Annotated in this window: 54 protein-coding genes and 2 tRNA genes (2 of these 56 only partly in view); 8 read left to right on the forward strand and 48 right to left on the reverse strand. The window is 51.6% G+C overall.

What is annotated here, in order from left to right; all coding sequences use genetic code 11:
* Window positions 1-619, reverse strand: partial view of an MBL fold metallo-hydrolase gene (locus EVJ22_RS01535; RefSeq protein WP_131442954.1) — the 5' portion only. Its footprint begins 2 nt before the window's first position; the window shows 619 of its 621 coding nt (coding positions 1-619); the start codon lies at window positions 617-619; its stop codon straddles the left edge of the window (only 1 of its three bases is visible, at window position 1).
* Between the two features lie 157 nt (window positions 620-776).
* Between EVJ22_RS01535 and EVJ22_RS01540 the strand changes: the two genes are divergently transcribed.
* Entirely contained in the window at window positions 777-956 is a 180-nt protein-coding gene (locus tag EVJ22_RS01540; RefSeq protein ID WP_016510376.1) for a DUF2759 domain-containing protein, read from the forward strand.
* A gap of 91 nt (window positions 957-1,047) precedes the next feature.
* Here the strand turns inward: EVJ22_RS01540 and EVJ22_RS01545 are convergent, their stop codons facing one another.
* From EVJ22_RS01545 to EVJ22_RS01650, 22 genes are all read right to left on the reverse strand, one after another.
* Entirely contained in the window at window positions 1,048-2,961 is a 1,914-nt protein-coding gene (locus EVJ22_RS01545) for an LTA synthase family protein (protein WP_131442956.1), read from the reverse strand.
* 223 nt (window positions 2,962-3,184) lie between these two features.
* The gene (locus EVJ22_RS01550; RefSeq protein WP_286203270.1) at window positions 3,185-4,147 is read right to left on the reverse strand and encodes an ROK family glucokinase; all 963 of its coding nucleotides are present in this window, start codon (window positions 4,145-4,147) and stop codon (window positions 3,185-3,187) included.
* A gap of 93 nt (window positions 4,148-4,240) precedes the next feature.
* Window positions 4,241-4,435, reverse strand: a complete 195-nt coding sequence (locus EVJ22_RS01555) for a YqgQ family protein (protein WP_070327032.1) — start codon at window positions 4,433-4,435, stop codon at window positions 4,241-4,243.
* A 2-nt stretch (window positions 4,436-4,437) separates the two neighbouring features.
* Entirely contained in the window at window positions 4,438-5,454 is a 1,017-nt protein-coding gene (locus EVJ22_RS01560) for a M42 family metallopeptidase (protein WP_131442958.1), read from the reverse strand.
* A gap of 15 nt (window positions 5,455-5,469) precedes the next feature.
* A complete protein-coding gene (locus EVJ22_RS01565; protein ID WP_071397738.1) occupies window positions 5,470-6,528 on the reverse strand; it encodes a rhomboid family intramembrane serine protease in 1,059 nt (352 codons plus the stop codon).
* A gap of 149 nt (window positions 6,529-6,677) precedes the next feature.
* Entirely contained in the window at window positions 6,678-7,634 is a 957-nt protein-coding gene (locus tag EVJ22_RS01570) for an L-lactate dehydrogenase (protein ID WP_071397739.1), read from the reverse strand.
* 169 nt (window positions 7,635-7,803) lie between these two features.
* Window positions 7,804-8,574, reverse strand: coding sequence for a DUF92 domain-containing protein (locus EVJ22_RS01575; RefSeq protein ID WP_071397740.1), 771 nt, complete (start codon window positions 8,572-8,574; stop codon window positions 7,804-7,806).
* On the reverse strand, window positions 8,553-9,107 hold the full coding sequence (locus EVJ22_RS01580; protein WP_131442960.1) for a 5-formyltetrahydrofolate cyclo-ligase: 555 nt from the start codon (window positions 9,105-9,107) through the stop codon (window positions 8,553-8,555). Before EVJ22_RS01580 ends, EVJ22_RS01575 begins: the two co-directional genes overlap by 22 nt.
* A gap of 56 nt (window positions 9,108-9,163) precedes the next feature.
* Window positions 9,164-9,328 carry a 50S ribosomal protein L33 gene (rpmG, locus tag EVJ22_RS01585; RefSeq protein ID WP_016510885.1) on the reverse strand — a complete coding sequence of 55 codons (165 nt, stop codon included), beginning with the start codon at window positions 9,326-9,328 and terminating at the stop codon, window positions 9,164-9,166.
* Between the two features lie 84 nt (window positions 9,329-9,412).
* Entirely contained in the window at window positions 9,413-11,614 is a 2,202-nt protein-coding gene (locus EVJ22_RS01590; protein ID WP_131442962.1) for a 1,4-alpha-glucan branching protein domain-containing protein, read from the reverse strand.
* A gap of 12 nt (window positions 11,615-11,626) precedes the next feature.
* Window positions 11,627-12,391, reverse strand: a complete 765-nt coding sequence (locus EVJ22_RS01595) for a DUF4912 domain-containing protein (protein WP_131442964.1) — start codon at window positions 12,389-12,391, stop codon at window positions 11,627-11,629.
* A gap of 119 nt (window positions 12,392-12,510) precedes the next feature.
* Window positions 12,511-13,173 carry a phosphate signaling complex protein PhoU gene (gene phoU, locus EVJ22_RS01600; RefSeq protein WP_071397746.1) on the reverse strand — a complete coding sequence of 221 codons (663 nt, stop codon included), beginning with the start codon at window positions 13,171-13,173 and terminating at the stop codon, window positions 12,511-12,513.
* 15 nt (window positions 13,174-13,188) lie between these two features.
* Entirely contained in the window at window positions 13,189-13,950 is a 762-nt protein-coding gene (pstB, locus tag EVJ22_RS01605; RefSeq protein ID WP_233589588.1) for a phosphate ABC transporter ATP-binding protein PstB, read from the reverse strand.
* Window positions 13,951-14,053: 103 nt separating this feature from the next.
* Window positions 14,054-14,965: a phosphate ABC transporter permease PstA gene (gene pstA / locus EVJ22_RS01610; protein WP_071397747.1), complete on the reverse strand. Its 912-nt coding sequence runs from the start codon at window positions 14,963-14,965 to the stop codon at window positions 14,054-14,056.
* Between the two features lies 1 nt (window position 14,966).
* Complete coding sequence (pstC, locus tag EVJ22_RS01615; RefSeq protein WP_071397748.1) at window positions 14,967-15,911, reverse strand: phosphate ABC transporter permease subunit PstC; 945 nt, start codon at window positions 15,909-15,911, stop codon at window positions 14,967-14,969.
* A gap of 84 nt (window positions 15,912-15,995) precedes the next feature.
* Complete coding sequence (locus EVJ22_RS01620) at window positions 15,996-16,934, reverse strand: PstS family phosphate ABC transporter substrate-binding protein (RefSeq protein WP_131442966.1); 939 nt, start codon at window positions 16,932-16,934, stop codon at window positions 15,996-15,998.
* Between the two features lie 152 nt (window positions 16,935-17,086).
* Window positions 17,087-19,144, reverse strand: a complete 2,058-nt coding sequence (locus tag EVJ22_RS01625) for a peptidoglycan D,D-transpeptidase FtsI family protein (protein WP_199749299.1) — start codon at window positions 19,142-19,144, stop codon at window positions 17,087-17,089.
* Between the two features lie 153 nt (window positions 19,145-19,297).
* The gene (locus EVJ22_RS01630) at window positions 19,298-19,906 is read right to left on the reverse strand and encodes a superoxide dismutase (protein ID WP_071397750.1); all 609 of its coding nucleotides are present in this window, start codon (window positions 19,904-19,906) and stop codon (window positions 19,298-19,300) included.
* 84 nt (window positions 19,907-19,990) lie between these two features.
* Window positions 19,991-21,460 carry an alpha-amylase gene (locus EVJ22_RS01635; protein WP_071397751.1) on the reverse strand — a complete coding sequence of 490 codons (1,470 nt, stop codon included), beginning with the start codon at window positions 21,458-21,460 and terminating at the stop codon, window positions 19,991-19,993.
* A gap of 122 nt (window positions 21,461-21,582) precedes the next feature.
* Window positions 21,583-21,656, reverse strand: a tRNA-Ile gene (locus tag EVJ22_RS01640).
* A gap of 4 nt (window positions 21,657-21,660) precedes the next feature.
* A tRNA-Met gene (locus EVJ22_RS01645) sits at window positions 21,661-21,737 on the reverse strand.
* Window positions 21,738-21,852: 115 nt separating this feature from the next.
* Entirely contained in the window at window positions 21,853-23,499 is a 1,647-nt protein-coding gene (locus EVJ22_RS01650; RefSeq protein WP_071397752.1) for a Na/Pi cotransporter family protein, read from the reverse strand.
* Between the two features lie 182 nt (window positions 23,500-23,681).
* Between EVJ22_RS01650 and EVJ22_RS01655 the strand changes: the two genes are divergently transcribed.
* Complete coding sequence (locus EVJ22_RS01655; RefSeq protein ID WP_233589559.1) at window positions 23,682-24,140, forward strand: hypothetical protein; 459 nt, start codon at window positions 23,682-23,684, stop codon at window positions 24,138-24,140.
* A 21-nt stretch (window positions 24,141-24,161) separates the two neighbouring features.
* Here the strand turns inward: EVJ22_RS01655 and EVJ22_RS01660 are convergent, their stop codons facing one another.
* The gene (locus tag EVJ22_RS01660) at window positions 24,162-25,847 is read right to left on the reverse strand and encodes a methyl-accepting chemotaxis protein (protein ID WP_071397753.1); all 1,686 of its coding nucleotides are present in this window, start codon (window positions 25,845-25,847) and stop codon (window positions 24,162-24,164) included.
* 218 nt (window positions 25,848-26,065) lie between these two features.
* Between EVJ22_RS01660 and ispG the strand changes: the two genes are divergently transcribed.
* Complete coding sequence (ispG, locus tag EVJ22_RS01665) at window positions 26,066-27,187, forward strand: flavodoxin-dependent (E)-4-hydroxy-3-methylbut-2-enyl-diphosphate synthase (RefSeq protein WP_016508052.1); 1,122 nt, start codon at window positions 26,066-26,068, stop codon at window positions 27,185-27,187.
* A 70-nt stretch (window positions 27,188-27,257) separates the two neighbouring features.
* Window positions 27,258-27,842: a hypothetical protein gene (locus tag EVJ22_RS01670; RefSeq protein ID WP_233589560.1), complete on the forward strand. Its 585-nt coding sequence runs from the start codon at window positions 27,258-27,260 to the stop codon at window positions 27,840-27,842.
* 34 nt (window positions 27,843-27,876) lie between these two features.
* On the opposite strand, the gene EVJ22_RS01675 is transcribed toward EVJ22_RS01670, so the two are convergent.
* The 4 genes from EVJ22_RS01675 to EVJ22_RS01690 are packed head-to-tail and all read right to left on the reverse strand — an operon-like array spanning window position 27,877 to window position 31,346.
* Window positions 27,877-29,274 carry an NAD(P)H-hydrate dehydratase gene (locus EVJ22_RS01675; RefSeq protein WP_131442968.1) on the reverse strand — a complete coding sequence of 466 codons (1,398 nt, stop codon included), beginning with the start codon at window positions 29,272-29,274 and terminating at the stop codon, window positions 27,877-27,879.
* 56 nt (window positions 29,275-29,330) lie between these two features.
* Window positions 29,331-29,741, reverse strand: a complete 411-nt coding sequence (locus tag EVJ22_RS01680; RefSeq protein ID WP_071397757.1) for a Fur family transcriptional regulator — start codon at window positions 29,739-29,741, stop codon at window positions 29,331-29,333.
* A complete protein-coding gene (locus tag EVJ22_RS01685; RefSeq protein ID WP_131442970.1) occupies window positions 29,728-30,591 on the reverse strand; it encodes a metal ABC transporter permease in 864 nt (287 codons plus the stop codon). The genes EVJ22_RS01680 and EVJ22_RS01685 overlap by 14 nt, the downstream gene beginning before the upstream one ends.
* Window positions 30,588-31,346: a metal ABC transporter ATP-binding protein gene (locus EVJ22_RS01690; protein WP_071397759.1), complete on the reverse strand. Its 759-nt coding sequence runs from the start codon at window positions 31,344-31,346 to the stop codon at window positions 30,588-30,590. Before EVJ22_RS01690 ends, EVJ22_RS01685 begins: the two co-directional genes overlap by 4 nt.
* Window positions 31,347-31,536: 190 nt before the next feature.
* Here EVJ22_RS01690 and EVJ22_RS01695 point away from each other — a divergent pair, with 190 nt between their 5' ends.
* The 3 genes from EVJ22_RS01695 (at window position 31,537) to EVJ22_RS01705 (ending at window position 35,496) form a co-directional block, all read left to right on the forward strand.
* Entirely contained in the window at window positions 31,537-33,072 is a 1,536-nt protein-coding gene (locus EVJ22_RS01695) for a Ppx/GppA family phosphatase (RefSeq protein WP_131442972.1), read from the forward strand.
* Entirely contained in the window at window positions 33,069-35,234 is a 2,166-nt protein-coding gene (locus EVJ22_RS01700; RefSeq protein WP_131442973.1) for an RNA degradosome polyphosphate kinase, read from the forward strand. The genes EVJ22_RS01695 and EVJ22_RS01700 overlap by 4 nt, the downstream gene beginning before the upstream one ends.
* 91 nt (window positions 35,235-35,325) lie before the next feature.
* On the forward strand, window positions 35,326-35,496 hold the full coding sequence (locus tag EVJ22_RS01705) for a DUF1427 family protein (protein WP_021065708.1): 171 nt from the start codon (window positions 35,326-35,328) through the stop codon (window positions 35,494-35,496).
* 37 nt (window positions 35,497-35,533) lie between these two features.
* Here EVJ22_RS01705 and EVJ22_RS01710 read toward each other — a convergent pair whose 3' ends face one another.
* The 5 genes from EVJ22_RS01710 to EVJ22_RS01730 form a co-directional block, all read right to left on the reverse strand.
* Window positions 35,534-36,103 carry a hypothetical protein gene (locus EVJ22_RS01710; RefSeq protein WP_131442974.1) on the reverse strand — a complete coding sequence of 190 codons (570 nt, stop codon included), beginning with the start codon at window positions 36,101-36,103 and terminating at the stop codon, window positions 35,534-35,536.
* A 3-nt stretch (window positions 36,104-36,106) separates the two neighbouring features.
* Window positions 36,107-37,009, reverse strand: coding sequence for a deoxyribonuclease IV (locus EVJ22_RS01715; protein WP_131442975.1), 903 nt, complete (start codon window positions 37,007-37,009; stop codon window positions 36,107-36,109).
* An 85-nt stretch (window positions 37,010-37,094) separates the two neighbouring features.
* Window positions 37,095-38,438, reverse strand: coding sequence for a DEAD/DEAH box helicase (locus EVJ22_RS01720; RefSeq protein ID WP_071397764.1), 1,344 nt, complete (start codon window positions 38,436-38,438; stop codon window positions 37,095-37,097).
* Between the two features lie 61 nt (window positions 38,439-38,499).
* Complete coding sequence (locus EVJ22_RS01725; RefSeq protein WP_131442977.1) at window positions 38,500-39,435, reverse strand: sugar ABC transporter substrate-binding protein; 936 nt, start codon at window positions 39,433-39,435, stop codon at window positions 38,500-38,502.
* The gene (locus EVJ22_RS01730) at window positions 39,432-41,195 is read right to left on the reverse strand and encodes a sensor histidine kinase (RefSeq protein ID WP_131442979.1); all 1,764 of its coding nucleotides are present in this window, start codon (window positions 41,193-41,195) and stop codon (window positions 39,432-39,434) included. Before EVJ22_RS01730 ends, EVJ22_RS01725 begins: the two co-directional genes overlap by 4 nt.
* 120 nt (window positions 41,196-41,315) lie before the next feature.
* Between EVJ22_RS01730 and EVJ22_RS01735 the strand changes: the two genes are divergently transcribed.
* Window positions 41,316-42,269 (forward strand): 4-hydroxy-3-methylbut-2-enyl diphosphate reductase, encoded by a 954-nt coding sequence (locus tag EVJ22_RS01735; RefSeq protein WP_131442981.1) that lies wholly within the window; start codon window positions 41,316-41,318, stop codon window positions 42,267-42,269.
* A gap of 43 nt (window positions 42,270-42,312) precedes the next feature.
* Here the strand turns inward: EVJ22_RS01735 and EVJ22_RS01740 are convergent, their stop codons facing one another.
* From EVJ22_RS01740 to EVJ22_RS01810, 15 genes are all read right to left on the reverse strand, one after another.
* Window positions 42,313-43,425 carry a Nif3-like dinuclear metal center hexameric protein gene (locus tag EVJ22_RS01740; RefSeq protein WP_131442983.1) on the reverse strand — a complete coding sequence of 371 codons (1,113 nt, stop codon included), beginning with the start codon at window positions 43,423-43,425 and terminating at the stop codon, window positions 42,313-42,315.
* The gene (locus EVJ22_RS01745) at window positions 43,425-44,141 is read right to left on the reverse strand and encodes a tRNA (adenine(22)-N(1))-methyltransferase (RefSeq protein WP_071397769.1); all 717 of its coding nucleotides are present in this window, start codon (window positions 44,139-44,141) and stop codon (window positions 43,425-43,427) included. Before EVJ22_RS01745 ends, EVJ22_RS01740 begins: the two co-directional genes overlap by 1 nt.
* 98 nt (window positions 44,142-44,239) lie before the next feature.
* Entirely contained in the window at window positions 44,240-44,578 is a 339-nt protein-coding gene (cccA, locus tag EVJ22_RS01750; protein WP_071397770.1) for a cytochrome c550, read from the reverse strand.
* 132 nt (window positions 44,579-44,710) lie between these two features.
* The gene (rpoD, locus tag EVJ22_RS01755; RefSeq protein WP_016508087.1) at window positions 44,711-45,805 is read right to left on the reverse strand and encodes an RNA polymerase sigma factor RpoD; all 1,095 of its coding nucleotides are present in this window, start codon (window positions 45,803-45,805) and stop codon (window positions 44,711-44,713) included.
* Between the two features lie 35 nt (window positions 45,806-45,840).
* Entirely contained in the window at window positions 45,841-47,658 is a 1,818-nt protein-coding gene (dnaG, locus tag EVJ22_RS01760; RefSeq protein WP_233589561.1) for a DNA primase, read from the reverse strand.
* 110 nt (window positions 47,659-47,768) lie between these two features.
* Window positions 47,769-48,611 (reverse strand): pyruvate, water dikinase regulatory protein, encoded by an 843-nt coding sequence (locus tag EVJ22_RS01765; RefSeq protein WP_071397783.1) that lies wholly within the window; start codon window positions 48,609-48,611, stop codon window positions 47,769-47,771.
* The gene (ccpN, locus tag EVJ22_RS01770; protein WP_070327000.1) at window positions 48,598-49,227 is read right to left on the reverse strand and encodes a transcriptional regulator CcpN; all 630 of its coding nucleotides are present in this window, start codon (window positions 49,225-49,227) and stop codon (window positions 48,598-48,600) included. The genes EVJ22_RS01765 and ccpN overlap by 14 nt, the downstream gene beginning before the upstream one ends.
* 21 nt (window positions 49,228-49,248) lie before the next feature.
* Complete coding sequence (glyS, locus tag EVJ22_RS01775; protein WP_131442985.1) at window positions 49,249-51,303, reverse strand: glycine--tRNA ligase subunit beta; 2,055 nt, start codon at window positions 51,301-51,303, stop codon at window positions 49,249-49,251.
* Window positions 51,296-52,198, reverse strand: coding sequence for a glycine--tRNA ligase subunit alpha (gene glyQ, locus EVJ22_RS01780; protein ID WP_131442987.1), 903 nt, complete (start codon window positions 52,196-52,198; stop codon window positions 51,296-51,298). Before glyQ ends, glyS begins: the two co-directional genes overlap by 8 nt.
* 280 nt (window positions 52,199-52,478) lie before the next feature.
* Entirely contained in the window at window positions 52,479-53,228 is a 750-nt protein-coding gene (gene recO, locus EVJ22_RS01785) for a DNA repair protein RecO (RefSeq protein WP_131442989.1), read from the reverse strand.
* Window positions 53,229-53,231: 3 nt separating this feature from the next.
* Entirely contained in the window at window positions 53,232-54,140 is a 909-nt protein-coding gene (era, locus tag EVJ22_RS01790; RefSeq protein WP_070326997.1) for a GTPase Era, read from the reverse strand.
* 34 nt (window positions 54,141-54,174) lie between these two features.
* The gene (locus EVJ22_RS01795) at window positions 54,175-54,516 is read right to left on the reverse strand and encodes a diacylglycerol kinase family protein (protein WP_131442991.1); all 342 of its coding nucleotides are present in this window, start codon (window positions 54,514-54,516) and stop codon (window positions 54,175-54,177) included.
* Window positions 54,513-54,989, reverse strand: a complete 477-nt coding sequence (ybeY, locus tag EVJ22_RS01800) for an rRNA maturation RNase YbeY (RefSeq protein WP_131442993.1) — start codon at window positions 54,987-54,989, stop codon at window positions 54,513-54,515. The genes EVJ22_RS01795 and ybeY overlap by 4 nt, the downstream gene beginning before the upstream one ends.
* Complete coding sequence (locus tag EVJ22_RS01805) at window positions 54,967-57,048, reverse strand: HD family phosphohydrolase (protein ID WP_233589563.1); 2,082 nt, start codon at window positions 57,046-57,048, stop codon at window positions 54,967-54,969. The genes ybeY and EVJ22_RS01805 overlap by 23 nt, the downstream gene beginning before the upstream one ends.
* 17 nt (window positions 57,049-57,065) lie before the next feature.
* A protein-coding gene (locus tag EVJ22_RS01810; RefSeq protein WP_370246302.1) for a PhoH family protein crosses the window boundary here: on the reverse strand, window positions 57,066-57,671 show its 3' portion. It continues 357 nt past the right edge of the window; the window shows 606 of its 963 coding nt (coding positions 358-963); its start codon lies beyond the right edge, outside the window; the stop codon is at window positions 57,066-57,068.

Genomic DNA, 57,671 nt, shown 5'->3' on the forward strand with positions numbered 1-57,671 from the left:
ACCGCTCAAAAAATGGATTTGAACGAATTTCAGCTTCGAGTGTCGTCTTCGGTCCGTGACCTGAATAGAGCACCGTCTCGGCCGGCAATAATTGACGCATCCGATCGATCGATCCGAGGAGCGCCGACTGGTCGCCACCGAATAGATCGGTCCGGCCGACCGATTGTTTGAAGATCAAGTCCCCGCAAAAGGCAACACGTTCGCTCGGGATGTGCAATGTGACACTCCCCGGAGAATGGCCCGGCGTGTGATGCAACTCGATTGTAAACGCACCAATCTCTAGCTTCTTACCTTGATAAGTTCGTTCGGCCGGTCGCATCGATGAGTGCGGCAGATGGAACTTTGCCGCCCCGTTCTTTTCGCCGTCGGCGAGCCATGACCGCTCGGCTTCATGAACATAGACCGGCACCGGATAGCGATCGCGCAGTGCATCGATGCCGCCGATATGGTCAAAGTGGGCATGCGTCAATAAAATGGCGTTCAATCCGCCGAAACGTTCCACCGCCTCAAAGAATTTCGGGTCGTCCGTGCCCGGGTCGACGATAACGACCGTTCCATCTTGTTCGAGCACGTATCCGTTCTCTTGGGCAAGGCCCGATGTGATTTTTACAATATTCATCCAGAACACCTCCACAACCATTCTAAACGATATTGTGGCAAAATTGTAGCGGTGGCAACCTTTGCTCGACAGCGTGTGTTATTTCGGATAAAATAATAGTGATATTTCAGTGAAATTTTTATGAATTTCATGACGTATAATAAAGGGGGAACTCGTCATGCATTTGTATGAGCCATTTGGATGGATTTCACTCATCGTAGCACTCGTTGCACTTTGGGGGATGGCCCGTTCATTCAAAAAACGCCAATTCTTTCCACTTGCGTTTGCCGGAATCACCGTGCTCGTCTTTGGATTCTTTGGCGTCGCAACATTGATTTTCGGTGGAATCCCAGGTTAATGTTGACTTACCATGAAGACGACTGCGGTCGTCTTTTTTTATTTCACAAAAAAAGCGCTGACGTTTAACGGTCAGCGCTAGCTCTTGATTATTAGTCGGTTTGTTCTTTAAAGCGAAGCAAATCCGAATAGATCAAGTCATCGTTCATTTGCAGGATTTTTTCGGCTTCTTCCGTGACCGGTCCGCAAAGTGTCGTATCTTCAACCGCTTCTCCAGTCGTCGCATCGTAACACATCGATTGCGTCCACACGTAATCTTCCGTGACGACCGTGCCGTCTCGGAAGATGGCGCGACTATTGCGGTTTTCCGCGAACAAGTCATTCCCGAACCCGACCAAGTCCGACGTATCGATGCCGAGCAAGTGCAGGAGCGTCGGCTTCATGTCGATATGACTTCCGATCGTCTCATGGACTTCACCTGCTTTTTGGCCCGGCAAATGGATGGCGAACGGCACTTGTTGAAGTTTCGCCACATCGTACGGCGTCAGTTCTTCTTTGCCGAGTAGTTCAGCTAACGCGTTGTTATGGTTTGTCGAAATGCCGTAATGATCACCGTACACGACGAAAATCGTATCTTCCCACATCCCGTTCTGTTTCAGTTGGTCGATGAATAGGCCAAGCGCATAGTCTTGGTAAGCGAGCGCTTGCGGGAAGTTGTTAAGCGTCGTCGAGCTCGTCTCGAATTTCGGTACGAGCTCGTAATCCTCGCTCGGCATCGTATACGGGAAATGGTTCGTGAGCGTGATGAACTTCGCATAAAACGGCTGCGGAAGTTCCTCGAGCATCGGGATCGATTGTTCAAAGAAGCTATCGTCCAACAAGCCCCACTCTGTCATATCCTCAGGATTCCCAAGGTCGTAGCTCTTCTCATCAAAGAACATGTCGACACCGGTATTCTTATACATCAAGTCACGGTTCCAAAACGATTTGTTGTTCGCGTGGAACACGGCCGAATAATAGTTGTCTTCTTTGATCAGTTCAGGAAGAGCTTGGTACTCATTATCGGCGTTCGTAAAGTAAACGGCACCACGCGGCAAGCCATACAGTGAATTATCGAGGGCGAATTCGGCGTCTGACGTTTTCCCTTGCCCGACCGTATGGTAATAGTTTGGCCAGTAATGGGACTCTTCAATCAACTTGTTCAAGTTCGGCGTGATATATTCGCCGTTCGCGGCTTTCATATTGTGTGTGAAGTTTTGTGTCGACTCGAGCGAGATGACGATCACATTTTTGCCTTTATATTTTCCGAACAAGTCCGGATTCGGCGCCGCATAGTTTTGGCGCGTATACTTTTCAATCTTGGCTAGCTCCGACCCATCGGCCATTGCTTTCTGCGCGGACGTCTTCGTTTGAAGCATCGCGTCATAGACGTGGAAGTTGAACGTCCCGATGTTTTTGACGAGCAGCTCACGGTCGAACGAACGCGTCAATAGTTCAGGACGTTCCGTCTCAGCAAGCGACAAGTTGAACAAGAACACGGCGACAGCTGCCACGAACGTGATGAGCGCCCGTCGGTGAGACGCGGCGGTTTGCAACATATTGATCTTCCATAGTACGAACGGCAAGACGATCACGTCCCCAAGAATGATCAAGTCTTTCCATTCAAGCAGTGACGTGAAAGAAGTAGACAACGTCTCCATGTTCGACGGTTGCAAAATGACAGGCATCGTCAAGTAGTCCGTAAACTCGCGGTAATAGACAGCGTCCGCGAACAATAGGAACGAGGCGACCGCATAAAGGGTGTACAGCACCCACTTTTGCTTATTTCCTTTAAAGAAGAAACTAAAAGCAAACAAGAACAAAGTTGAGCTGATCGGACTGATCAACAAGATGAACGCTTGAGCTGTGTTTTCAATCGGGATGTTAAAGAAAAATTGGTAAACTACGTACGTCTTCGTCCAAAGTAATAAACTAAATATCCAAAATAACCGATACTCTTGAAACGAAGCGCGGACCGTTTCATTCAGTCGCATAGTCAGCTTCGATAAGCTTTGAGATGACTTCATCTGACGGCCTCCTCCTCTTTTCAGTTTTAAGACGTCCTCAAGCAGGATGCGCCATGAATAAGTTCAATTACATATAGCTGGCTTGTTATCTATTTCACTAACGGTAACAGTCCAGTATCAAGTCCAAATCTTACCCCTTTTTTAACAAAAAATCAACTATACCTTTACAATTCCCTTTGTACGTCAAAAGCACACATGCGAGATCGCATGTGTGCTTTATAGGTTAGACTCTAGTCGGCAAAAAATGTTTTCGTGCCAGCCAAGCGCAGCCGATGACCCCGGCGTCATTCTCAAGTTCGGCAATTTTGAACGTCGTCGACGTATATACCCGTTCAAGGGCAAACCGCTTAAATTGTTCATCGAGCGGCTCGAGCAAAGCTTGTCTCGCTTTTGAGACGCCGCCGCCGATCACGATCATTTTAGGGTTCAACGTGTTGGCGATGTTTGAAATCGTCAACCCGAGATATTCCGTCATCTCTTCGACGACTTCTGTCGCGACCTCATCTTTCGCTTTATAGGCCTCAAACACATCGCGAGCCGTCACTTCACCTAACTCGTTCAATGACGTCGTTCTCCCTTTACGCTTTTGTAAGGCGAGACGGGCGATACCGGTTGCTGAGGCGATCGTCTCGATGCAGCCGGTGCGCCCACATCCACACATGACCGCTTTCGCCTCGTCGCGCTCGACCGTGATATGCCCGATCTCACCAGCCATGCCGGACGCCCCATGGACGATGTTACCGTTTGTGATGACACCGCCGCCGACACCCGTACCGAGTGTGATCGCGAGTAGTTCAGACGCACCTTCACCGGCGCCTTTCCACATCTCACCGAGCGCGGCCGCGTTTGCGTCATTCTCGAGCACGGCCGGCAATCCGACTGCTTTCTCGAATTCGCCGACGAGCTCAAAGTTCTTCCACCCGATGTTCGGCGAGTATTCGACGACACCTTCTGAGAAGTTGATGAAGCCTGGAGCTCCGATTCCCGCACCCGCAAAATCTTGCTTCGCTTTTCCAGATTGCTGAAGGTACGCTTCAAACGAGGCGGCGATATCAGTCGGGATATGTACCCCATTATCACGGATGTCCGTCTTGATCTCCCACTTGTCTGAAATGATCCCGTTCATGTCCAGGACGGCCATTTTCACCGTCGTCCCACCGATGTCGATTCCTAATAACCACTTCATGCATTCCACTCCTCGTCTCAAATAAATCGCTTTCATCCAATAGTCTACACTATAAAACCTCTTGTGCAAACATTTGCACAAGAGGTTTTTCTGTCAATCTATTGAATTTTTTAGTTCATGCGTCAAAATAATTTTCGCCGTGTCATACTCGCGCTGTTCGATCATCCCACCAGCGTTCAATTCGTCTAACTCCATCATCATGAGACCGATCTCGGCGTCACGCTCTCCGATGTAAATAATCGTGCCAAACGATTTTAAAAACTGTTGCACGTCATAAAAGTTTCTCATTATTATTCCCCCATCGCGGTCAATACGTAGCGATACAGCAACGCTCGTGTCGCCTCGAGCGATGTTCGGTGCGTCCGCTCATAGCTGTGGCTCGACTCGATCCCAGGACCAATGAGCGCATGTCGTACGTCGTAACCAGCCGAGATTGCAGCCGATGCGTCCGAACCGTAGAACGGATAAATATCGACTTTGAACGGAATGTCGTGGTCGCGGCAAAGCTTCGTGAACTGACGACGCAACTCGAGATCGTACGGCCCTGAAGAATCTTTGGCACAGATCGATACCGTGTACTCGTCCGAGTGTTGCCCGTCCCCGAGCGCGCCCATATCGACTGCGATGTACTCGTCGACTTCGTCCGGGATCCCGGCGTTCCCGCCAAAGCCGACCTCTTCATAGTTGGAAATCAAATAGTAGACCGTATGCGGCAAGTCCGCTTTGACCAAGTCACGCGCCAAATCGAGCAGGATGGCGACCGACGCCTTGTCGTCAAGATGACGCGATTTAATATAACCCGTCTCCGTCTGTTTGAAACGGGGATCGAACGAGACGAAGTCCCCGACTTCGATTCCTAACGCTCGGACGTCGTCCGCCGTATGAACGTCGGCATCGAGACGTACTTCAATGTTCGCCGCCGTCCGCTCGGCACTGTTCGTGTCTTTATAGACGTGCACACTCGATTGATGGACGAGGATCGTCCCGTCCACCGCCTCGCCCGTTTCGCGATGGACGAGACAGTTCTCACCTTCAATCGCGGTCCAAGCGTAACCGCCGACTTGTGTCAGCCGCAAGCGTCCGCTCGGCAACACTTCCTTCACCATCGCACCGAGCGTATCGACGTGGGCGGTCAAAAGACGGGCCGGCCCGCTTTGTCCAGGAAACTTGGCCAGCAATGCACCTTTTCTCAACCGGCTCGTCTCAACCCCGAGGTCCGTGAGCTCACGTTCGACGTAACTGACTGCTTCGTGCGTCATTCCAGAAGGACTCGGGATCTCCACTAATCGTTTTAACGTATCAATCATGTTGTTACTCCTTTGTCATCGATGATATCCGAGCCAGTATAGTGTCCCGGTCAATAAAACTGCCAGCGCCGTGAACAACAGGCGCCATTTTTTTGTCGTCTCGTCAGGTAATCCGACCACGCCCGCCATCAAAAATCCACCGATGAGGCCCCCGGCATGGGCCGAGTGGTCCAAGCTGGCACCGAGGACGAAGGCGAGCCCTACGTTTAATCCTAACATAATAAACAGCGGTGGGCCGAGCGTCTTCATGAACAGCGAGCGGTCACGCAGTCCGAAATAGAGCAGTGCGCCGACGAGACCGAACAATGCGCCGGACGCCCCGGCCGAGATCGCCTCACTGAACGCGTAGGAAGCGGTCGACGCGATGACGCCCGCCAACAGATAGATCGTCAAGAATCTCGGTGACCCATACATGCGTTCGACGAGCGGGCCGAGCGACCAGAGCGCGAACATGTTGATCGCAAAATGAAACCAGCCGATATGAAGGAACATCGGTGTGACGAGGCGCCACCATTCGCCTTCGTCGATGAGCGGATTGACTTTGGCGCCGAATCGGATGAGCGTGTTCGGATCGAGCGTCGAGCCGAGTGATTCGGCGAGCCACATGACGACAAACGTCAACATCATGAGCGCATAGACGAATTTAGGTTCACCGAATGAAAATCGCTTCTTCAGCTCGGCTTTCCGCTGTTTATCGAGTGCGAGCGCGAGCGGCCGAAACCGGGCCTCATCTTGGTCATCGCCACACGCATGCCTATCGAGTCTCACCTTGGCCGCGATTTGAAACGACAACGTCTCAAGTCGCTCCTCATCGACGAGCGCGTCGCCATATATATGGACATGAAGCTTCGCACGCCCGAGTCGTGCGAGTCGGAACGAGCTCATGACCGCCTCGATCTCGATCGCGACATGGTTCGCCCACGCCTTATCTGTCTTTATGTACAGGTGATAGAGGTCTCCAGCTTTCGTGTCGAACAATAGCAGCGCGCGTGAAGGCTCGAGTATCCCTTCGACCCGACCGCCTGCCTCGACCGCATGGTAAATGTCTTCCCAAAAACATCCCGGTTGCGTCAACTGAATCCCCTCCTTTCCTTCTGTCTTAATTGTAATCCAATTCGATCGTGACGACAAAAGTTGGCGCTTTCTGAATCTGTCCGGTGCCCGTGGCAACGCATCAAAAAACGTAGCCGGCATACACCGACTACGTCTATATCGCGAATATATTATAAGACAGGTTGCATCGTTTTCAACAACACGTCTGCCGAATGGAGCATCTTCTGTTTCTCTTCGTCTGACAACTCGATTTCGACGACTTGACGCACGCCTTGGCGGTTGATGATTGCCGGCACACCGATATGAATATCGTTCAAGCCGTACTCTCCATCCAAGTAGGCACCGACCGTGAGCAATGTGTTCTCGTTACGTAGCACTGCTTTGACGAGACGAAGCAAGCCGAGACCGATCGCATAGTACGTCGCGCCTTTACGTTCGATGATGTGATACGCAGCGTCACGAACGTTGACGTAGATGTCTTCAAGGTCTTCCCATGTATACTCGTCGTTCTCTTCGAGTAGCTGTTCGACCGATTTGCCGTAAATCCGGGCGTTACTCCATGCCGCGAACTCGGTGTCGCCATGCTCACCCATGATGTAAGCGTGGCAGTTGCGCGGATCGACGTTGAAGTAATCACCTAGCATGTAGCGGAGGCGTGACGTATCGAGTACAGTCCCTGATCCGAAGACGCGATGTTTCGGAAGACCCGAGTATTTCCAAGCCAAGTGTGTCATGATATCGACCGGGTTTGACGCGACGATGATAATACCGTCGAAGCCAGAGGCCATGATGTCAGTGATCATCGCTTTCATGATTTTCGCGTTTTTCTCAACGAGGTCGAGACGTGTCTCACCTGGTTTTTGAGGAGCGCCGGCCGTGATGACGACGATATCTGCAGCACCGCAGTCCGTGTAATCTCCAGCCCAGACGCGCATCGGTGACGAGGCGAACGAGACGCCGTGGTTCAAGTCCATCGCTTCGCCTTCTGCTTTCGCCTTGTTGATGTCGATGATGACGAGTTCTTCACATAGGCTCGCTGTCGTCAATTGATACGCGAAGCTTGCACCGACCGCTCCGGCCCCGACGAGAGCGACTCGTGTTACTTTTGCATGATTTAATGTTTCCATGTTGTTTTTCCACCCTTCAAACAATCTGTTTCATGTTTTTGTTTTGTCTGTTACACCTAGATTGTAACATCATTCACAAACAGTCAATACAAGAGAAACCGTTTTCAGTTTGGCAATATTGTGACAAAATTCACAATCGTTTGAAACATCCTCATTTTCTGTACTACCCTTATGCGAATGCAAGAAAACCAATAGCTGCCGCGGAGGCGATCGCCAAGAAATTGACGGCGTCGTTGCCGAGAAAGCGCCATCCAGATACATAGTCGGTCGCTTCGCCGTGATGCAGCTTTTTCTCCGTCAGTTTTTGGCACGTCCGACAGCGATACTTCCGTTGTACGGTCGCACCGAGCAACGTATCGACGACGCTGCCGCTCAGACCGAGCGCAATCAATAGAAATAGCGTGCCCATCGTTATATTTAAGAACGGGAGCGATGCCAAGACGATGGTCGTCGCACCGGCGACAGACATGAGCGTACCGAACGGTGACACCCCACCGCTCGTCCCCGGTTCAACTTCACGCAATGTCAAAATAGAGCGCGGTCGGCGCGATGCGAGAACGCCGAACTCGGACCCCCACGTGTCACTCGTCGCCGCCGCGATTGAAACGACGTAAGCGAATAGCCACGCCTCGTTCGAAGTCATCGCCATTCCGACGGCGGTGAGCATGGCGATCCCTCCGTTCGCAAGCACTTGCACGAAGTCACGCGGTCCGGATTTTTCGACGATGTCATCGACTGACGTTTTGTCGCGGGCGCGATATTTTGAAGCGAGCGAGGACGTCGAAAAGAACACACCGAGCAAGTACAGCCCGAACCAGCCAAAACCAAACCCGATGACCGTCCCTGTCACGATCGTCAAGATCGCCCCAGAGAACGTCAACGACCGGAGACGATATCCGGCCAGTGCAACTAGACAAGTTACGAGGACGATTGAGAGCATCGAATCATTTCCCTTTCTGTCACGATCAGTTCGACAGGTATGTCGTGTGGTTCGATCGGTATTTCGTCGAGCACTTGTACGTCGTAGGCGAGCGCGATCGTCGCACCGCGATATGTCGCTAAGAAACGGTCGTAATAACCCCCGCCCCAACCGATCCGATATCCAGAACGGTCAAAGACACGGCCCGGGACGATGCAGGTATCGATATCGAGGTCGGTTTCCGCAGTCGTCGGCTCGAGAATACCCATTACTCCCGGCTCGAGGTCGCTGAACGTCCTGATTTCGTGGAACGTGAGCCCCTGTTTCGTTACTTTCGGCACCAACACCGATTTTCCTGCTTTTAAAGCTGTATCGATGAGCGGACGCGTATTCACTTCAAGGTCGAGTGACAGTGTGAGTGCGACCGTATGCGCTTGTTGCCACTCAGGGAGCGACGCCACGGTATGTAGGATCATTTCATCACGCCCGTCACGTTCTGTGAGCACGCGAATATTCGCATGAACCGCTTTTCGAAGTTCTTGTTTAGCTGTCATTTGTTATTCCTCCTATCGAAAAAAAAGGCCGCCACATGAGTGACGGCCGGTCTCAATTATTTCACTTCGCGGTAAAGCGTGTGACGACGGAGACGTGGGTTGTATTTGCGCAATTCGAGGCGCTCTGGGTTGTTACGTTTGTTTTTCTTCGTGATGTACGTGCGATCGCCTGTTTCTGTGCAAGCTAGTGTGATTTTAACGCGCATATCTTTCACTCCCATCTTACTAATGTTGTATCAAGTGCTTTTGCTTTACAGTCTAAGCATACTCAATTATCCTACCAAGTTTTTTTTGAAAAAGCAAGGTTATTTCACGTTCTTTTTCAAACGTTTCTGCCCGTACGGTGACGCGTCGAGCGGTAGGCACGTTTTTACGTTATCGCCGATCCCATACCGCGTCGCGAGCTCCTCGATCGAGAGCTGTTCACCGACATAAACCGTATCAGCTTCCGAGAGGACGCCGTTCTCAATACGATGGATCGCATCGAACAGGCCACCGTGCCCGTGCGGGTTGCGGGTCGTTTCAAATGACAACATAGTTGAGTATAACGGAACATATAGTGACTTCGCAAGTGAACGTGCCGCTGGAATCGTCATCCAATCAAAATGATGGACCGCTTTGAAGTTGACCATCGTCTGTAACTGTTGGACGAGTTTCACGTAGGCGACGTTCTGAGCAGCGATTTGGTTCATGACATGCTCTAGAAACGGACTCGTGAGTGGGACCCGGTACACGTGCACGCGATTGTGACGCTCGTATTCAGGCAATCCTTCACTGTGCGGTGTGAGGACGTAAACGGTCTCCCCGTCAGCTGCCCGTGCCTCGACTTCAGCGACGACGCGGTGACCGAGGTCACCCACGATATTGCCTGTATATTCTGGCGTGAGGACGAGAATGACCTCACCTTCTTCGCCACGCTCCTGCGTCACATAATAGTCGTGTGGAGATAGGAACGTATCGATATCAATGTCCACGTCGTCTAAGAACGGATAGACCGTGTAGTGCTCGTCTAGCAAGCGATCCGATAGCTTTCCTTCGTAGAGCGCCGTCTCGAGTTCAGCAAACAGACGGGTATGTTCCCGGAAACGTTCGGCGGCGTATTGCGCCGTCGTCTGGCCGTCCAAGATAAACGCCCAATCGCTCGAGACTGAGAGCACATAATGACGAATGAGCTGTCTCAAAGCCCGGTCGGCGAGTAGCGAGGTGTTCCGATAGTCAGCCACGTCTTTGACGAGTTGCGTCTCCATCGTGTGCAAATGTCTGAGCATCCATTCGTTGCGCTCGTTGATCCACACATCGCCGTAACCTTTCCGGCCCCACGTGTTCATCGAAACTTGTACTGTTTGCAGGTCTTGGAAATGACGCTCGAGGAAGAGTGCCGGCGTGATCGTCTCAATCCCGAATGCCTCTAGTCGCTCTGCGACTTGCCCTAAAAATTCAGGGCCCTCAAACCACCAATGGCCGAACAGTTCGGCGTCAAACGGTGCCGTGACGAGGAAAGGCGGGAACGTTTGTCCACCGTGCGCTTCTAAATGCGCCGCGAGCGTCTCGGCGAAATCGGTCGCGTGATTATCGATTTGATGTTCGGCCCATCCGCGGACGTAAAAGTCTTTTTCGTCGCTGTCGCCCGTGATGCGATGCATCTTCAGACCTGTGTCGAAGCGGATGCCCTCTGGATGCATGAACGCTTGAATGTATTCCCAGTCCCGGTCGTAGGCGAGATCGCGATAAAACTCGCGATAGTCCGGATGCCCCGGATAACCGATCATCGAACTCCAAATCTTCCCGGAGATGATTTGATCACGTGGGAACAAAGCGACTCCGTGCGGCGAATAGACAGGCGCACCGATGCCTTTGTCCGGCGTCGGATCGGCTTCGAGCAACGCGTGCTCATCGACGAACGTGTAGCGAATCCCTTCCTCATAGAGGATGCGGTCGACTCCTGGCGTATACGCACATTCCGGTAACCAAATGCCGGTCGGACGGAAGCCGTAATGCCGCTCGAAGCAGTTCAACCCGGTCCGAATCTCGGCCCGTGCCGCCTGATCGGTGAACAGATGCGGGTTGAAACCGTGTGTCGCCGTACATGTGACCATATCGATGAAGCCTTGCTCACGATATGTACGGAACGCATGGTTCAAATTTTTCTCCCAATGGAGGAACGTATTCTTCAAGTCTTGATAACGGCGTTCGTAAAAATGAAGCGTCTCGACTTCTTGTTCGCTCCGACCCTCAGCCAGTTCGATTGAGATCAGTTCAAGCATCTCATCTAAATGCCCAAGATAGCGATCTTGGACGAGTGGGTCGGCGAGCATTTCGACGACGGGCGGAGAGATACTGACCGTCCAATGCAGGGGCCGTTGAAGTCGATCGACTTGCCACAGAATCGGGATGTATGTCTCGGAGATGGCTTCATATACCCAGCGCTCTTCTAGCCGGTGTTTCTCTTCATGCCTCACGTACGGAAGATGGGCATGTAGGACGAGTGAAAAATAACCTGGTTTCATAGTGTGTCCTCCTCAGCGTACGCAGCGGTATGCAGAATATTTTGGTAACGTATCGAGTAGTTCTGGTGACTCGACTTCACCGAATTGCCAACGTCTGACCGGCTCGGCAAAACGTCCGACTCCTGCCGGTTCGTTCCGCGGCGTATCAATCGGCATCGAGGCGACGAGCGGAAGAAATTCGCCTTCCATCGTCCGAATCCCGAATTCGAAGACATACGTCGTGTTCGGGTCGAGCGGACGGACGAACCAGCTGTTCGTCATTTCCGGCAACTCGAACGTATAAGACCGGTTCGCATGACCAGATGTGTAATCGAGCAGGGTGATGTCTAAGATGCGGAACGCCTTCGGCAAATCTTCCCACGGCCGCATGAACTGCATCGTCAGCGTCTCTTTCACAGCGTCTGACACTTCCCAAAAAACATAGACCGCGTTCGGGGATTGGACGACCGCGTGCATGAGATCGGCATCGTAGCGGTCTGGAAGTTTCCAAAAACCGTCTGGACCTATTTCAAGGAGCGGTGACTGCTTCGGCTCTTCGTGATGGAGTGTCGAGGCGACCTGCCCCACTGTTGGAGCTTCTTTCTCGTTTCGTTTCATTCTATCCTTCCCTTCATTAGAAGATTTTTCAGGAGTGGTTGTCGTCTTGGTGACCTCACCGTTCTGGGAACGCCATTTACGCCATGCGTACTGGACTTTTCCGATTGGCATGTCTAATTGTTCTGCAATCTGTTTTAACGTAAGCCCTTGTTGTTTCAAGGATACGATTTTTTCTTCCATTTGTGTCTGGCTCCCTTCCAAAAAAAAAATCCATATGCTCTACGTATTCGTTCTTTTTCCGTGAATTCCTGCACAAAAAAAGTAAAGAACAACAGACCTGTTGTTCTTTACCACTTTTATCACTGATTTAAATCATAATGCTTCCCTTTTTCGAGAAAAATCAAATGTTCCCCGAAATTGGTCACATGGTCGCCCATCCGCTCGAGATAGCGGGCGATGTTTGCAAACTCATAAACATCGTTCGTTCCGACCGTCATCGTCGGTAGACTTCCGATATATTGCTTGATCACCTGTAAGTTGAGATCATCGATGACTTTGTCCATCTCATTCAACTCACGGACCCGGCTGGCTTCACCTTTACGATAGGCACGGGTGGCGAGTTCAAGCATATCGATCAACTGTTCGGCCATCTGCTTAAGCGGCTTAATGTCAAGCAAGTACGGGACGTGCTCGATTCGCGTCACGGCTTTGGCGATGTTCGTCGCGTAATCCGCGATCCTTTCAAGATCGGTCGCGGACTTCATCGTCACGATCAAGCGACGAAGATCGGTCGCGACCGGTTGTTGTTTGGCAATCAAGAGGATCGCCTGGTCGTTGATTTCAAGTTCGAGGTCGTCTAGTTCATTATCGTTGTCGATGACCGTCTGGGCGAGCGTGAGGTCTCGTTTCTCAAGTACCTCGATTGCCGTCGCCGTCTGGCGCATCGTCAAGTTCGCCAAGCGAACGACTTTCTCTTCTAGTTCGTGTAATTTAACATCAAAAAATGCGCGATTTTGTGCCATAGTAATCTCCCCCTCTTAACCGAACCGGCCAGAAATGTAATCTTCAGTCCGCTTGTCCGTTGGATTCGAGAAGATTTTATCGGTTGCGTCGAACTCGACGACTTCCCCGTTCAAGAAGAACGCCGTCTTGTCAGACACACGTGCTGCCTGTTGCATGTTGTGCGTGACGATGATGATCGAATATTGTTCTTTCAACTCTTGAACGAGCTCTTCGACTTTAAGTGTCGAGATCGGGTCAAGCGCTGACGTCGGCTCGTCCATAAGAATGACGTCTGGTTCAATCGCAAGTGTCCGGGCGATGCAAAGGCGCTGTTGCTGACCACCTGAGAGACCGTAGGCGTTCTCGTTCAAGCGATCTTTCACTTCCTCCCAGATCGCGGCGCCGCGCAGTGAGCGTTCGACAATCTCGTCGAGCACTTTTTTGTTTTTGATCCCGTGCGTACGCGGTCCGTACGCGACGTTGTCGTACACGGATTTCGGGAACGGGTTTGGCTGCTGGAACACCATCCCGACCGACGTGCGGAGGTCTTCGACTCTATAGTCACGATCAAAGATGTTACGGCCGTGGTAAAGAATCTCCCCGTTCGTGCGCACCGTCGGGACGAGTTCGACCATCCGGTTCAACGTCTTGATGAACGTCGACTTCCCACAACCAGACGGACCGATGATGGCCGTCACTTCGTTTTTCTTAATGTCGAGATTGACGTCGATCAACGCTTGATCGTCGCCGTACCACAAGTTCAAGTTGTTCACGACATAGGCGCTGTCTTTTTGCATCACGGTCTCGTTCGGTTGGGTCGTCGTTGTATTCACGTTGTGATCTCCTTTAAGCTCTGTTTGTTTCATCATCTCGAGAGTCCTCCTCGTTTACTGCTGCGACTTAATGTCGATTTGTATATTTGTTGCGGATATAGATTGCGGCCGAGTTCATCGTGATGAGCAGTGTCATCAAGACGATGATGCCGGCAGCGGCAATGTTTTGGAATTCAGCTTGTGGACGGCTCGTCCAGCTGTAAATTTGAATCGGGAGTGCTGTGAAGTCTGAAAACACATTGCTCGGTGTCGTCGAGATGAACGTCGCCGCCCCGATCATGATGAGCGGTGCCGTCTCGCCGATGGCCCGGGATACAGCCAAGATGATCCCGGTGATGATCCCTGGAATGGCTGACGGTAACACGACGTTGAACGTCGTCTGCCATTTCGAGGCACCCATTGCGAGCGACGCGTGACGCAACTCCATCTTAACGGACCGTAACGCTTCTTGTGACGCGACGATGACGATCGGCAAACTCATCAGACCGAGCGTCAGCGCACCCGTCATGACCGAGCTGCCAAATCCGGCCGTCCGGACGAAGAACGTCAATCCGAGCAAACCGAACACGATCGACGGGACACCCGCCAAGTTCGAGATGTTCACTTCGATAAACGACGTGAGCCGGTTTTTCGGTGCGTACTCTTCCAAATAAATCGCGGCACCGACACCGATGATAAACACCATCGGCACGATTAGCATCATGAGCCAAAGCGTCCCGATCAAAGCCGGATAAAGACCGGCCTGTTCGGCGCGGCGTGACGGGAAGTTGCGGAGGAAGTCGAGATTGACCCATCCGCCACCTTTTGAGATCACGTCATAAATAAGTGTCGATAAGACGAGCAAGGCGAAAACGAGCCCCGCTAAAAAGATGTATTTAAATACTTCGTTCAATCGTAGACGACTTTTAATCCGTCGCGATACGGTCTCATGGTCAATATAGTTCTTCGTATTCTTGAACTCACTGTTCGGCAAAGCCATATTAGTACTCCTCTCTGAAGCGGCGCGTCACCCAGTTCGCGAACAAGTTCATCACGAGCGTAAAGATGAATAGAAGCGCACCGACCGCATAGATACTATAGTATTCGATTGTCCCGTAACCGGCGTCACCTTTGGCGATTTGGACGATATACGCCGTCATCGTTTGGATCGCGTTGAGCGGGTTGAACTCGAAGTTCGGTTGCGACCCACCCGCGATCGTGACGATCATCGTCTCACCGATCGCTCGACTCATCCCGAGGACGATCGAAGCGATGATCCCTGAGAGCGCGGCCGGCATGACGACTTTGAGGGCGACCTCTAGACGTGTCGCTCCAAGGCCGAGTGCCCCGTCCCGAATCTTTTTCGGAACGGCACTCATCGCGTCTTCCGAAATCGACGCGATCATCGGGATGATCATGATGCCGACGACAATCCCCGGACTGAGGGCGTTATAGATCTTCAACCCTGGAATGAGCGACTGCAAGATCGGTGTGACGAATGACAAGGCGAAGAACCCGAAGACGATCGTCGGAACACCGGCGAGGACTTCAAGGATCGGCTTGAGAATCGTCCGGGCCCGTTCAGACGCGTACTCGCTCAAATAAATGGCCGACGCGAGTCCGAGCGGCACCGCCACGATCATCGCGATGAGCGTGATTTGGAGTGTGCCCATGACGAGCGCCCAAACACCGAAACTCGGGTCCGCACTGAGCGGGTACCATTCGGTCGAGCCGAGGAAGTCGCGTACCGGGACTTTTTCAAAGAACTTGAACAGTTCGAAGCCGAGCGTCAAAGCAATCCCGATCGTCGTGACGACCGAGACAAATGCGCTCAAGAATAATAAGAACGGCATGATTTTGTCAAACACGTTCGTCGTACTATATTTTTTTTGCTTATTCGCGTTAATCATCTCTCGAATCGAGAACTCATTTTTTGATTCGTTCATCTCGTTTATCGCTCCCTACCTCTTCATACTAGAAAGCATGGCGAGAAGGCGAGAGAATCTCTCACCTTCTGCCATTTGCTCTATTTATTCACCAGCGAGTTCATCAATCAGTTTAGCGTTCTCATCGTAACTTGCCTGCTCCATCGCGACATAGCCGACTTCTTCAGCAAGTGCTCCGGCATTTTCGTTCATAAAGCGTGCGAAGTTTACAACTTGTGGCTTTTCTTGCATCGATGCGTTGTTCACGTACGTGTAGATTGGACGTGAGAGTGGGTATTCGAACGACGTCACGTTCTCAGCTGTCGGCTCGATGCCGTCTACTTTCAACGATTTCAACGTGCCTTCGTTTTCAATGTAGTACGCGTATCCGAAGAAACCGATCGCATTTTTTGTTCCGGCAACTCCTGTTACGAGGACGTTGTCGTCTTCTGACAACTGTGCATCTTGGCGAACGTCTGTATCATCTAGAACTGCTTCGTTGAAGTAATCGAACGTACCTGAGTCTTTACCAGGTGAGAAGAATGAGATCTCTTCATCTGGCCAGTCCGAGCGGACGTCTTTCCATGTCTTCACGTTTGTGTCTGTCCACATCTTGTTAAGCTCATCCATTGTGATATCATCGGCCCAATCGTTCTCAGGGTTGACGACAATTGCCAATCCGTCAAGCGCGACCGCGATTTCTGTGTACTCGACACCGTTCGCTTCAGCTTCAGCCGCTTCTTCTTCTTTGATTTCACGTGATGCGTTCGAGAAGTCTGTCTCACCGGTCACGAAACGTTTGAAGCCGCCGCCCGTTCCAGATACACCGACCGTTACTTCAACGTCTGGCTGTTCAGCTGAATACTCTTCAGCGACCGCTTCCATGATCGGGAATACGGTAGACGAACCGTCCATGACGACTTTACCTGAAAGTGCGTCCCCTTCGGCTCCGCCGTTTCCTTCTTCATTGTTTCCACACGCGGCACCGACGATGGCCACCGAAGTGATTGAAGCGAGTAAAGCTGATTTTTTCATCCAAGACATTTCTGACGTCCTCCTTGAGTTTGCTTTGATTTGTGTTGCGGGTCTGTTGTTTCGTCCTACAATTAACATCCTAATAAACTACTATTAACGATAAATAAACGGAACGTAAAAGAATTGTAAAGATAAAAAAAGAAGCCACCGAAGTGACTTCTTTACTGGAGCTGTGCTTGGACGTCTTCTAAATCAAAATATACTTTCATGATGTCATGGGCGACGCGCGTGTTGACGCCTTCCGCCTCAAGACCTGGCATGATGATCGCCCACGCGATCTCTGGGTCGTCGTATGGAGCCCAGCCGACGTGGTTCGAGTTGAGCGTCTTGATCGGCTCACCGTTCGCGTTTCGTTTCGCTTGGCCGTCCGGCCCTTCCGCGATCGCTTGCGCGGTCCCGGTCTTACCGGCCGCCGTCATCCCCGTCTGTTGGAGAATCCGTGACGTCCCGGTCTCGACCCCTTGACGGAAGCCTTGACGCGAACGCTGGATGAACTCGTCGCGGATGTCGACTTTGTTCAGCGCTTTCGGCTGGAACGTGCTGACGACTTGTTTGTTCATCTCATCGAGCGAGCCCGGTTCAATGATCTCTTTTAACAGATGCGGCTGCACGCGATATCCGCCGTTGGCAAGCGTCGACGTATATTGCGCGAGTTGGATCGGCGTATACGAGATGAACTGACCGATCGACATATCCATCAACAGTGTGACGCGGTCGGGCACGCTCCGGAAACCGATCGACTCGTAAGGAAGATCGATGCCCGTCTCGATCCCGAGTCCGAACTGTTTATAGTAGTGCTCCATCGTATTGAACGCCTCGGTGACGTTGTCACCGACGATTTGGCCGGTCGAGTAATAATCGGCGAGCCTGAGCGCGATCTGGAACATGTAGATGTTCGACGACATGGCAAGCGCATCGAGGTCGTTGATGTTCCCCATGTTCCGGTAAGACGATTTGAGCGAAGACCCGATGCGGATCGGCGCGTCGTAAATGTATTCGCCCGGCTTGATGACTTCTTCTTCAAGTCCGAACGCGACGGTCGCCCCTTTGATCGTCGAGCCGATTTGGCTCGCCCGGAGAACGGTTCCTGTCGAGACGTCTTTAAACTCGTTCGTCTCAAGATCTAACTCTTGCCCAGACAAAGCGAGCAGCTCGCCCGTCTTCGGATTCATGACGACGACGAAAGCCCGGTCGAAGTGCGGACTCCCCGAACGCCCGGCACGGATCGCCTTCTTCAAGATCTCATCGACTTCTTTTTGGAATTCGATGTCCGTCGACAAGATGATATCTTTTCCGGGATTACCGCTCACGCGCGTAGGCTCACCGACCGGTTGGCCTTTATACGTCGTGAACACGTCATAAGCCGGGGTCCCGCGTAAAATATCTTCATATTGCTGCTCGAGATAAGACGTCCCGACCCGATCGTTCAACCCGTAGCCTTTCGCCTGATACGAGGCCCGTTGCTCGGCCGGGATTTGACGATAGCTTCCGAGGAAGCTTTGGAACGTTTCACCGAACGGATAGGCCCGCTGGTAATACGGTTCGACGCTGACGCCTGGCAACAGCTCCAAGTTTTCTTCGATCAAAGCCATCTCTTTCGGCGACGCGCCGATCTTGATGACTTGCGGGTCTAACGCGTACCCGCTCTCCATATTATGTTTGATAGCGATGATCTCTTCGGTCGCATCATCGAACGTGATCTCTGCTTGCGTGATTGAATCAAGCAGCAACTGATCGACTGCTTGGTTCGACAAGGCGGCCCGCTCTTCTTCCGGCAGCTCGGCGAGAAGCGATTGGACTCGTTCTTGCGAGCGCTCAGGATCGATGGCGATCCAATAGTCCTTGCGGTCCCGTTCGGTCACTTTGCGATCTTTCTCCGGAATGTCGACGATCTTAGCAAGTTTGACCGCAACATCGAGACGCTCCTCCGTTTTCGTCACTTGGGAGCGACGGTACATGACCGAATAGTTCGAGATCGTGTCGGCCAACACTTGACCGTTCCGATCGTAGATTTTGCCGCGAGGCACCTCGTACTTGATCTTGCTCGACTCGGTCTTTTGAACCTCTCGGGCGATCAACTCTCCGTTGACGATTTGGACGACGCCTAACCGAAAGATCAACGTCGCAAACAAAATGAAGACGATAAAAAACAATAAATTTAATCGTAACGGAAGGTGGTTACGCCGTTTTTTCGGCACTTTCACACGGTGTCTAGCCAATTCAGTTATCTCCTTCCACTTTCAGTTGCTTCTATATTACACTTTTCTGTATTTCTATTTTCAGACCCGATTTTTACTATATCATAATTTGTTTACAAATTAATGAAATGTAGAAAAAATCCCGAGATTCAACCGAATCTCGGGATCGTGTCATTATTTGGCGTCAGCGTAAAGCTTCGCGACGTAATCCCAGTCGATGACGTGGAAGAACGCTTGGATGTAGTCCGGGCGACGGTTTTGATAGTTCAAGTAGTACGCATGCTCCCAAACATCGAGTCCAAGGATCGGCGTGATGCCTTCCATGATCGGTGAATCTTGGTTCGGTGTCGACGTGACTTCGAGCTTGCCGCCTTTGACGACGAGCCAAGCCCAACCTGAACCGAAACGAGTTGTAGCGGCTTTCGTGAACTCATCTTTGAACGCGTCGAAGCTGCCGAACGCTTCATCGATCGCCGTTGCGAGTTCGCCCGTTGGCGTCCCGTTCTCGTTTTTCTTCAACAACTTCCAGAAGAACGAGTGGTTCCAATGCCCGCCGCCGTTGTTACGAACAGCTGTCTGAATGTCAGCAGGAAGCGAATCGAGTTTTTGGAGCAAGTCTTCAAGTGAAGAGTACTCTACGTCTTTTCCTTCGAGTGCATTGTTCACGTTCGTGACGTAAGCGTTGTGGTGTTTCGAATGGTGGATTTCCATCGTGCGAGCGTCAATGTGTGGTTCGAGTGCATCGTATGCGTAATCAAGTTGTGGTAATTCAAATTTAGCCATAACTAAAATCCCCCTTTAAATTGGTTTGAACAACGTTCGTTTTAAATGTAACAGATTTGTGACGGCTTACTCAATTGTAAAGGCTTATTCTACATCTTCGTCCGGCAACGCCCAGACCGAGATTGATCCTGCCGCTACTTTAAATACCCCTTTTCCATCTTCGTCAATCTCGATGATTTCATCGATCGTCTGCGTCAAGTCGACCCATTTCTCACCGGCACGATGCTCCCCGACGTACATCTGTTTCTCCGCCTCTTCGTTATTCGAGATGATGACGGCACAACCTGAACGCTCGATGTCCTCACTGCCGTGTCGGACCCAACCGATCACGTGCTCGTTATCGAAGTAGTCGTCTTGTTGCCCATACGCTTTTTCACGACGGGCGTACAGAAGCGGATCGATGGCCAGCTTCTTCCCTTCGACCGGGTGGGGCCCGTTAATGCCGTAGTAATCCCCGTAGAAAACACACGGATAACCGTCTTGGCGGAGTAAAATCAAACCGTAAGCACTCTGTTTGAACCAATCTTCGACCCATGACTCGAGCGCCTCGGCCGGCTGTGAGTCATGGTTGTCGACGAACGTGACCGAGTGAAGCGGATGGGACTGGACGAGTGTGTCGTCAAAGATGGTCCGCAAATCAAATGATGCGCCTTCGATCGAGGCACGCTGCAAATTGTAATGGAGCGGCACGTCGAACAGATCGACGTGGTAGTCGATGTTGTCTAAAAAGGCGCGGCAATCTTCGAGCTCCGACTTCCAAAACTCACCGACCAAGTAAAAGTTCTCGCCTTTTTCATCTTTCATCGCTTGGCTGAACTCTTTGACGAAATCATAGTTGATATGTTTGATCGCATCGAGACGGAAGCCATCACATTTCGTCTCTTCGATGAACCACTTGCCCCAACTTAACACTTCTTCCCGGACTTCCGGATGATGATAGTCGATGTTCGCGAACATCAAATAATCGTATACGCCGAACTCACTATCGACGTTGTCATTCCATTTTTTGTTATCGCCTAAAATGAAGAAGATACCGCTATGCTCGCTCGCCGCGTCATAGTCCGTGCCGTTGAAATGATGGAAGTTCCATTTGAACGACGAGTACTTACCGTTTCGTTCTTTATAATCAAACTTCGTCCAACCTTCGATCTCAAACGGTTCTTCCGACAATACTTTCGTCCGGTCTTCCGGGTCGACTTCTAACACGTCGAACTTCTCGGTCGCGTCGGCTCCGGCTTTATGGTTCAACACGACGTCCATATATACTTGCATCCCGAGCTCTTGGGCGTGTTTCGTCGCCTCAAGCAACTCTTGCTTCGTCCCGTATTTTGTGGCGATTGTTCCTTTTTGATCAAACTCGCCTAAATCATACAAGTCATAGACACCATATCCCGTATCCTCATCACTTTGACCTTTTGTGACCGGTGGCAACCAAAGTGCGGTGATTCCTGCTTTTTTTAATTTAGAAGCCCGTTCTTTCAATCGCTTCCAATGCTTTTGGTCAGCCGGGACGTGCCATTCAAAAAATTGCATCATCGTATGATTTCGTTCCATCTCGCTTCGCCTCGTTTCATATTTTTCAAAAACAAAATGCTAACGGATATTTACCCGCGTCTTCACTTTTAGAAACAAAAATGTAAACAAAAAAGCAGCTTTCATTAGAAAGCTGCCCTCGATGGACCCTGTAGGACTTGAACCTACGACCGGACGGTTATGAGCCGTCTGCTCTAACCAGCTGAGCTAAGGGTCCTTATTGGTAGCGGCGGAGGGAGTCGAACCCACGACCTCACGGGTATGAACCGTACGCTCTAGCCAGCTGAGCTACACCGCCACGTTGTTATACAGTAATAATATACTGAAGGAAGCCTCTACTGTCAATGAAAAGTCACACGTACGCAAAAAAGTCTTTCTACCTATAACTTAAGTAGAAAGACTTTTTTGAAACGTTAGACCGATATTTCGTTCGTTGCATCTTCAAGTGTGATTTCTGTGATGTTCATCGCATGGTCACCGATCCGCTCAAGGTTCGAGAGCATATCGACGAAGAACATACCAGCTTGGCCGTTACATTCACCTGTGTTCAAACGAACGACATGATTTTTGCGGAACTGGCGCTCGAGCATGTCGAGTTTCGCTTCCATTTCGATAACTTGACGTGCTTCGACCATATCACCGCTCGCGAGTGTTTGAAGTGACTTCTCGAGTGTGGACCGTGTCAAATCATACATTTCCGTCAACTCTTTTTGAGCATCCGGCGAGAGCGTGATGCGCGTCGCCGTCTTATAGTCGATCAACTCGATGATGTTCTCGACGTGGTCACCGATTCGCTCGATGTCGTTGATCGCATGCATGAGCGTCTTATGCTGTTGAGATTCGTGCTCTGTCAAATCAACAGCCGCCAATTTGACGAGATAATCCGTGATTTTAGAGTTCAATGAGTTAAGAGCTTCTTCGATATGTGCCGACTTCTCAGCGTGTTTCTTGTCTCCTGACGCCAAATAGCTGCGTGCTTCGTCAAGACCGAGCTTCGCGAAATCACCCATGCGGATGACTTCATATTTGGCCTGCTCGACCGCGATTGAAGGCGACTGTTGAATGAAGATCGGGTCCAAGTGTTGCGCTTTCGTATCAACGATTGAATCTTCGCCTGGTACGAGCTTCGTCACGACCCAAGCAATCGTCCCGATGAACCAGAACTGGACGAACGTATTGACGACGTTGAACGTTCCATGGGCGAAAGCGATTTGCATTTTGTCCTCAATCGCCAATACATTTGTGATCCATAAAATATATTGTGTGAACGGCAATAATAAAATCATAAAGATTGCTGTCCCAATTAAGTTAAAGATGACGTGGGCTGCCGCCGCACGACGGGCCGCGACCGAGGCACCGATCGAAGCGAGAATCGCCGTGATCGTCGTCCCGATGTTATCCCCGAACAAGACAGGCAGTGCCGCATCGAGTTGGATCGAGCCCCCAGCGTATAGTTCTTGCAAGATCCCGATCGTCGCAGAAGACGATTGCACGATGACCGTGAACACCGTACCGACGATGACGCCGAGGAACGGGTTGTCACTCATCGATTGCGTCAAATCAATGAAATATTCACTCGAACGAAGCGGGCGCATCCCGTCTCCCATGAGTTCAAGACCGTAGAACAGCATCCCGAATCCGAAGAAGATTTGTCCGAGGTGTTGGAATTTCTCTCGTTTAAAGAAGAACAACAGAATCGCACCGACTGCGATAATCGGAAGTGCATAAGCACCAATGTCAATCCCGATGATGAACGCCGTTACCGTCGTCCCGATGTTCGCACCCATGATGACCCCGATCGCTTGACGGAGCGTCATGAAACCGGCGCTAACAAGGCCGACCGTAATGACGGTTGTTCCACTTGATGTTTGAAGTAAGACCGTGACAATGATCCCGGCTAGTACTCCGAGGAACGGATTCGATGTATACTTATCAAGGATGTCGCGGAGTCGATCTCCTGCAGACTTTTGAAGGCCGTCTCCCATCGATTTGATACCGAACAGGAAGATTCCTAATCCTCCAAAAAACATGAATAACATTTCTTGCAAATTGTATTCCACGATTTTTGTACCCCTTTTGATTGTGAATTGGTTGTGTTTAATTGGTTCTTATTGCCTTACTCATTATGCCTTCTTCCCTGAGTCGATGTAAATACGTTTAATGTTAAGGTTTTATTAACTGACTGTCTTATCTTTGTGTGATTTTAGTTTTTTGTACTATAACAGAATGGGGTTTTGTATGTATGCTTAAAACGACATCAATGTTTATCCGCCATAGCCTGCTACCTACGAAGCAAACGCTACGGCTCCGTCTGGCTCCGCTGCACGCTTATATGTTGGCGAGCCTCGTCTTTACAATCGTCGCGACTGTCTTAGATTACCTCGTCTTGCGACCCGATTTTTTCGCACCGATGTGGTTGTTTTTACACGGGTTCGCCATCTTCTTCTTCTATATGATGTGGGTCGCCGTCGCCGCCTTGTTCGTCCAACTCGTGACGAGACTTCGAATGAAGAAACCGTGGCCGTATCGGCAAGCTTGGCCTTACGCGGTCGCGATGACACTCGTCCCGACGCTCGTGCTCGTCGCCTTGTATCACGCCGTGCCCGCACTTCTATGGCTCGGCTTTGTCATCACGATCGTCTTCTTGACCGTCCCGCTACTCCAAATTCCGCTTAAACAAAAAAACTCGGGACGGCGCTAACACGCGCTGTCCCGAGTTTTATCACGTCTTCGGTGCAAGTTCAGTAAGTACTTCCTGCAGGCGTCGACTTTGATGACCGAGGTCTGTCCCGGCTGCTTGTAACGTTGCTTGAACGTCCGTCCATACTTCGACCCCTTCGTACAATTCGTTCAACTTCCGCTCGAGCGCCAAGCCGATTTCTTTCAGTTGTTCGTTCGCTTCCGCCATGTGGAGCAACTGGCTTCCCGTTGCGGCCGTCTGATCCGTGATCGATTGGAACTCAAGCATCTGGTCGCGCACTTCGTGATTGATTTTCGCAATCCCTGCTTCAACTCGGTCCAACGTCTCACCTAGATGAAGGATATCGTCGCCGAAGCGAATCATATCGCTAAAAATTTCTTCCCGCTCGGATTTGATTTGTCCGATCGCCGCAACGGCAAGTATCGAAGATTCATTCGTCACTTTCGCTAGTTGACCGACTTCATGAGCGACGACAGCAAACCCTTTTCCGTGTTCCCCGGCACGAGCCGCTTCGATCGAGGCGTTCAGTGCCAACATCTTCGTGGCTGCCGCGACCGACAAAATCGTCTGTAGCGCTTCGTCGGCTCGTTCTGACGTTTCCGCGCTGTCGCGTAAACGTTCTTGAATACCGCCCGCCTTCTCTTTGAACTGCTCGCTCACGCCTCTGACCGAAGCAAACGAGGCAATTTCGCTCGAAATCGTTTGTTGCAGCGCTACCGCTCTCAAGTCGACAGCCGAAATATCTTGTTTGAGTGCCGTGACATGGGCCGCAATGTCCGTAAAGCGATGCGTCGATTCGCTCGTGAACGCCTGATACGATCGACTCGTCTGTTCGACCGTACTTGCGACTTCTTTAAAGGCGACAACTTGTTGTTCATTTGATGCAAGTTGCCGCATGAACGTCGGCAAGCTCGTCTCGAACGCCAAAGACGTCTCGTCCATCGTCAGCAACGATTTTTTCCACAGCCCGATGAACGTATTGTATTCACGCTCTAAACTACGAATCTCGAACGACTTGGCTCCTAAGTCTACTTCTTTGAAAGCACGTGTCTCTACCGCCTCACGCAGTCGCGTCGCAAACTGCGATAACGGTCTGACTTCGCGACGGATCATCCGAGAAAATAAATAAATAATAATTCCCATCGCTATGACAATCACAGCGAAAAGCGCCTGTCGAAGTTCCCACATCGACCCAAGTACCGATTGTCTCGTGACAGCCAATACGTAATGAGCTTGTAGTTCTGGGATTGGAACCGTTGCTAAGAAGAAGTCGCCTCGTTCGATGACTGCGAGTTCGTTCACTGTCACTTCATTAAATTTGTCTTCAAGCTGCTTGCTCGCTTTTTTTCCTGTCAATTGCTCGACTTGCTCGTCTCGTATCAAATACTGACCGGCCTCGAGTCCGTCCGCTGATAAAATTGACGCCTGTTGCATATACGTCGACTTCAACGAGCGTACCAACCCTTTTTCATTTGATAGGTATGCCCCATACGTCGTTTTGACCGTCTCGCGCATGACTGTCGCTTCTCGGAGTAAGCGCTTCTCGACTTCAGCTGTCAACAGGTGTTCCGCTTTCAGCGCGAACCAACCGAACGTCGTCAAAAACAGGATGACGACAAGCGGCATCAGCGTCCATTGGAGACGCCGTTCAATTTTGACTCCTTCGGGACGCCGCTGCTTCCACAGCTGTTGCAATCGCTTTAACACATCTAATCCTCACCTTTCCCAAGTTACTATTCGTCTGATATATCGGTCTTGAGACGGTGGAAAATTATGAAGGCTCTGTTAAGATAACGTTAGACTTTGTAAAGAGCACATCTCAGGAGCGCTTGCCGGGTGCTTTTTCACAAGCATTTCGTTATGATAAGAAAGAAACCAACCATCTAAATCGATTGGAACCTTTCCAAAAGAAGGAGATTACGTATATGTCAGAAATTTTACACCGTTCATTAACTCGTCCGATTCGTGTCGGCAACGTCATCATCGGAGGATCTGATGAAGTCGTCATTCAGTCGATGACGACGACGAAAACGCACGACGTCGAAGCAACTGTCGCCGAAATTTTACGTCTGGAAGAAGCAGGTTGCCAAATCGTCCGCGTCGCTTGTCCTGATGAGCGAGCGGCCGACGCGCTCGCTGAAATCAAGAGCCGCATCAACATCCCGCTCGTCGTCGATATTCATTTCGACTACAAATTGGCGTTGAAAGCTATCGAAAGCGGTGTCGACAAGATCCGGATCAACCCTGGTAACATCGGCCGCCGTGAGAAAGTCGAAGCGGTCGTTAACGCTGCTAAAGCGAAAGGGATTCCGATCCGCATCGGTGTCAACGCCGGATCGCTCGAGAAGCAGTTCCTCGAAAAATACGGATATCCGACAGCCCAAGGCATGGTCGAAAGTGCAATGCATCACGTTAAGATTTTAGAGGACCTCGGTTTTTACAACACGATCATCTCGCTCAAAGCGTCTGACGTGAACCTTGCCCTCGAGGCGTACACGCTCGCCGCGAAGACGTTTGACTACCCGCTCCACGTCGGGATCACTGAATCAGGACCGCTGTTCTCAGGATCGCTCAAATCAGCGGCCGGACTCGGCGCAATCCTCTCTCTCGGGATCGGCTCGACGGTTCGTGTGTCGCTGTCTGACGATCCTGTCGAAGAGATCAAAGTCGCCAAAGAAGTACTCAAGTCGTTCGGCCTAGCCGCTAACGCCGCGACGCTCATCTCTTGCCCGACATGCGGCCGTATCGAAATCGATTTGATCTCGATTGCGAAAGAAGTTGAAGAGTACATCCAAAACATTAACGTCAACATCAAAGTCGCCGTCCTCGGCTGCGCGGTCAACGGACCGGGTGAAGCACGTGAGGCGGACATCGGCATCGCCGGGGCCCGTAACGAAGGCCTGCTCTTCCGTCACGGGAAAATCATCCGTAAAGTACCGGAAGCAACGATGGTCGAAGAGTTGAAGAAAGAAATCGACGCCATCGTCGCCGAGAAACTTGCCGCGCGTGAGCTTGAAGAACAACAACTTGCCAACCAATCTAACTAATCTCTCGCCCGCTCGGTTGCAACCGAGCGGGCTTTTGATACAATGAGTGTTATGGCAAGGAGGAATCAAGATGCACATTGGGATAGATTTAGATGGAACCGTCACGGATCCGCAAAGTTGCTTTCACTATATGAACGACATGCTCGGCTACGCCATCGATTATCATCAGGCGACCGAATACGAGCTCCATACGTACACGAATATGACACAACATGATTTTTGGACGTTCATGATCGAGCAAGGTCATGAAGAAGCCATCTATCGGCGTTCACTCCCTCACTCTGAAGTGAATGAAGTGCTCTGGCACATTCGGAAAACGCACCAACTTCACTACGTGACGGCTCGCAGCGAGGCCGTCCGCTCCGTCACAGAGCATTGGATCAAACAGCATGAACTCCCGCTCGACTCATTGATTATGACAGGCAGTCACGACAAAGTCGGCGTCGTCAAAGATCTCGCGCTCGACTTGTTCATGGAGGATCGCTATGAGAATGCCATCTCGATCCATGAACAGACATTGATTCCGGTGCTCTTGTTCGACGCCCCATATAATCGTCGACCGTTACCGGACGGGGTGAAACGCATCACGTCTTGGAACGAGGCACTCCATCTCGTCGACCGCTTCGCCACTACAAAATCCATCATCACCCTATAAAAAAGAGGAATCCGCCGCTGGATTCCTCTTTTTTTCATACCCGTCCGATCGCCTCGATGACATCGCTCGCGAGAACGCTTGCCGGATGGATCCGTTCACTCGCCGACCTAGCGGCTAACGCATGCCATAGGACGGCTTGTTCGTTCGGGGGCTGCTTCGGCTCAATCCGCGCACTCCGGGCCCAAAGCGCGAGCAATATGCCGGTCAACACGTCACCGCTCCCGCCTTTTGAGAGGGCCGGGGCTGCGACCGTATTGACGGCACCAGTCCCATCTGGGGAAACGATCAACGTATACGTCCCTTTTAAAATGAGATGAACACCGTGTTTCCTCGCAAAGTTTGATGCGACCGTGAAGCGGTCTGCCTCGATCGCTTCGACCGTCTGTCCGGTCAAACGCGCAAGTTCACCTGGATGAGGGGTCAGCGTCAATTGGCCCGACGCCTGTAAGTGTTCCTGTGTCAGCGCACCGGCATCGACGATGATCGGCGTCGTCCGTTTCTTGATCGTTTGCCAAGCGTTCGTCAACCGTTCATCCTCGACCATGCCGGGACCGATTGCCGTCGCCGCGTACCGTGCATCCGGTATGGAATCGATCTCGTAATACATCGCCTCCGGTAACGTCGCAACCAGTGCCATCGCTTCGGCCGGCACCGCCACATCGAGTAGTCCGAGTCCGCTCCGAAGGGCGGCCTGCGCTGCTAGAAACGGTGCCCCGATCAAGTGGCGGCTCCCGCCGACGAGCTGACCGTGACCGTAAGTCGATTTATGGCCATATCGATCACGGGATAGCAGACCGCGGTCAAAATCAGTCTCCGTCAACACGCGCCAGTTCGACGTCTCAGGCAATCCGATGTCGATTCGTTCGACTTTCCCGTAAAACGGTGCGGTTTGATTCAAGAACGCACTTCGCTTGTAACCATGTAACGTCAACGTCTGATCGGCTTTGATCGCGTGATCGTCGAACCGGCTCGTCTCGTCGCTCGGCACACCGGACGGAACATCGACCGCGATCACCGTCGCCGCTTGGTCGCGTATCCATGTGATGACGTCTCTCGCCTTGCCTGTGACCGGTCCGTCAAGGCCGACTCCGAACAAGGCGTCGATGATATAGTCCGCCCGTCTCGGATCATCTACAACCGTGACCCTTTGCTTCGCGGACACGGCGTGCGTCAAGGCTTCTGGCGATTTCGGCTCGCCGAGTGGTGCCCAGACGCTGACGTCATACCCACGACGGTGCAGTTCACGGGCGATGACCCAACCGTCGCCCCCGTTATTCCCTCGTCCACAGACGACGAGGACGGACGCCTCTGCTCGAATCACCAAACGATTCGTCAAGGCCAGCGCCGCCCGCTCCATCAAGGCTTCGGGCGTCGTCCCGTGCGCAAAAGCCCGTTCATCCGCTCGCTTGATGTCGCTTGCCGTATAAATCATCGACTCACTCCCTCCCCATATGTACACAAAAAAAGAAGTTGAAGTAATCAACTTCTTTACTTACATTGTTTACAATACCCATAAATCTCAAATTTATGATCGATGACCTCAAAATCGGGGTCAAGCGTCTCTACGTAACGCATCGGGCAAAGTTCGAGCAGTTTCGTCTTGCCGCACCCGCGGCAGATCAAATGATGGTGGTGGTGCGATGAGCCACACGTGACCCGGAACGCTTTCTCACCGTTCAACTCGGTCGCTTCGAGCAACCCTTCCTCCGCAAACGACTTCAAGTTCCGGTAGACCGTATCAAAGCTCATCGTCGGATGTTTCGAACACATATAATCCAGGACATCTTTCGCACTGACGTAGCGTTCTTCGGCCGCCAAATAAGCGTACATCTCAATCCGTTTCGGCGTCACTTTCAACGATGACGATTGCAACCGTTCGATTTGTTCAGTCTGTTTCATGGAGTACCTCCTTCTTCCGTAACGAGCCGATCTTCTCAAACAACATGACGGCAGCCAAAATCAAGACGGCGAGCAAGACGATGACACCGCCCGGGGCGACGTCTAGTTCGTAGGCGAGGACAAGTCCCCCAATCGTCGCAAGCTCACCGAACACGATTGCCCAAACAATCGTCTGTTTGAAACTGTTCGTGAACCGGAGCGCGGCCGCGACCGGTAACGTGATCAAACTTGAGACGAGCAACGTGCCGACGATCCGCATACTGACGGCGATGACGAGCGCGACGACGAACATGAACAACATGTGTAACAACGTGCTCGGCAACCCGGACACTTTCGCTTGTTCTTCATCGAACGACAAGAACAAAAGCTGTTTATAAAACACGACGATGACGATGACCGTGATGAGCGCGACAGCAAGGATCAAACCGATATCAGACGGACTGACCGCTGAAATCGAACCGAACAACAGCGTCGACAAATCGACCGAGAAGCCTCGCGACAACGAAATGAAGATCGCGCTCAGCCCCATACCCGCCGACATCATGATCGGGATCGACAGCTCTTGGAAATGGACGTACTTATTGCGGAGCCAATCGAGACCGAGCGCCGCGAGCACCGAGACGAGCGTCCCGAGATAGAGCGGATTCAAGTCAGAGAAGAACAAGACATACTGTCCGAGAAACAAACTGAAGGAGATGCCGGCGAGCGTCACGTGTGACAAAGCGTCAGCAATCAGACTCATCCGTCTGACGACGACGAAAGAACCGATCAACGGGGCCGTAAACCCGATGACGACGGCCGCTATGAACGCATAACGCAAAAAACTATAGGTTAACAAGTCGGCAATCATGACATACCTTCATGAACGAGGACCTTGACGGGATACGGCTTGATGGCGGCAAGTTCTCCTAGTTTGCTATACTCTTTCAACCCACAGTTACAGGCCATACGCCCCCGGTCCAGATGGACGACTTTCGTGACGAGGTCGGTGACGACGTTTAAATCGTGCGTGACGAGGATGAACGTGCACGACGTCTGCTCGCGCAACAAGTGGAGCACTTCATAAAAGTCCCGCAGATGCTTTTGGTCGACCCCGACCGTCGGCTCATCCAAGATGAGCAAATCGGGTTGGTTGACGATGGCCCGGGCGATGAACACACGCTGCTGTTGCCCACCGGACAGGCTTCCGATTTTGCGATTCCGAAACTGCCACATGTTGACCGTCTCGAGCGCATTTTGAATGGCGGCCTTGTCTTCCATGTTCAATCTCTTGAACAGGCCTAACCGTCCGTACCGGCCCATGGCGACGACTTCTTCGACCGTCACCGGAAATCCAGAGTTAAATGACGCCGCTTTTTGGGAAACGTAACTGATACGTGACTTGTCCTTGAATTGGCCTTGCGGGCGACCGAACAGTTCGACCGTTCCCGTCTGCGGGCTCAATAACCCAAGGATCGTCCGAATCAACGTCGACTTGCCTGACCCGTTCTCACCGACGATGGCGACGAAATCACCTTGTTTGATGTCGATGGACACGTCCCGAAGTGCGGCCGTGCCATCGTAATAATACGAAACATGATCTAATTTTACGACAGATGTCGTCATGAGCTACCCTTCTCTCGTTTGATAAACCGTAATCATTTCTACTTGCTTGGCGTCTGTATTATACAGAATATTATTAAATGCTTCAAGTTTGAGAAGGTCGAGGCGCTCATCGTCACGTCTTCACACAAAATCAAGATGAGTTTGTCTAGTGTTCGTTGTACACTAGAGGTATCGCAGAGGGGGATTTACCGTGGAAAAAAAATTAGCAGTCATTGATATCGGGTCAAACTCGATTCGCAACGTCATTTTTGAAGTGAATCGACACGGCCAATATTTCGAACGGTTGAACGTGAAAGAAGTCGCTCGGCTCTCGAGTCACATCACCGATGCGAACGAACTGTCCGAAATGGGCATCCAATCGTTAATCGAGACACTCGACCATTTCATCAGTCTGAACAAGCATCATGGCGTCAAAGAGATGTTGCCGGTCGCGACCGCAGCCATCCGCAACGCCAGCAATTCTGAAGCGATTTTAAACGAGGTCCTTGACGCGACAGGGATGGAGATCCGCTTGTTGAGTGACTATGAAGAGGCGTATTACGGATACTCGGCCATCGTCAACTCGACTTATATCGAAGACGGCTATTCGGTCGACATCGGCGGCGGCTCAATGGAGGTGACTTACTTTAAAGACCGCGAGCTCGTCTTTTATCATAGTTTCCCGTTCGGTGCCGTCACGTTGACGAACGATTTTATGTCAGGCGACACGCTCTCGAAAGATGAGCGGAAACAACTGACCGCGTTCTTGAAGAAAGCGTTCAAAGACATCGATTGGCTCGTCCCTCACGGTGTTCCGCTTGTCGGCGTCGGCGGGACCGCCCGAAACCTCGTCCGCGTCGAACAGTCGTTGTCCCACTTCCCGCTTGAAGGCATCCATCAATATACGCTCGGTGCCGACCGGCTTCACGAAGTCGTCGATGAACTGATCGACATGTCGACGAAACAACTCGGACGACTCGATGGCCTGTCAAAAGATCGGATGGACATCATCGCTCCGGCCGTGACCGCAATCGATGAACTGGCCCGCCATTTAAAAGTTCCTGAGTTTACGATGAGCAATAACGGTCTGCGGGAAGGACTATTTTATGAATACTATTTAAAAGAGAACAACGAGATCCGTTTCGCTGATGTCAAAGAAGAAAGTTTCCGCCACTTCGAGAAACAATACGACGTCGATCCGGTCCGGCATCGTCATCTCGTCCATCTGGCCCGTCAAATTTATATGGGCTTGATCGAGGCGAAGACGATCAAACCAAAACCGTTCGAACCGGGACTGTTAGAAGCGGCTTGCCGTCTCGCTTACGTCGGTGAATACATCGACCATAACAACAAGAGCGACCACACGTTCCATTTGATCACGACCAATGACTTTAAAGGCATGAACAACGAAGACCGGCTCGCCCTGGCGCTCGTCACGTCTTACAAGTCCCGGCGCCTGCTCGAACAGCATATCGAGGGCTTCCCTGAATGGTTCGACTTGAAAATGTTGAAGAGTCTAGAGCTGATCGGGTCAATCGTCAAACTTGTCGACGCGCTCGATTTGACCGAGCGTCAAGTCGTCGAGAACATTGACGTCGAAACCACAGACGACGGGCTTGCCTTCACCCTTCAAACAACGACGTCCCCGCGCTTTGAACTGCAGCGCGGCATCCGTCACAAAAAGCATTTAGAACGCGCGATCGAAACGACGATCGAGCTACGCGTAGAGGAGAGGATCACTTTATGACGACTTACTTACCAGAACATTTTAACAACCGCGAATTGAGCTGGCTCAGCTTTAACGAGCGCGTGCTCCAAGAAGCGATCGATGACCGCAATCCGCTCATGGAACGCCTCAAATTCCTCGGCATCTTCAGTGCAAACCTCGATGAGTTCTACATGGTCCGTTTCGGAGGACTAAAAGACGAGGTGCTCGCCGGATTCAACCAACCCGAGGACAAGGCAGGGCTGACACCGAAACAACAAATTAAAGCGATCTCGATCAAGGCTCAAGAACTCGTCGAAGTCCAATATGCGACGTATAAAAAAATCGTCAAACAGCTCGGAAACGAAAATGTCCGCTTTTTACGTCCAAAGAACTTGAACAAAGAGCAACTTGATTTCGTCAAACTATATTTCCGGACCCACGTCTTCCCGGTCTTGACACCGATCGCGGTCGATGCATATCGTCCGTTCCCGATGCTGTTGTCAAAATCGCTCAATATCGCCGTCGAAATCTCGTCGACCTCAGAAGGCAAAAAGCGACTCGCCCTCGTTCAAGTACCGGCCGTCCTACCACGCTTTCTCGAACTGCCGACAGAAGACGAAGAACATGCCGACTTGATGTTGCTCGAAGACGTCATCATCCAATTCATCGATTCGCTCTTCAAAGGCTTTGAAGTCGAGTCGACGATGCCGTTCCGGATCACCCGCAACGCTGACATGCCGTTCCATGAAGAAGGCAGCCACGATGTGTTGAAACAGATCGAGAAAGAATTGAAGAAACGCCGTTACGGCGTCGGTATCCGCCTCGAGGTCCAACAACGTTCACTCAGTAAAGAACTGTTGTTCATGCTGCAAGACGTCCTCGATCTGCACGACCGCGACATTTTCGTCGTCGACGGACCGATCGATTTGACGTTCTTGTTTGGCATCTATAATAAGATCGGGATCGAGTATGATGAGATGATCAACGAGACGCTCATCCCGTTCGTCCCGGAAGGACTCGAGCCCGGCAAGGACTTGTTCAAGGCCGTCTTGAAAAAGGATTACTTGCTCCATCACCCATACCATTCGTTCGACCCGGTCGTCCGCTTCATCGCCCAAGCCGCGAAAGACCCGAACGTCTTGGCCATCAAGCAGACGCTTTACCGTGTGTCTGGCGATTCACCGATCATTAAAGCGCTCACCGACGCTGCCGAGAGCGGCAAACAAGTCACCGTCCTCGTCGAACTAAAGGCCCGGTTCGATGAAGAGAAGAACATTCAATGGGCGAAACAGCTCGAGAAAGCCGGGGCCCACGTCATCTACGGCTATAAAGAGTTAAAAACGCACTCGAAGATCACGCTTGTCGTACGGATTCTAGAAGGAGGTGTCCTCCAACGCTTCGTCCACCTCGGTACCGGCAACTACAACGACTCGACGGCGAAGCTTTATACGGACATCGGCTTGTTGACGACGAACGAGGACTTGGCCGAAGATGCGACCAACTTCTTCAACTGGCTCTCCGGTTACGGTGAACGACCGTCTTGGCACGAGTTCGAGACGTCGCCTGACGACATGCTCGACTTCTTCCTTCACAAGATTCAAGACGAGATCAAACTGCATGAGAAGTATGGGAACGGTCGCATCGTCGCCAAGATGAACTCGCTCACCGACAAGTCGATCATCACGAAGCTGTATGACGCGTCTCAGGCCGGGGTCAAGATCGATTTGATCATTCGCGGCATCTGTTGCCTGCGACCGGGCATTAAAGGCGTCTCGGACAATATTCGTGTCGTCTCGATCATCGACCGCTATCTAGAACATTCCCGCATCTTCTATTTCTACCAAAACGGGAAAGAAGACTTGTATTGCTCGTCTGCGGACTGGATGACCCGAAACATGAAAAAGCGCATCGAGATCTTGTTCCCGATCCTAGATGCGGGTCATAAGTCATACATTAAAGACATGCTCGCGCTACAGCTCGTCGATAACGTCAAAGCGCGGATCCAACGCGCCGATGGCAGTTACGTCTACATCAAGCAAGAGCCTGGCCAAGAGATAATTCAATCGCAGATCATCATCCATCAATATACAGGCGGCCGTTGGAACAACATCCCGAGCGTCTTCGAACGGGAGCCGTCGAACTGGGCCGAACGTGAAGTCCTTCGCCTCCGGGCCGAAAATGAGAAAATGACTGACGACTGATGTTAGACTTCTCAAACGAGAAAGAACATTGTATAATTAGTTCGTTCAGTTAGTTGAAACGCTTTCATTTTCGAATATGGAGGAATCATTTATGCAAGAAATCTTACTCTCGTTGCTCGCCGGCCTCATCTGTGGCATGATTTTCACTGCCTTGAAGTTGCCGTTGCCTGCCCCCCCGGTCTTGCCTGGCGTCATTGGAATCTTTGGCGTCTTTCTCGGGATGAAAGTTTACCAATTTGCGCTTGCGAACTGGCCATTTTAAACAAAAAGAACGATGCCCGCGGGCATCGTTCTTTTTGTTACTCTGCATGATGGATCGCCTTATGACAAGTCGGACAGACCCACATCCCGCTGTCTCCTTCAAGATGGTACTCTAGGAGACGATGGGCCATCGCCCCATATCTGTCTGTCAAGTCGGCTCCACAGCTCGTACAAGCCGTGACGGAGGCGATACGGTGCATCATCATTCGTTCCCTGGCTAGATGCGTCTCATACGTTTGCCGTGTCCAGCGTTGGGATGGGACTTGATAACCGCGGTCCCACATATCTTTTAACGTCGCATAAGATGTCGACACGTCGTACATACCGGTCTTGAGCAGCGGATGATGAAAATCAAGGCCGACTAAATCGACGAGACAATAGTCTCGAACTTCAGCGTCGGGATGCGTTCGCCAATACCGGTCGTCGGGGCGCGTCGTCGTCTCGACGAACATAATCTCGACTTCCGCGACGATCCCATACCCGACGACTTCAATCAAGGCTGGTCCAACAACGCTTCCTTCAATGTAAAAAGGGCTCTGTTCGCGAAAGTATGTCGGGAGCGCCGCAAATACGTCATACGTCTCTGGATCGATCTTTAGCACGCTCATCGCTTATTGATGCGCGAGCGCGAATCGTTCGCGCCATTCGGCGTCGAACGCGCCTAACCGGAACATGTCAATCTCTTGCTTATACGGCGCGACTTTCGTCTTCTCGCTGATTGGAATGTAAGGTGTTTCAAGAATTTTTGGCAAATGCGCGAACGCCTCATGATGGATGATTCGGTTCAACGCGTCAAAACCGATCTCCCCGTAGCCGATATTTTCGTGGCGGTCTTTTCTCGCCCCGCGCACGTTTTTCGAATCGTTGACGTGGATGACGCCGAGTCGGTCGATTCCGACGATGCGGTCAAACTCGGCAATCACGCCGTCTAAGTCCCCCACGAGGTCATACCCGGCGTCATGGACGTGGCACGTGTCGAAACAGACCGACAGCCGGTCGTTATGCGTCACTCCGTCGATGATCGTCGCGAGTTCTTCAAACGTCTTCCCGAGTTCGCTCCCTTTTCCTGCCATCGTCTCGAGGGCGATCTTCACCGTCTCGTCTCCGGTCAGCACTTCATTCAAGCCTTCGATGATGCGAGCGAGACCAACGTCTTCGCCGGCACCGACATGGGCACCTGGGTGAAGGACGACATGGCGGGCGACTTGTAGCGCTTCGGCCCGCTTGATTTCAGCCGCCAAAAACGAGACCGCGAGTTCGAACGTCTCGGGTTTCGTCGTATTGCCCAAGTTGATGATGTAGGGGGCGTGGACGACGATCTCCTCGATGTCATGCGCCGCCATATGGACGAGCGCCGCTTCGATATTTAACTCCTCGATCGGTTTACGACGCGTGTTTTGAGGCGCGCCCGTATAGACCATCATCGTCGTCGCACCGTACGAGACGGCTTCCTCACTGCCAGCGAGCAGCATCTTCTTACCTGAAACCGAAACGTGTGAACCAATTTTTAACATAGTCAACTCTCCTTCGTAATCTTCTGCCTTTAGTGTACACAAAAAGAAGAACCGACTCCATGAAGTCGATTCTTCTGTTTAGTGATTACCGTCTGTTCTTCTTACGGGTCTCACGACGTTCCGTGCGCTGTTGTTGCATATGCTCACGCGAAGCCGTCTCTTTCAATTTATACTTGAACTTCTTCTTGTAGCCGGGTTTGACTTTCTTCTTCGCCTTCTTGATCTCACCGGCCATACGGCTGTGCGCCGTGTGCGATACTTTCATCTTACGGTCGGTCACGCGACGTTTACGAGTCTTGATCTCTTGGAGCGTCCCGCCTTTAACATCGACATGTGTGAACGCGAAACCACGCTCTTCAAGTCGATTGATCGGGCCGTTCTCGTGATCTTCATACAGCGTATACGCTTCTCCAGTAGCACCGGCACGACCGGTCCGGCCGACACGGTGTGTGTAGAAGTCGAGATCTTTCGGGATACCGAAGTTGATGATGTGCGACACACCTTTGATATCAATCCCGCGGGCAGCCAAGTCGGTTGCAATCACGTATTGATATTTTGCATCGTTGATGTCTTTGATCGCTTGCTTGCGTCGACGGGCTTGCATGTCGCCATGAAGCGTCCCGACGTTGAGGCCTGCCTCACGGAACGACTTCTCGAGCTCATCCGCGTCTTGTTTCGTGTTCGTGAACACGAGACAGACGAACGGATTGATCGCTTTGGCCACTTCGACCGTCAATTCTTTGCGGTCGCGGTGACGGACCGGGATGACGTGGTGCTTGATCTTCGGTGCGACGCGGTGCTCGGCACTCGCTTCAGCGTAGCGCGGGTCGTGAAGATATTTCTTCAAGAACGGCTCGAGCTTCTCCGGGATTGTCGCTGAGAAGACCATCGTTTGCAGTCTTTCCGGAAGCGACTGCGCGATGCGGTCCACTTCTGGCAAGAAGCCCATATCAAGCATTTGATCGGCTTCATCGACGACGAAATGTTTGACTTTATGCGGGAACAACGCCTGAACTTTCATCAAGTCGAGCAGACGGCCTGGCGTCCCGATGATCAACTGTGGTGGGTTTTTCATCTTGTCGATTTGACGTTCACGGTCAGTTCCGCCGACGATCAAACTCGTCTTAATATAGTCAGGTTGCTTCACGAGGAGTGTTTTCAACTCTTCGTGGATTTGCCAGGCAAGCTCGCGTGTCGGTGCGACAACGATTGCTTGGACTTCATGTTCGCTCGGGTCGATCGATTCTAAAATAGGTAAGAGGAACGCGAGTGTTTTCCCGGTCCCGGTTTGTGATTTTCCAATAATGTCACGGCCATTCATCGCGGCTGGAATAATCCGTGCCTGAATGTCCGTTGGGTTAGTGATGCGCTTTTCTGTCAAGGCATCGACGATAAACGGTAACAATTTGAACTGTTGGAAGCTGTTCAATCGATACACCTCCTGTTTCTTTCCACTTTTCCTAGCATAGCGGAATCTAGTTATTTGTCAATTAATCTTTACCGAGTCCTTCATACAAGTAACTCGATGAATAGTAGTGCGTCGAGATTTTTTTACCGCTCAAATGCTGTTCGAGCGCTTTGAAACCGACTTCAATCATTTCGTTCGGGGATTGCACGACCGTCGCATCGACTTTCCCGCTATGGATCAACGGGTAAATCTCTGTCACACCGTCTACCGACACGATTGTCTTATCATTTAATCTCTTGCTCTCGAGCGCCCTCACGACCCCGAACGTATTGTCGTCGTTATGGGAAAACACGGCGTCGAACGGGATGTCTTCCTCGAGCCAGCGCGACATCTCAATCTCGGCTTGGAACGTATCGTAGTTACCCGTGAGCGAGGCCACGACCTCGAGGTCGTCGTGGGCTTTATCGTACTCGGTCAATCCGAGGCTACGGTCGATGGTCGAGCGGACTTTTGCCGTTCCCCGTACTTCGACGACACGGATCGGCCGATCGAGTGCGGTATGTTTGGCGGCAATATGGTTGGCCGCCATCCGCCCGATTTCAACGTTATCGGACACGACGGACGTGAGCACGCTATCGTGGTCGATCATCCGGTCAATCGCGATAATCGGGATCCCCTTGTCTCTCGCCTTTTCGAGCGAAGATTGAATGAACGTCTCGTCAAGCGTCGTCACGAAGATGGCTTTGACACCGCGTTCGATCAAAGAATCCAATTTCTCTTTTTCTAAGACACGTGAATCCTCACTTGTCGTCGGAATCGGAATGAACCCTTTTTGATTGGCCGTTCGTACAAAGGCGGCTAACAATTTATTGGCGTGTTCGTGTTTTTCACTGACAAACACGAAACCGACCTCATTGTTCGTCGTCACGCGTTCCGGCAACTGGATCGACGTGATCAATAAAATCGTCATGGCCCAGACGACGGGAAGCCAGAGCCAGTAATAGCGGAAGCCTTTCATACGTTTGTCCGCCTTGGGATTTTAATCATCATCGCCGTACCTTCTCCTTCAATGCTCTCGATCTCCATTTGACCGTTTACGGCTTTTAAAGATTCTCGAATCATGTAAAGTCCAAGTCCGTTGCCATTCTCTTTCGTCGTATAGAACGCCGACCCGACCGTGTTCACTTGATCTTTCGTCATCCCGACCCCGTTATCCTCAATCAAGAACCGATAATCCCGCTCCGTGAAGAGGACCGTGACCGTGACGCTACCGTCCGCCCCTTTTGAATCGACGGCTTCGACGGCGTTTTTAAACAAGTTGTAGATGATTTGGACGAGCATGTCGCTCGAACAGTAGAACGGCGGCATTTCGTTCGGAACAATCAGTTCCCACTTCGTCACCCGTTTATAACATTCGGCGTCGAGTAAGAACTCGAGCCGGCTCGCAAATTCGGTCATGTCAAGCCATTCTTCTTGAAGCTTGGCTTGATCCGGTTTGGCGAGCGTGAGCATCGTCGTAATCAAATGGTTAGCCCGATTGAGCTCGGACAGTGCAAGATCGAGCATTTCTTCACTACCATGACCTTCTTTTGCCATCTGCAAGGTGATTTGGACAGGTGTGAGCGGGTTGCGGATCTCGTGAGCGATACCGGCCGCGAGTTGACCGAGCGAGGCGAGCTTCTCTTGTTGGAGCAAGAGCTGTTGTTGGCTCAACTGCTCACGTCGAGCCGTCTCCATCCGATTCGAGTAGTCGTTATACGTATCGAGGAGCGTCTGCACTTCCTTTGAACCGGTGCGTTCAAGTAAAATCGGTTCGAGTGATTGTTGTTTTTTGATGTTTTGAACGAGTTCGAGCAGCGGGCTCGTCAATGTCTTCGAGAGAAGGAGACCGACTAAAATACTTAAGAAGAAAGTGACGAGCGTAATCATCAAATATTGCCAACGTGTATCATAGACCGCCTCATAAACCGAATCCGTGCTATGCTTGGCCAATACGCTCCATCCGTTCACTCGAGCGTCCGGTTCGAACATGATGACATCGTCTTCGGTACTTAAAATCGTCCGAACGTCATACTTATCCGTCGTTTCGACGATTGAGCGTGACAACCTTCGCTCCGCATCCGTGACGAGGTTAAACGATGTCGATAACACTTCTCCCCGCTCATTTAAGAGGTAGAGAATCATATCATCGTTCGTGGATTCGAGCATGCGCCGATAGAGGTCCGAGTTAAGCACACTGATGCTTCCACCAAACATGCCAATCGGTCGGTTGTCCTCGATGACGGGTACGTAAAGATACGTGCCAGCATCACCAGAAATCGATACCGGGTCACTCATGAATAAATCGTCGCCGTTCGAAGTGATGACTTCTTTAAATTTCGGATCAGCCTTTAACGTCATCGCGGGGACTTGCCGTTGCGAATACCAAGTGAATTCATCTTCTCGTAAATCATAGTAAAAGATTGAAGTGAAACTCGTTCGTTGGTTCAAGTAACCCGTCCGAATCCGCTCTTCAATCAAAGGTTCGTTTCCAACATAAGCACCAAGGTAGACCAGGTCTTCATACAATTTCCCAAGCCTTGTCTCGAGGTTCTCGATACTCCCATCAATCGCATAATCAAATTGTTCTTTCGCCAATTCTTCCGCGCGGGACACCGTCACGCGATCGGCAGAGAAAGCTAGTGATGAGATGACGAGTCCAAGAATGATAAAGATAATAAATGTGATTTGAAAGAAGTACGATTTTCGAACTTCAAGCAATGTTCTCAAGCGTTCCACGGTGTCCCTCCTTTCTAACCTTAAGATTATAGCATGAATACACGCAATTCTTTTCGTATTTTCGAAACAATGTTAGACTAATACGTAGGAAAGCATCGCGAAAGGAGCGTTCATCACGAAATGAAAGTTAAAAAAATTAGCCCACGCGGATACTGCTATGGCGTCGTCGATGCCATGAAATTAGCGAATGAAGCCGTGGCCAACCCAGATTTACCACGGCCTATCCATATACTCGGTATGATCGTCCATAACCGTCACGTCACCCAAGCGTTTGAAGACTTAGGCGTCAAGACCGTAGACGGTGAGGATCGGATGCAAGCAGTTGAAACAATCGACAGAGGGACCGTCGTGTTTACGGCCCACGGCATCTCCCCGCTCGTCCGGAAGCGTGCCATCGAAAAAGGACTGACGATTGTCGATGCGTCTTGTCCTGACGTTCTCGTCACGCACGATTTAATTCGTGAGAAGACAGCAGCCGGCTACGAAGTCATCTATATCGGCAAGCACGGTCACCCCGAACCTGAAGGCGCGATGGGCGTCGCCCCTGGAAAAGTCCATCTCGTCCAGTACGAGAGCGATTTTGAGGCGTTGCCAGATCATTTGTTAGACGCAAACATTCTCGTCACGAACCAGACGACAATGAGCCAATGGGACGTTTCGGCATTGATCGACCTCATTCAAGAACGCTATCCTCACGTCGAGGTGCATAACGAGATTTGTAACGCGACACAAGTTCGTCAGGAAGCCGTGGCCGAACAGGCCGGCGACTGCGACTTGCTCATCGTCGTCGGTGATCCGAAATCGAACAACTCGAACCGCCTCGCCCAAGTCTCTAAAGAGATTGCCGGGACGAATGCCTATCGCATCGGTGATTTGAGTGAGCTCGATCTCAATTGGCTTCAAGACGTCGAAACGGTCGCGGTCACATCGGGCGCGTCGACACCGACGCCGATCACGAAAAAAGTCATCGACTTTTTGACGCAGTACGACCGTGATGACTTGAGCTCACACGACAAGACACCTTATCTCGAACTGCGAAACATTTTGCCGAGAGTGAAGGCGCTTCGCAAATGACAAGCAACCCCCGTCCTCATAAGGGCGGGGGTTGTGTTCGGTCTTAGCGGAACTTAAAAGGATTCGTGTCCGTAGCGGAAACGAGGAGCTCGACCTCGAGTTTTGCTGCCGTGAACTTCTGTTGCAAGACGTCGACGACACCTTGCTTCATGACGCTCTCGACGTGATGACCCGGGTCGACCACGGCGAGTCCGAGCGCCATCGCGTCGTGGGCGACATGGAAATATAAGTCACCGGTCACGTAGACGTCGGCTCCCTTGAAGTGCGCGGCCGAGACGTACTTATTGCCGTCACCACCGAGCAAGGCCACTTTTTTGATCGTTCGGTCCAAGTCGCCGACGACCCGCACCGCTTCGACACCAAAGCTTGCTTTGACATGTTCCGAAAATTCAGCGAGCGTCAACGGTTTGTCGAGTCGACCGATGCGGCCGAGACCTAGGACAGGCCCTGTAATCTCATCCCGAATCAAGTCATGAGCGACCTCTTCGTAAGGGTGAGCGTCAAACATCGCTTTTAACACCCGCTTCTTCTTACTTTCGGTAACGATCGTCTCGATCTTCACTTCATCGACTTGCTCCGTTTTCCCGATTTGTCCGAGGTACGGGTCGGCCAAGTCGAGCGGGGTGAACTGCCCTTTCCCTGTGATCGTGAATTGGCAATCGCCGTAATTCCCGATCCTTCCGGCTCCGGCCTTGCCTAACGCTTTAGACACGGCGGACTGATGTGTCTCCGGGACGAAGACCGACAATTTATACACCGGCTCTTCATACGTCGGGACGAGCACTTCGGTCTCATGCAATCCGAGTGCCTCGCTCATCCAGTCGTTGACCCCGCCCTCACAGACGTCTAGATTCGTATGGGCGACGTAAACGGCGATATCGTTTTTCAGACATTTCATAACGATTCGACCGGCGGCGTTGCGATCGGTCACTTGGGTGAGCGCGCTAAAGATCGGTGGATGATGCGCGATAATCAAGTCCACCTCTTGTTCTATGGCTTCGTCGACGACCGATTCGAGCACGTCGAGCGTGACCATGACCCGATTCACTTGTTTATTCAGCGTACCGATCTGCAGTCCGATCTTATCGCCTTCGACCGCGAGATGTTTCGGCGCGAACTCTTCAAACAGTTGGATGATATGATTTCCGTTTGCCATCACTGACTCACCTCTCTCATTTTGTCGCGTAACGTTTTGAACTCCTCCTGCTTCCGGACGAGCGCCTCGGTTTGGGCGCCTGCGGCCATTTGACCGAGCACGTAATCCAATTTGTCCGCTTCCCGGCCCCACTTTAATTTAAACGGTTCAGGACGAGTCTCCAGCAAGTCCGGCCCGAACATAAGCTGCCACGTCCGCTCCGCCTCGTCTGTACTGTAACGCGTTTCTGTGCCCCGCTCACCGACAAGAATCTCATATATTTTATCGTTTTCCTCGACAATCGTTTCCGAGACGAGCGTAAAACCTGATACAAGCAACCATTCCCGAACTTGCTGTCCATCGACGTTCGGTTGCAGTACGAGTCGTTCGACCGCTCCTAACTTATCCCGTCCGTTCTCTAAGATCGACCGGATCAAGCTTCCGCCCATCCCGCAGATCGAGATACATGTCGCCTCGTCCTCATTCAGGACCGCCAATCCGTCACCGAGCCGGACGTCAATCTTGTCCGCTGCGCCGATCAATTCGACTTGGGCTTTGGCCGCTTCCATCGGACCTTGATTCACTTCTCCGGCGATGGCCCGGTCGATGATTCCTTGCTGTACGAGATAACACGGGACGTAAGCGTGGTCGGAACCGATATCGGCTAAAATGCTTCCAGCTGGTATAAAATCGACGACTCGTTTCAGTCGCCGGTCTAACGTGACTTGTTCTTGCATGGGGACAACTCCTTTTGTCTACTTCTTCTTCTTTAGGGTAACGAAATATTCATGTCCGGACAACAAAAAACGTACCCCAGAAGGAGTACGTCTCACCCTTATTGTTCGAGCAACCATGTCGCGAGCACGTCGGCTTCTTCGGCAGACGCGAGACCGCCCGGCATTGTATTTTTACCGTTGACGATGATGTTCGCGATTTCTTCAGCAGACAAACGTTCTCCGACCCCAGTCAACGCCGGACCGACGCCGCCTTCAAGATTTCCGCCGTGGCAACCTGTGCAGCCTTTAGCAGCGTACAAGTCTTCCGGGTTCATCTCGGTGACGGCTGGACCTTCAGCGGCTTGTTGCGCTTGGTTTACGCCAAAATACGATAATGAGACCATAGCGATGATTGCGACGATCGCAATCGCTGCAAACGGTAACAATGGATTACGCATTGTATTTCCCCCTCATGTTCTTTCCAAATTTCTACCCATCACTATTTTACTCAAAAAACAATAAAGAAGGAAGGAAAATCACTCATTTTCCTTCCTTTCTTCTAAAACTTCACATTTTATTCAAAAACACGATTAATCGAGGAAGTCTTTCAAGCGTTTCGAGCGACTTGGGTGACGGAGCTTCCGTAACGCCTTCGCTTCGATTTGACGGATCCGCTCACGCGTGACCCCGAACACTTTACCGACTTCTTCGAGCGTGCGCGTCCGACCGTCATCAAGGCCGAAGCGGAGACGGAGTACGTTCTCTTCACGGTCTGTCAACGTATCGAGCACGTCTTCGAGTTGTTCTTTGAGCAGCTCGTAGGCTGCTGCGTCCTGAGGAGCCATCGCATCTTGATCTTCAATGAAGTCACCGAGGTGCGAATCGTCCTCTTCACCGATCGGTGTTTCAAGCGACACCGGTTCTTGCGCGATTTTTAAAATCTCACGAACTTTCTCAGGCGTCAATTCCATTTCCTTGGCAATCTCTTCAGGAGCAGGCTCGCGTCCGAGGTCTTGCAATAATTGGCGTTGAACACGGATCAATTTGTTGATCGTTTCGACCATATGGACCGGAATCCGGATCGTCCGGGCTTGGTCGGCGATGGCACGTGTGATTGCTTGACGAATCCACCACGTCGCGTACGTCGAGAACTTGAACCCTTTCATGTAGTCGAACTTCTCGACTGCCTTGATCAGACCCATGTTCCCTTCTTGAATCAAGTCAAGGAACAACATACCGCGACCGACATAACGTTTCGCAATCGAGACGACAAGACGAAGGTTGGCTTCAGCGAGACGTTTTTTCGCCTCGTCATCGCCTTGCTCGATTCGCTTCGCGAGTTCGGTCTCGTCTTTGGCACTCAACAGATCGACACGGCCGATCTCTTTCAAGTACATCCGGACCGGGTCGTTGATTTTAATTCCTGGCGGGACAGCCAGATCATTCAAGTCGACCTCTTCGTCTTCTTTTTTCGTAGGAGTCTCCTCGGCATCGGCCGCATCTTCTGTGACACGGATGTCTTTGCCTTCTAAATCTTCAATGAAGTTATCGATAAAATCTGAATCGACCTCAAAATGGCTGAGGCGATCCTGGATCGCTTGCATCGATACGACACCTTTCTTTTTCCCCAACTTTTCAAGTTCGTCTATGGCGTTAAATAAATCCTCTTTTTTCTTCTCTGCCATCTAGCAGTTCAACTCCTTCCAAACTTCCTTCACGTTCATCGTTCACGTAAGCGGCGACTCCGGGTAATCAATTCTTGTAGCTTCGATGCCTGGTCTACTATACTTTCGGCATCCTGCCCGATTTCCCTTTTTGCTCGCTCGATTTGACGCTGTTCCTCATAACTGTTTATCACCTTAATGTATTCATCTAAAACCTCTTCAGTCAGATCATCAGGTGCAGACATGAGGCGAATCTCTGCATAGCGGTTGGCATAGTCAGGACGTTGGTCGCAGTGACGCTCCATAAAAGGCGGCATGACCTGCTCAAACTCCTCAAGCGTCATGTCTTCTGAAACGATCTCATAAAACGCCGTCGCCAACATGCGATGAATCTCGTCTTGATATGCTAGACCGAGTCGGTCGCGGACGAAGCGAACCCGTTCCGGCCCACTGAGCATCGCCCGTAACAATAATTTTTCAGCCTTCACAAAACGTGGTTCATTCGCCTTACTCGATCGTTTACGGATTGGTTCTGGTTCACGAACCGCTGGTGATGCCTGCACTTGGCTCGACACCGGTCGCGGCATTCGATTCGCTAGCGTTTCGACAGGAATGTCAAACTCATTCGCCAATTTTTTTAAATATAGATCGCGGCGAATCGAGTTGTCCGTCTTGCTGATTTCCCCAAGCATAGCTTCAATAAACCGGATCCGTTCTCCTTCTCGATTCATATTTTTCCCGCGCCGAAGCGTCCGGTTCATGAAATCGAGGACGGATAAGCGTTCCGATTCGACAAAACGTTGCCATTGCTCCCGACCGTTCGTCCGAATATAATCATCCGGGTCCGTCTTCTCCGGCAACATGAGCACTTGGACGTCGAGCGGATACGCCTCGAGCATGCGAACGACTTTTAGCGTCGCCTCTTGTCCGGCATGGTCTCCGTCGTAACAAATCACGACTTCATCGACCATCCGTGACAACGCCCGGGCATGCTGCGATGAAAATGCCGTCCCGAGTGAAGCGACGACCTCGGCCGTCCCGGCTTGGGCGACTTGGAGGACATCGACGTTCCCTTCGACGAGGAGCACCCGTTTTTGTTTCCGCATCGATGCACGTGCTTGTGAAAATCCAAATAACAGCTCACTCTTGTTAAAGAGTGGTGTCTCCGCCGTATTTACATACTTGGGCTGTCTGTCGTCAATCGCACGGCCGCTAAATCCGACGATCGTGCCGTCTCGATCCGCAATCGGAAAGACGACTCTTCCTTCGAACCGGTCAAAATATTCACCGGATCTAGATTTAGAAATAAGTCCTGCCTCGACCATGACTTCAAGGTCGAACCCTCTGCGCTCGAGCGAATCGACGGTGAAGCGGCGTTGATCAGGGGCGTATCCGATTTTGTACTGACCGATCGTCGCCTCAGCCAAACCGCGTTCACGTAAATACGTCAAGCCGACTTCTCCGGCCTCGGTTTTCATCAATACCTCGTGATACAGGTCGGCGATGATCCGATGAGCATCACGCATTTGTTTGCGAACGACTTGATCGCGTGTCAGCTCTTCGTCACCGGCCACCCCTTCTACAGCTATGTTTGCCCGTGTCGCTAAGCGCTCAATCGTTTCCGGGAAGGACAACCCTTCCGTTTCCATGACGAACGTAAAGACGTTCCCGCCAGCACCGCAACCGAAACAATGATACATGCCTTTTTCAGGCGATACGGAAAAAGAAGGACTATTTTCCGAGTGGAACGGACAAAGTCCGACAAGACGGTGGCCTTGTTTTTTCAATTCAACGCGTTCACTGATCAAGTCCACGATATCCGTGGCTTGTTTCACTTCCGCAATGACTTCATCCGGTATACGTGGCAACTCCACCACTCCCTATCCAATCTCGCAACGAAACGGAACGCTCACCACGTTCCGTTTCACTATCGTGTCAATACTCTATTATACCGTTAACACGCGTCGATTACTAATGCGAGCGCTCAGTCATCTTTTGACAGTTCAAGCTGACGTAAGATGATTCCTGCCGTCTCTTCGACCGCCTTATTCGTCACATCGATGACCTCGCAACCGATTCGTTCGTATATCCCTCGCGCGTACTCGAGTTCCCGATTGATTCGCTCGAGTTGAGCGTAATCCGCTTCCGGTTTTAGACCGAGCGATTTCAAACGCTCCATTCGAATCGAGATCAACTTATCCGGCGAAATGATCAAGCCGACACACTTATCCGGTGACAGCTCAAACAGTTCTTCCGGCGGACGCGACTCCGGCACGAGCGGGACGTTGGCGACTTTATAACGTTTTAGCGCCAAATATTGTGACAGCGGCGTCTTCGACGTGCGAGACACACCGACGAGGACGATATCGGCCTTTTTCAAGCCACGCGGATCGCGTCCGTCGTCATACTTGACGGCAAACTCCATCGCCTCGATTTTACGGAAGTAATCCTCATCCAGACGATAAATCAGACCCGGTTTCTCACGCGGGCTCTCCCCGAGTTTTCCCGAGAGCACGTCTAGGAGGTCGCCGAGCAGGTCAATCGTTTTGACGTCATACGTTTTACCGAGCGACACGAGCAGTGAGCGATGTTCTTCATTAACGAGCGTGAAGGCGATCACCGCTCCTTGGACTCTAGCTTGCGTGACGACATCATGAATCGTCTGTTCGTCTTCGACGAAAGGAATCCGGAGTGTCTCGATCGCATTCTCATGGAACTGGATGCTTGCCGCCCGGACGACGAGCTCACACGTTTCTCCGACAGAGTCACTCACGACAAATACAAGTTGTTTGTTTGTCAAACCAATTTCCTCCTCAGAACGATTCATCGTTGGCAAGTGCAATCAACACCTTGGTCATGTTCGTCTTTGTCATTCGACCGAGCACGATGAGCGAACCATCCTTCTCTTCGACGACAGGCATGGCGTCAATCTGTTTCTCAATCAACTTCATCCCGGCCCGAATAAGCGTCTCACCTTTTTCACAAACGGTAATATTCGGCATCCGCGTCATTATGACGTTGACTGGCAATTGGTCGAGGTCCTGATTGCCGATGGCCGCCCGCAGTAAATCTTTGCGAGACAACACCCCGACAAGCTCATTGTCTTTTCCGACGACGAACAACGACCCAACATCTTCTAAGAACAACGTGACGACCGCATCATACACGGTCATTTCATTGCTGACGACTTTCGCGGACGACATGAAATCACCAACGGTCAGCGAATCGAGTTTTTCGCGGAGCAGTGATGAATTTCGTTTGCCGACGAACGTGTAGCCGACGCGTGGTCTTGCTTCTAATATTCCAGTCATCGTCAAAATAGCAAGATCAGGGCGGAGCGTGGCACGGGTGAGCGATAACTCTTGAGCAATCTGCTCTCCCGTGATCGGTCCGTTCACTCTCACAATCTCAACAATCTTCTGTTGGCGTTCATTCAGCTGCATAGCCAACCCCCTCTAGTTTGATCAGAGTACGAGCGCGCTGAAGTCAGCAACACGCTCGATCGTCGTAGCAAGTCGCTTCATCTCACTGAGACGATTATGGCGAATCGTTTCTACGTCGCTCATGACCATCGTATTTTCAAAATAAGCACTTATCGGTTGTTCAAGCGCTCGAAGTGATGTGATGGCACGCGTGTAGTCGCCCACTTCGACCGCTTCATGTGTCTCAGGCAATGTTGATTCGACCGCGGCGTGAAGGGCTTTCTCTTCAGCGTTCTCAAACAAGGCCGGATCCACTAGTCCTGGTTCGCCTTTTTTAGCGATATTGACGACGCGCGTCAACTGCTCGATCAACTGTTTCGCCTCGTCTGACAGCATATTTTGAACCGCCTCCGCGCGAGCGTCGAGCTGTTCGACAGGCAGACCAGTCGTGAGAACGGCATCAATCACATCGTATCGTACTTGTCTCTCTTGCAGACGATACTTCAAGCGGAGCATAAAGAAGTCGTTAAGTTGCGCCTTGACTTGTTCTTTATCGGCATCGTAAAGTCCTGCTTCCACCTGAGATTCGACAACTTGTGAAAGTAATTTGTCGACTGGTAGATCGACGTGCCAATCTCCAAGAATTTGAACGACTCCTTGCGCTTGGCGGCGAAGAGCGAACGGATCTTGTGAACCGCTTGGAATCATGCCGACCCCGAAGAACGCAGCAATCGAATCGAGTTTATCCGCGAGTGCGAGCGCGGCCCCCGTCGGTGTGGCCGGTGATGCGTCTCCGGCGAAGCGTGGCATATAGTGCTCACGGATCGCGGCCGCAACTTCTTTGTCCTCACCTTGTTGGAGTGCATACTTTTCTCCCATCACGCCTTGAAGCTCGGTAAATTCGTAAACCATCTGGCTAACGAGGTCGAATTTATGAATCTTTCCAGCGCGTTCGACTTTTTGAGCATCGGCACTGAACAGTGGAGCGAGCGTGAGCGCGAGTTGTTGGACGCGACGAACTTTCGCGCCTGTCGTTCCAAGCTTCTCATGGAAGACGATGCGGTCGAGACGGTCGAGCTGGTCGTCAATCTTCGTCTTTTTATCTTCCTCATAGAAGAAGACGGCATCGGCGAGTCGTGCCCGGATGACTTTCTCGTTCCCTTTGGCAACGTTTTGCAGATGGTCTGCGTTACCATTACGAACCGTCACAAAATAGTGTTGGAGCGTGTCACCGACATAGACCGGGAAATAGCGCTGATGCTCTTTCATCGTCGTGATCAACACTTCTTCTGGAAGGTCGAGGTAGCTCGCATCAAACTCACCGAACAGGGCTGTCGGCCACTCGACGAGGTTCGTCACTTCTTCAAGCAGCGATGCGTCAAGTGGCACCGTCCATCCTTGCTCGTTCGCCAATTGTTCGATTTGACGCTCGATGCGTTCGCGACGGTCGTCGTACGATGCGACGACAAACTCTTGTTCGAGCGTGGCCGCATAGCGGTCAGGTGATGAGATCGTCACGTCGCCTTTACTTAAGAAGCGATGTCCGCGTGTCACATTACCTGTTTTGACGCCCTCGATCTCGAAATCGATCTGTTCTGTCCCAAACATGGCGACTAACCAGCGGATCGGACGCATGTAACGGAGGCTGCTCGTACCCCATTTCATATTTTTCGGGAACGTCATGCCGCGGACGACGTCTTCAAGGCCGCCAAGTAATGAAGCCGTCGGCTGACCTGACTCGTGACGATCTGCGAAGACGTATTCGACCCCTTTTTCTTCCGCGAAGTAAAGGTCGTCGACTGACAGTCCGCGTCCACGCGCAAATCCTGCTGCCGCTTTCGACCAGTTTCCGTCTGCATCTTGCGCAATCTTTTTAGCCGGTCCCCGGAGCGTCTCCGTCAAATCTTGTTGACTCTCCTCGACGTCACGGACGAGTACAGCGAGACGACGTGGTGTCGAATAGACCGTGACAGCTCCGAAGTTGACGCGAGCGTCCGACAAGAACGCCGCCACGCGCTCTCCTAACTGTTTCTCCGAGCGGAGCACGTATTGGGCTGGTAGTTCTTCAAGTCCGATTTCTAGTAAAAGGTCACGCATCCAAGGCACCTGCTTTCTTTTGATTAAGGAGTGGGAAGCCGAGGCGTTCCCGTTCTTCGATAAATTTGGCCGCACATGCCCGCGACATGTTGCGGACACGTTGGATGAAACCGGTCCGTTCCGTCACCGAGATTGCGCCTTTCGCATCGAGAAGGTTGAACGTGTGCGAGCATTTTAAGATGTAATCGTACGCCGGGAAGACGAGGTTTTCCTCGAGCGCCCGCTTCGCTTCTTTCTCATACGTGTCGAACAACGTGAACAACATATCGACGTCCGACAGCTCGAACGTGTACTTCGAGTGTTCAAACTCTGGCTGATAGAAAATATCGCCATACTTGAAACCGTCTGTCCAGACAAGGTCGAACACGCTCTCGACTTCTTGAATATATGACGCGAGACGTTCGAGGCCGTACGTGATCTCGACGGCGATCGGGTCGCACTCGATCCCGCCGACTTGCTGGAAGTATGTGAACTGGGTGATTTCCATCCCGTTCAACCATACTTCCCAACCGAGTCCGGCCGCACCGAACGTCGGGTTTTCCCAGTTGTCCTCGACGAAACGAATATCGTGTTCGAGCGGGTTGATACCGATCAGTTCCAAACTCTCCAAATAGAGTTCTTGAATGTTGTTTGGGGACGGCTTCATGATGACTTGGAATTGGTGATGTTGATACAGACGGTTCGGGTTTTCCCCGTATCGACCGTCAGCCGGACGGCGTGACGGCTCCGTATAACAAACGTTCCACGGCTCTGGTCCGAGACTCCGTAAAAACGTCATCGGGTTCATCGTTCCGGCCCCTTTTTCTACGTCATACGCTTGCATCGTCAGGCAGTTTTTCGACGCCCAAAAATTTTGCAACGTGAGAATAATTTCTTGCACCGTTTTGTGCTTCATATGTGACACCTCCAAAAGTATTGAAACGACAAAAAACGCCCCTATGTGCCATGCACATAGGGACGGGATTACCCGCGGTTCCACCCTACTTGCCTCGGTATCGAGGCCACTCTTTGGATTGGGGCGCTCCGGAATCGCCATTCGCTCTCTTCATGGCGTTCGGCTCTCACCTTCCCGAACTCGCTTTACCCATGATTTAAGAACTACTCATTTTCCTTCACAGCGCACGCTATTTCATTTGTCTAATCGTAGATTATGGTATCGAACCTTGCATGAATTGTCAATCATCGTTCAAGTAAAGTCGCTGCATCTGATCGAGGACTCGTTTCGTCTTGAGGTTCAATCCGCTGTAAGAGTCCATGTAGGCGTCAAACAGTTGCCGTAACAGAAGACGTGTCTCCTTCGTCAACGGGACGTTACTAAACTCTGACAGCTCATGTCGGCTCAACAAGTAAAGTAACTTCGCCAGCCGCTCGCTCATCTGAATCGACCCCGGCTCTTGATGGCGCGAACAGAGAAACCCGCCCGACGTCACGGAAAAGAACATCGGGTCGGTCACATCGTTGCACCGGACACAACCGGTCAAGACCGGGGCGACACCGAGCAGATACATAATTCTGAGCTCGAAATGATGGGTGATGATCTCTGGGTCCATTCCGGCGTTCAGCGCTTGGAGCGCGTCATTCAAAATTCGGTATAACGGCCGGTTCGGGACTCGATCTTCGACGGTCTTATCGACGAGTTCGAGCAAGTACACGGCATACGCCATCCGCTCGACATCTTTTCGCACTTCCGGGTATGACGTGATCACGTCAGACGACTTGAGCTGACCGAGACCGCGGCTCGACGGGAAGATATAGACGGCTTCGACGAACGGTTGGCTCGACGCATGCAACCGACTCCCTGGCTTTTTCGCACCGCGGGCCATGACGGCGACTTTCCCGAGCTCTTCTGTGAAGATTGTCACGACTTTGTTGGATTCACCGTAATTGACGGTCCGAATGACGATTCCCGTGACTTTTTGTAACATGGCTCAATACTCGTCGTCGCGGAAACCGAGGTCACGGAGTTGGCCCATCTTATTGCGCCAATCTTTTTGGACTTTCACCCAAAGGTTCAAATACACTTTCGTACCGAGCAAGAGCTCGATGTCATGACGCGCTTCCGTCCCGACCTGACGGAGCATCGCACCTTTCTTGCCGATGACGATTCCTTTTTGAGAGTCACGCTCGACCATGATGACGGCTTCGACGTCGACCATGTCCGAGTTGTCTCGTTTCTTGATCGATTCGATGTTGACCGCGATCGAATGCGGGATCTCATCGCGCGTGTTATGGAGCACTTTCTCGCGAATCAGTTCTGAGATGATGAAGCGCTCCGGGTGATCCGTCACTTGATCGGCCGGATAGTACATCGGTCCTTCAGGCAGCAGCTTCTTGATCTCACCGATGAGCGGTTCGACGTTATTGCCTTGCAAGGCTGAAATCGGGACGTACGCCGCGAAATCAAGTTGATTCGTATACTGTTCGATGACAGCGGGAATCTCGTCCGGGTGAATCAAGTCGATTTTGTTCATCACAAGGATGATTGGGGTGTCGAGTCCTTTCAACTTCTCGATGATGAACTCGTCACCGGCACCGCGCGGCTCTGTGACGTTGACCATGAACAAAATCGCGTCGACTTCGCGCAACGCGTTCGTCGCCACTTTCATCATGAAGTCGCCGAGACGGTGCTTCGGTTTATGGATCCCTGGCGTGTCGATGAAGATGATTTGCGTGTCGTCTGTCGTATAGACACCTTGGACCTTGTTACGTGTCGTCTGAGGCTTGTCTGACATGATGGCGATCTTTTGACCGATGACCCGGTTCAAGAACGTCGATTTCCCGACGTTCGGACGTCCGATAATTGAAACAAAACCTGATTTAAAACCTTCTTGATACATAGTGCACCTGCTTTCTAAATTTCCAATACATTGATTATAAAGCGAATAAATACGGCCCGAAAATGATGAGCGCTGTTACGGCTGCTCCGCCCGAAGCGACGAGGACCGATCCCGCCGCGACGTCTTTCGCTTGTTTGGCGAGCGGCTCGATGTCTTTCGTCACGAGATCGACCGTCCGTTCGACGGCCGTGTTCATCAATTCGAGAGCGATGACAAGCACGACCCACCCGAACAAGATGAGGTTTTCAAGCGTTGTCGTCGGGAGCCACCAACAGAACAATCCGACGAGCAGGCTTGCAATGAGGTGAATCAGCATGTTCCGTTCGGTTCGCACTGCGTGCACGATTCCGTGCACCGCAAACCAGAACGGATTCACACCTCGCCTCGCTTCAACTCAAAATGAGCGAGCACTTGCTCCTGACGCGCCGTCATTTCGGCTTCTTCTTCTGGCGTCATATGGTCGTATCCGAGCAAATGGAGAAAGCCATGGATCGCCAAGAAACCGAGTTCGCGTTCGAACGAATGACCGTAGTCCGCCGCTTGCTCGCGGCATCGCTCCACCGAGATGACGATGTCGCCCAATAGACGGGGTTCACCCTCATCGAGCATGAAGTCCATCTCTTCTTCTCCCATCTCGTCAAAAGCAAAGCTGATGACGTCCGTCGGCGCGTCTTTACCGCGCCATTCCTGGTTGATCACTTGAATCTCATCATTCGTTAAAAATGTGACTGACAGTTCACTCGGTTCTTCGACTTGTTCAGCCAAGGCCGCGTGAACTAAAATCGATTCGACTAACTCGAGCTGAGACTCGGTCAACAACCCTTGTTCATCGTTCGAGATGATTTGCATGTAATTCGCCTTCTTTCTTTAGTTCTGGGTATTCGATCCGTTCATGGAACAAGCCGGTCAACGTCTCGCATGCACTCTCGCCGACACGCCACACTTCCTTCGTCGTCAAGTCACACTCTTCGAACTGGCCGTCTTGAAGCTTGTCGCGAATGATCGAGCTGACGAGCTGGCGTATCCGTTCTGGTGTCGGCTGTTTTTGTGACCGGACCGCTGCTTCGATCGAATCGACGATCATGACGACCGCCGCCTCACGCGACTGCGGTTTCGGTCCCGGGTAACGGAAACGTGACTCCGACACGTCTCGTGACTCTTTCGCTTTCACATAAAAGAACTTGAGCAGCGACGTCCCGTGATGTTGCTCGGCGATGTCGATAATCTCTTTCGGCAGTTTATAGCGCCGCAACAAATCAGAGCCGTCGTAAGGATGCGCCATAATGATGTCGGCCGACTCTTCCGGTGTGAGCCGGTCGTGCGGGTTCACGCCGCTTTGTTGGTTCTCGATAAAGTGGAGCGGTCGTTCCGTCTTGCCGAGGTCGTGATAATAACTCGCGACCCGGGCGAGCAGACCATCGGCCCCGATCGCCTCACACGCCGACTCGGCGAGATTGGCGACCATCATGCTATGGTGATACGTTCCCGGTGCCTCCATCAACAGTTTTCGCAGCAGCGGATGCGTTGGGCTCATCAATTCGACTAGGCGTCCGGACGACAATACGCCGAACCAAGGCTCTAGAAACGGCAAGAAGCCGAATGTGAGAACGATCGACAGCAAGGCGCTCGTGATCGCGAAACCGGATAAATAGGCGACCATTTCCCACGTCACTTGCGTGTTCCGCAAGAACAGGAGCGCGAGCACCATAATGATGTTGATGATTCCGAGCAAGACGCCTGAAAGGAACAAGCGTTTCCGTTGAATCTTCGGTTCGACCAAAAAGACAGCCAAGAAACTCCCGGTCGCAAAGTAAACGACCGTCATAAAGCTCGTATTTTGGCCAAAGCTCGCAACAATTGAACCAGCGATCATCGTGATGAGCGCCGAAGCCAACGCGACCCGTTCATCGACTAAGATACGGAGCAATAAGACGACGAACGCCGTCGGGGCGATGACGTACGCATACGTCGTGAACTCGATCCCGATATAACCGACGCCGAAGAAAATACCTAGTTGCAGCAATAGTAGGCCATAGACAGTAATCAAAATTTTAGGTCGGAGCAATAGTTCTTGAATTTTTGAACGAATCAGCATGAATAAAAATCCGACCGTCAAGAGTCCGCTGAGCAAATAGGCACCGAACAAAGGCGCGAACGAACGGTTCGGGTCAATCGCACCGGTCAATTCGAGCTTCCGATAGATTTCACGGGTCACGACTTCCCCTTGGTTGACGAGGAGCTGCCCTTCTTGAATGATGACCGGTTCAACGGCGTCGATCGCCTCTTGTTCTTTCTGACGAGTCGCTTCCGAATCGAAAACATAGTTCGGGACGATCAGTTGGTCACTTAAACTCGTCGCGACCGCTCGGAATTCTAACGACAACGGTGATTGGTCGATGACCGTCGACGCCCGGTCTCTCGCCTCGGCAATCGACTCGGAACTCGTTTCGATCCGATTGGCCATGACTTCTTGAAGCGCCGTCACGGCGACGTCTTCAACGGTACGACGCGTGTTCACGGTCGCCTCTAGGAGTGAGTTCAACTCATCGTCTTCGAGGAGGCCGTTCACTTCTGTAGAGTTCAATCGATTTTTGATGTCAGACAGTTCAGTGTCCTCATCCGTGTCTTCGAACGCCGCAAACAATTGCTCGATTTTGGCAATCTGTTGATCGGCGAATTCACGGCGTAATGAGAACTGACTCCCGACTGCGTTCGTCGCGTCTTGTCTGAGACGGTCCGACGCGACCCTGTCCTCGACCGTGATCGGGGAGCGGATATCCTGTGCGGCGATGCCAAGCGGCTCTACGCTGATGATTGATGGGCGCACCGTAAAGTAAAGGATCGCGCCAAGGATGAGAAAAAAGAGGACGGAGATTGTGGCGACCGTCCAATGACGTGCTTGCTGCATCAGTGCCCCCCCTTTCGTCATGTAATATCTGTACTGTAGGCGTTGATGATTTTTTTGACGAGTGGATGCCGCACGACGTCTGAGGCGCTAAAGTGCTCGAAGTGAATCCCGTCGACCCCTTCGAGGAGATGGAGCGCTTCTTGAAGCCCCGACGCTTTCCCTCTCGGTAAATCGACTTGCGTCAAATCACCGGTGATGACCATCTTCGACCCGAATCCGAGCCGTGTCAAAAACATTTTCATCTGTTCTTTCGTCGTATTCTGCGCCTCATCCAAAATGACGAACGCATCTTCAAGCGTCCGTCCGCGCATGTAAGCGAGCGGGGCGACTTCGATCGTACCTCGCTCGAGCAGACGGTTCGTGTGTTCGACACCATAGACGTCAAACAAGGCGTCATAGAGCGGTCGTAAGTAAGGGTCGACTTTTTCTTTTAAGTCACCAGGCAAGAAACCGAGGTTCTCACCCGCCTCGACGGCAGGACGCGTCAAAATGATCCGTTTCACTTGGCCTTCTTTCAGCGCCAGCGCAGCCAGGACGACCGCCAAATACGTCTTCCCGGTCCCGGCCGGCCCGATCCCGAATACGAGGTCGCGTTTCTCGATGGCCCGGACGTAACGGCTCTG

Origin of the sequence: Exiguobacterium sp. SH0S7, from assembly GCF_004337195.1 — a bacterium.
Classification (GTDB): domain Bacteria; phylum Bacillota; class Bacilli; order Exiguobacteriales; family Exiguobacteriaceae; genus Exiguobacterium; species Exiguobacterium aurantiacum_A.

Excerpts from the sequence above, each read along its gene's own strand:
- EVJ22_RS01540 (WP_016510376.1), top strand. The coding sequence starts at position 777 with ATGCATTTGTATGAGCCATTTGGATGGATTTCACTCATCGTAGCACTC.
- EVJ22_RS01545 (WP_131442956.1), bottom strand. The coding sequence starts at position 2,961 with ATGAAGTCATCTCAAAGCTTATCGAAGCTGACTATGCGACTGAATGAA.
- EVJ22_RS01550 (WP_286203270.1), bottom strand. The coding sequence starts at position 4,147 with ATGAAGTGGTTATTAGGAATCGACATCGGTGGGACGACGGTGAAAATG.
- EVJ22_RS01555 (WP_070327032.1), bottom strand. The coding sequence starts at position 4,435 with ATGAGAAACTTTTATGACGTGCAACAGTTTTTAAAATCGTTTGGCACG.
- EVJ22_RS01560 (WP_131442958.1), bottom strand. The coding sequence starts at position 5,454 with ATGATTGATACGTTAAAACGATTAGTGGAGATCCCGAGTCCTTCTGGA.
- EVJ22_RS01570 (WP_071397739.1), bottom strand. The coding sequence starts at position 7,634 with ATGGAAACATTAAATCATGCAAAAGTAACACGAGTCGCTCTCGTCGGG.
- EVJ22_RS01575 (WP_071397740.1), bottom strand. The coding sequence starts at position 8,574 with ATGCTCTCAATCGTCCTCGTAACTTGTCTAGTTGCACTGGCCGGATAT.
- EVJ22_RS01580 (WP_131442960.1), bottom strand. The coding sequence starts at position 9,107 with ATGACAGCTAAACAAGAACTTCGAAAAGCGGTTCATGCGAATATTCGC.
- rpmG (WP_016510885.1), bottom strand. The coding sequence starts at position 9,328 with ATGGGAGTGAAAGATATGCGCGTTAAAATCACACTAGCTTGCACAGAA.
- EVJ22_RS01590 (WP_131442962.1), bottom strand. The coding sequence starts at position 11,614 with ATGAAACCAGGTTATTTTTCACTCGTCCTACATGCCCATCTTCCGTAC.
- EVJ22_RS01595 (WP_131442964.1), bottom strand. The coding sequence starts at position 12,391 with ATGGAAGAAAAAATCGTATCCTTGAAACAACAAGGGCTTACGTTAAAA.
- phoU (WP_071397746.1), bottom strand. The coding sequence starts at position 13,173 with ATGGCACAAAATCGCGCATTTTTTGATGTTAAATTACACGAACTAGAA.
- pstB (WP_233589588.1), bottom strand. The coding sequence starts at position 13,950 with ATGCAAAAAGACAGCGCCTATGTCGTGAACAACTTGAACTTGTGGTAC.
- pstA (WP_071397747.1), bottom strand. The coding sequence starts at position 14,965 with ATGGCTTTGCCGAACAGTGAGTTCAAGAATACGAAGAACTATATTGAC.
- pstC (WP_071397748.1), bottom strand. The coding sequence starts at position 15,911 with ATGAACGAATCAAAAAATGAGTTCTCGATTCGAGAGATGATTAACGCG.
- EVJ22_RS01620 (WP_131442966.1), bottom strand. The coding sequence starts at position 16,934 with ATGTCTTGGATGAAAAAATCAGCTTTACTCGCTTCAATCACTTCGGTG.
- EVJ22_RS01630 (WP_071397750.1), bottom strand. The coding sequence starts at position 19,906 with ATGGCTAAATTTGAATTACCACAACTTGATTACGCATACGATGCACTC.
- EVJ22_RS01635 (WP_071397751.1), bottom strand. The coding sequence starts at position 21,460 with ATGGAACGAAATCATACGATGATGCAATTTTTTGAATGGCACGTCCCG.
- EVJ22_RS01655 (WP_233589559.1), top strand. The coding sequence starts at position 23,682 with ATGCTTAAAACGACATCAATGTTTATCCGCCATAGCCTGCTACCTACG.
- ispG (WP_016508052.1), top strand. The coding sequence starts at position 26,066 with ATGTCAGAAATTTTACACCGTTCATTAACTCGTCCGATTCGTGTCGGC.
- EVJ22_RS01670 (WP_233589560.1), top strand. The coding sequence starts at position 27,258 with ATGCACATTGGGATAGATTTAGATGGAACCGTCACGGATCCGCAAAGT.
- EVJ22_RS01675 (WP_131442968.1), bottom strand. The coding sequence starts at position 29,274 with ATGATTTATACGGCAAGCGACATCAAGCGAGCGGATGAACGGGCTTTT.
- EVJ22_RS01680 (WP_071397757.1), bottom strand. The coding sequence starts at position 29,741 with ATGAAACAGACTGAACAAATCGAACGGTTGCAATCGTCATCGTTGAAA.
- EVJ22_RS01685 (WP_131442970.1), bottom strand. The coding sequence starts at position 30,591 with ATGATTGCCGACTTGTTAACCTATAGTTTTTTGCGTTATGCGTTCATA.
- EVJ22_RS01690 (WP_071397759.1), bottom strand. The coding sequence starts at position 31,346 with ATGACGACATCTGTCGTAAAATTAGATCATGTTTCGTATTATTACGAT.
- EVJ22_RS01700 (WP_131442973.1), top strand. The coding sequence starts at position 33,069 with ATGACGACTTACTTACCAGAACATTTTAACAACCGCGAATTGAGCTGG.
- EVJ22_RS01705 (WP_021065708.1), top strand. The coding sequence starts at position 35,326 with ATGCAAGAAATCTTACTCTCGTTGCTCGCCGGCCTCATCTGTGGCATG.
- EVJ22_RS01710 (WP_131442974.1), bottom strand. The coding sequence starts at position 36,103 with ATGAGCGTGCTAAAGATCGATCCAGAGACGTATGACGTATTTGCGGCG.
- EVJ22_RS01715 (WP_131442975.1), bottom strand. The coding sequence starts at position 37,009 with ATGTTAAAAATTGGTTCACACGTTTCGGTTTCAGGTAAGAAGATGCTG.
- EVJ22_RS01725 (WP_131442977.1), bottom strand. The coding sequence starts at position 39,435 with ATGAAAGGCTTCCGCTATTACTGGCTCTGGCTTCCCGTCGTCTGGGCC.
- EVJ22_RS01735 (WP_131442981.1), top strand. The coding sequence starts at position 41,316 with ATGAAAGTTAAAAAAATTAGCCCACGCGGATACTGCTATGGCGTCGTC.
- EVJ22_RS01740 (WP_131442983.1), bottom strand. The coding sequence starts at position 43,425 with ATGGCAAACGGAAATCATATCATCCAACTGTTTGAAGAGTTCGCGCCG.
- EVJ22_RS01745 (WP_071397769.1), bottom strand. The coding sequence starts at position 44,141 with ATGCAAGAACAAGTCACGTTAGACCGGCGACTGAAACGAGTCGTCGAT.
- cccA (WP_071397770.1), bottom strand. The coding sequence starts at position 44,578 with ATGCGTAATCCATTGTTACCGTTTGCAGCGATTGCGATCGTCGCAATC.
- rpoD (WP_016508087.1), bottom strand. The coding sequence starts at position 45,805 with ATGGCAGAGAAGAAAAAAGAGGATTTATTTAACGCCATAGACGAACTT.
- EVJ22_RS01765 (WP_071397783.1), bottom strand. The coding sequence starts at position 48,611 with ATGAATCGTTCTGAGGAGGAAATTGGTTTGACAAACAAACAACTTGTA.
- ccpN (WP_070327000.1), bottom strand. The coding sequence starts at position 49,227 with ATGCAGCTGAATGAACGCCAACAGAAGATTGTTGAGATTGTGAGAGTG.
- glyS (WP_131442985.1), bottom strand. The coding sequence starts at position 51,303 with ATGCGTGACCTTTTACTAGAAATCGGACTTGAAGAACTACCAGCCCAA.
- glyQ (WP_131442987.1), bottom strand. The coding sequence starts at position 52,198 with ATGAAGCACAAAACGGTGCAAGAAATTATTCTCACGTTGCAAAATTTT.
- recO (WP_131442989.1), bottom strand. The coding sequence starts at position 53,228 with ATGTTACAAAAAGTCACGGGAATCGTCATTCGGACCGTCAATTACGGT.
- era (WP_070326997.1), bottom strand. The coding sequence starts at position 54,140 with ATGTATCAAGAAGGTTTTAAATCAGGTTTTGTTTCAATTATCGGACGT.
- ybeY (WP_131442993.1), bottom strand. The coding sequence starts at position 54,989 with ATGCAAATCATCTCGAACGATGAACAAGGGTTGTTGACCGAGTCTCAG.
- EVJ22_RS01805 (WP_233589563.1), bottom strand. The coding sequence starts at position 57,048 with ATGCAGCAAGCACGTCATTGGACGGTCGCCACAATCTCCGTCCTCTTT.